The organism is Sulfidibacter corallicola (assembly GCF_017498545.1).
GTDB classification, from domain to species: Bacteria; Acidobacteriota; Holophagae; order Acanthopleuribacterales; family Acanthopleuribacteraceae; genus Sulfidibacter; species Sulfidibacter corallicola.
Map to the genome: position 1 here is coordinate 2,998,912 of NZ_CP071793.1, position 57,671 is coordinate 3,056,582.

The following is a 57,671-nucleotide window of genomic DNA, read 5'->3' on the forward strand; positions in this document are numbered from 1 at the left end:
ACATTTACCGCCCTATTCGCGCCTTCTTCTCGGCGTTGCTGGGCATGCCCTGACCCGTGTTCCGCATCCGTTCCCGAGATTTCCAACGACGACCGACACCTATGAGGTAAGCCCCCATGACGACATCGCAACAGATCGACCGGCAACTCTGGAATCGCCTGGATCAGGTTCCCGAAATCGGGGTCCATCCACAGGCCGAATGCCTCAAGCGCATTGTCGCGGGGCAGACCAGCATGACGTCCAAGGGCTTCCCCTACATTTCCGAAGAGAGTTTCCAGACCTTCGTTTGCCGGGTCCCGCACCTGTTTTCCAACGGCCTGGCCATCCTGAAATGGGTCGACGGCGTGCTCCACCACGTACGCGGCTGGGAGGATCTTGAGCCCTGCTCCCGCGATTCCGCGTTGCGGGCCCTCAAGGTCATCCAAAACATGGTGTATACCGCCTCGATCACGGCGCCGTCGGACCTGTGGCTGGTTCGCCAGGTACTGTCCACCCACAAGAGCCTGGCGATCGTCGGCTGGTTGAAATCCGGCAACGGCCTGAGCCCCGAAGCGTTCGCCAAGGAGCACCAGTTCAACGAACGCCAACTCAAGATCGACCTGCATTTCCTGTATTCGCGGGGGTACCTGCGCCTCGAGGATGGGACCTTCTTCCTCTCCGAAGACGAAGCGGTGCGCCAGTTGTTCGCGCACTTGACGATTCTTCCCAAACGCGATCGCGGCGACATGACCAAGCTGTGGATGCGGTGGTTCGCCGGGGAAGAGAAGGACCCGGAGGGCGGCAGCCTGCGCGACCGGCTGGAAGCTTGGCTGTCCTTCGAAGCCAAGAAAACCCGGCCTCAAACGTCGTGGATCGCAGGCCAATGGGAAGTGGAACTGGGTTATCGATTGCTGCCCGTGGTCCTGGCCATGCGGGCGCGTGGCCTGACCCTGAAGCTGGAACGCCAGGCTGTCTTTTCGGAGATCGTGCCCCGAAGCTTCCCCTCGCTCATGGACCTGTTGAGCCGCACTGGCCTGGTCCACGACGATCGGGTGACCCTCTTGGGTGCGCGGGTGTTCGAGCGGGGACCGGGCCCGTTCGGCATCGTAGGCGCCTACACCAGCTACCTCGAACACCTGGACGAGATCCTGCGCGGCAAGGTGGGCCATTCGTGGGTGAGCCGTGGCGAGAACGTGGCCGCCAGCCAGGACGCCAACCGCAAGTCCTTCGCATCGGCCAACAAGGCCTTGGACGATTTCTGCACGCGCTTCCAATTCGACTACGACGTGTTCATCGAGCACGCGGTGGGCAAGGGCGAAGCGACGCGCCAGCGGTTCGAGCGAGACCGTGACGAGCGCCTGCGCTACTTTGGCGCCGATCTCGAAGATGCCGCCATCGACGAGGCCATCAAGGAGCAGGAACGCGGCGTGCTGCCGAAGAACATGAAGTTCATTCGCAGCGCGGACATCGGGGAACCGAGCAAGATCACCGAAGCGCTGAAGGCCGAGGGTCTCGACGGCAAGAGCGCGGTCATGGTCGTGGGCAACGGTTTCCACGAAATTCGCGATCAGTCCGACACCAAGATGATTCAGGTATTGAACGGTTATCGCGAGGCGGGCATCCTGTTGATCTTCACGGAAGAGACCGGGCTCACCGACTCGGATTTGCTGAACACGGCGTGGAACACCTACCACGCCGGATTCCGCCACGTGCACGAGATGTCGGGACAGGGGCTGAGGCCCTCCTGGCGCAACGAGAAGGGCGAGGGCATGATGAGCTGGTCGGAATGCGCCGAGAAGGCGGACTACCGCGTCCTGCATCGGTACACGGCCACCACCCGCACGATCTATCCCTACAAGAAAGGACGCCGCAAGAACCCCTCGATCAGCGTCACCTATTTCTGTGTCCCGGAAGCCCTGTGCCGGTCGCTGAACATCAGCCTCGAAGATTGCGGCCGCGCCTGACCCGTCCACTCGCGGCGGCCCCTTGGATTTCGGGCCAACTTTTTTCGGACACGCAACGACTTAATGGAAACGAAGGCGTTCCGAAACTTCATACCGAACGATGCACCGGACCATGAGCCGGTTATCGTCGCGTTTACGCGTTCCTCTGAGAGGGTGATCGTACCTACCCCTACGCTGCCTTGTTGAAACCCGGAGTGTGTGTTTGGGGTGGATGCAATCGGGTGGCCCCCGCGCAAGATGGTGGTGCGAAATGCATTGGAAAAACGTGGTTCGGCATTCCCTGGCCCGACACTGCGAGGATCTACCGGGACAGTGTGTCGCGGATGTTCCCAATGTGTCGAAGCCCGGCAGATGGTGCGGGGTTCGGCCGCTCGCCCGCGCCCCCAAGAAACGCTCAACTCGAGTCCAAACCTCTCATCACGACTCGTCGTGCCTTTCGGCACCCGGCATCCATGCCCATTCGGTTCATTGTATGTGTATCCCAAAGGAGGAGACGTGCGTCCCAAAGCTTATCCAAGCGCTGTTCAGAAGCCCAACCGGATCATCCCCCAAATGCTGTTTTGTCTCATCAGCCTATGCCTGGGGAACCTCATCGCCAGCGACGGCTACCAACCCCATGGCGGCATGATACGCTATCCCGATGTCAGCCAAACCCATATCGTCTTCAGTTATGCCAACGATCTCTGGCTGGTGCCCCGCGAGGGTGGAACCGCCACGCCGCTCGCTTCACCGGGCGGTACGGAACTCACGCCGCGTTTCTCGCCCGACGGCGAGACCGTGGCCTTTTCCGCCAATTTCGACGGCGACGAGGATCTGTACACAATCCCGACCTCGGGCGGCATTCCCGATCGAGTCACCCACCACCCGGGTTTCGAATTCCTCTCCGACTGGACCCCCGACGGACAGTCGCTGATCTTTTTCAGCCGCTCGATCGAGGGGTTTCCGCGCGCCACCCAACTGTTTACCGTTTCGGCCACCGGCGGACTGCCCACCAAAATGCCCGTCCCCTACGGGGCCAACGGCACCATTCACAGCGACGGTGAATGGCTGGCGTACACGCCGCGCTTCCGCGATTACCGCACCTGGAAGCGTTACCGCGGCGGCCAGGCGGCCGAGATCTGGCTCTTCAACCTCGAGAACAACAGTTCCAAGAAAGTCACGGACTGGGAGGGAACCGACACCATGCCCATGTGGCACGGGAAGACCCTGTACTACCTGTCCGACAACGGCCCCAACCACCGGCTGAACATCTGGGCCTACGACACCGAATCGGGCCAGCGCCGCCAGGTCACGAAGCTCGCGGATTACGACGTCAAGTTCCCGAGCATCGGTCCGGGCCCCAACGGCCAGGGCGAAATCGTGTTTCAATACGGCTCCCAATTACACCTGCTCGACCTAGCCAAAGGCACCCACGCGGCCGTTTCCGTCCGGTTGCCGGGCAGCCGACCCGCCCTGCGCACGGCACCCGTCGACGCGGCCGAAAACCTGACCACGAACCGGTTCCTTTCCTCCTCGGCCAAACGGGTCGCCGTCGAAGCGCGCGGCGACATTTGGACCCTGCCCGTCAAACACGGCACCCCGCGCAACCTGACCCGCACCAGCGGCCGCGCGGAACGGGATCCCGCCTGGAGCCCCGACGGCAAGTGGATCGCCTTTTTCGCGGACGACGACTACGAGCAGGGGTACAACCTGTTCATCACCCAGAGCGACGGCCGCGGCGAAACGCGCAAACTGACGAACCTGGACAAACAGTATCTCTTCACGCCTTCCTGGTCGCCCAATTCGGAAAAAATCGCGTTTTGGAACCAATTGGGCCAACTGTTTCTGCACGACCTGGCATCGGGCCAGACCAAGGAAATCGCCAAGGACCGTTTCGGCGGCACCAGCAGCCTGGCCTGGACCCACGATTCGCGTTGGTTGGCGATGTCCCTCTCCTTGGAGGCCACCAACGCCCTCTTCGTCTACCACACCGAAACCGACAAGCTCCATCAATTGACCAGCGGCATGTTCAACGACTACAGGCCGACCTTCGACGAAAAGGGCAAATACCTGGCGTTCCTCAGCGATCGCCACGCGGCCGACCCGACCTACGAAGATTACGGCACCACCTGGGTTTACTCGGGCCAGGACCGCATCTTGGTGGTTCCCCTGAAGAAGGGCGAAAAGGTACCCTTCGCACCCAAGAGCGACGAGGAATCTTTCGAGGATGACGACGACGCCGGCGAAAACGGGAAAGACGAAGACGACGAGGATGACGAAAAGGATTCCAAGAAGAAAGGCAAAAAGAAAAAAGGCAAGAAAGACGCGAAGAAAGACAAGGACGACGTCAAACCAATCGAATTCGATTTGGACGGTTTCGAGAAACGCGCGGTTCCGGTGCCCGTGGACCACGGCAACCTGAGCAACCTGGTCTTCGGCCGCAAAGCCAAGTTGTTCTACATTCGCGGCGCCGCGAATCGCGACCGCAAATCGAATCAACTGACCATGGTCGACCTGAAGGACGCGGAACTCGAAGAGAAGACCGTCGTCAAGGGTTTGGTGAGCTTCATGCTCTCCGAAAAGCGCGAGAAGATGCTGGTGTTCAAGGCACCCAAGCGTATGGCGGTCATCGATGCCAAACCCAAACAGAAAATGAAGGACATGGTCTCGACCAAAGGCATGACCGTCCAGGTGAACCCGCGCGAAGAATGGACGCAGATCTTCCACGAGGCCTGGCGCCTGTATCGCGAGTTTTTCTATGCGCCGAACATGCACGGCCTGGATTGGAAGGCGGTGCGCGACAGCTACGCCGAAATGTTGGCGGATGCCACCACCCGCGGAGAGGTGGGCTACGTCCTCAGCGAGATGATTTCGGAATTGAACGTGGGCCACGCCTATCACGGCAACGCCAGGGACAAGGGTCGTCCCTCGAACGTCAACGTCGGCCTGCTGGGTGCCGATTTCAGCCTCGAAAACGATGCCTTCCGCATTCGAAAAATCTATCGCGGCGGCGATTGGGACGCGTCGGTTCGTTCACCGTTGGACCTGCCGGGCATCGATGTGGCCGAAGGCGACTACCTGTTGGCGGTCAATGGCGAACCGCTGGATACGACGAAGGACGTCTGGGCCTCCTTCCTCAATCTGGCCAACCGCGTGGTGACGCTGACCGTGAGTAAAAAACCCGCCATGGACGACGAGGCCCGCCAGGTCGTGGTGCGCACCCTGCGATCCGATTCCGAGCTTCGCCTGCGCGATTGGATCGAGCGCAACCGCGACTACGTCGCCAAGAAAACGGGTGGCAAAGTGGGCTATATCTACGTGCGCAACACGGGTATTCCCGGCCAGAACGACCTGATTCGCCAGCTCATCGGCCAACGTCGCAAACAGGCGTTGATCATCGACGAGCGCTGGAACGGCGGCGGCCAGATTCCCACGCGGTTCATCGAGCTGCTCAACCGCCCGTTGGTGAACCACTGGTCGCTTCGCGTCGAAGAGGACGTCCCTTGGCCTCCCGACGCCCACCACGGTCCCAAGTGCATGTTGATCAACGGCAGCGCCGGCTCCGGCGGCGATCACTTCCCGTTCCTCTTCCGGCGCATGGGCCTCGGTAAATTGATCGGCACCCGAACCTGGGGTGGTCTGGTAGGGCTCTCCGGCGGGCCGAGGTTCGTGGATGGCGGCGTCGTGACGGTGCCCTCCTTCGCGTTTTTCGAAACAGACGGGACCTGGGGCATCGAGGGCCACGGGGTCGACCCCGACATCGAGGTCGTCGCCGATCCGGCCAAGATGGTCGACGGTGCCGATCCCCAGCTCGATCGAGCCATCGAACAAATGCTCGAAGAGTTGAAGACCTATCCCAAAATTCCCAAACGTCCGGCCTATCCGGATCGCAGCGGCATGGGTCTTCCCGACAGCGAGAAGTGAACCTTCGGCGGTTTGCGCCGCAATGAACCGAACCAAATCCCGGTCGAGATACCTCGGCCGGGATTTTTTGTCGATCGCCGAAGCACACCCGAATCGGCGAGCTGCGATCATGGCGCTCAAAGCCCGTTCGAAGGTCGAAACCACCGAAAAAACCATTGTCGACGCACCGATTCCGCCCTGCCGGTTTCGCTGCTGGACAGGCGGAAGAAAATATTTGAAAATTTTTTAAACCATCTCGAAAAGGTCCCGTTGTACCCGGCAACCAACGATTGATACCCCACGGGAGGTTCCCCATGAAACACGCTGTTCTCACTTTGCTGCTCGCCGCGTTCACCTCTACCGCCTTCGCCGGCGACGTTCTTTTCTTCCGGTTCGAAATGGAAGACCACACCGATCCCATCAACCCCACCACCATCAAAATCAACCTTCCCGTCAACACGCTCGAGGCCTTTGAAAACCCGATCAACCAGGCACTCGCCGAGGCGGATATCGATGACGAACTGGATCAGTTCCGCATCATTTGGGAAGAAGTCAAGAACGTAGGTCCTCACAACTACATCGACATTCAGGACGAGGACAACGAAGTCTCGGTGGAAACCACCGACACCCATCTCAAGGTCACGATCAAAAACATCGAGAACGGTGATTTCGAAGTACTCGTCCCTCTCGATTTGGTGGACTTTCTGGTAAATGCCAAAAACTTCGACGACCTGATGGACATCATCACGGCCTTGGAAGGTCGCGAGCTGATGACCATCACCGGCGACCGCCTCAGCGGCAGCCTGCGCATCGGGTAGCCATCGAGCCGATCGACGGTGTCCCCATGAGGGCCCCCATCACATAAAAAAGCACGCCACTTTCGGCGTGCTTTTTTCGTTTTGCGGTCGAGGTCGATCTCAAGGCATCATGGCGCCGTTGTTGATATCCACCGTTTGACCGGTCATGGACGTCTGGCTCGGATCGAACAACCAAGCGATCAGGCTCGCGATTTCCCCGGTCTCACTCATCTTGCCCAAGGGTACGCTTTGCATTTGCTCGGCCAAGGTGTCTTCGAAGGTCTTGCCGGTCGATTCGGCAAAGGTCTGCAAACCCTGGCGAGCCATGGCGGTATCGACCCAACCCGGGCACACCGCGTTCACCAGGATCCGCTCCGGGGCAAGCGCCGAAGCCCAGGACCGCATCAATCCCAACATGCCGGCCTTGGAGGCGCAATAGGCGGTATAGCCGGGTACCCCGAGCCGAGCGAGGATCGAGGAGATCAAGACGATGCGGCGATAGTCGTCGCCGTCGCAGCGCCCGGCGCGCAACAACGGCAGGCACAAATTCACCAGGTGGTAGGTGCCCGTCAGGTTGATGCGCAAGATTTCGTCCCAGCGGTCGTTGCCGCCGTAGTGATTCTCTCCGCCCACACCGGCGTTGGACACCACGCCGTAGAGTTCGGTGACATCCGTGGAGGCCAGGGCACTCGCCAGGGCCTCCGGATCGCCGACATCCACCCCCAGGACGTGAATCGGGGTGCCCTCTTCCAACATGTCCGCCGTTTCGGCCAGGACCTCGGTCCGGCGGCCCAACAAAAACAAACCATAACCTTCCTGACTCAACCGAATCGCCGTGGCCCGCCCGATGCCCGTGCCGGCACCGGTCACCACTACCCAACGCGTTTCCATGATCGTTTCCCCCTTCACCTATGTGTCGTCCCGCCTTCACGCCATCGAGATCAGCCCAGGCAGGTCATTCAGGGTGGCTCTCGCGAAACCCCACCCACAAGGACAACTCATTCGAACTGAGCGCGAAACGCCGCCAACTCCGCTTTGAGTTCGGCGACGCTCTCGCGCAGTTCGCGAACTTCTTCCTCGAGACTTGCGACGCGCCGATTGACCTCGTCATCCAAGGAAGGCCCGCGGTGTACGATTTCTCGGGCGGGCGCGGCATCCACCTCGGGTTCCCCCATCAACAGATGGGCATAGCGCGGTTCCTTGCGGCCCGGTTGCACGGGAAGTTGCATCACGAGCGGATCCACTTCCCGTTCCATCAGCGTCTTCAGCGTGATTTCCACGGCATCCATATCCTCGAAGGGATACAGCCGACCGGTTCGGGCACGCAGCTCGCCCACCGTCTGCGGCCCGCGCAACAGGAGCACGTCGAGTACGGCCACCTCCTGAACCGTGAGCAGCAGGGCTTTGGCGACATTGTGTTCGTATTTGGGTACCCGGCTGTCGACCGATTTGACCTCGAATGCAAAATTGCGGTCACGGAGTCGATCGATGGCGCGCAGCACGGTCTGATCGTCGAAACTCACGACGGGCTCGCGATTCGATTTTTGATTACAGGCATTGATCAGTGCATTGAGGGTCAACGGATAGTAATCGGGAGTGGCCATCTCCTTTTCGATCAGTGATCCGAGAACGCGAACCTCTTCCATCGTCAACGTTTGTTCCATACCGGGCTCCTGAAGAAAGGCGATTCCCCGCTTCTCCCCCTGTTTCCCAATCTCCGGAGACGGCCGAAAGGAGACACGCTTCCGGAGCGGAACGCCAGGGCATCATCGTCACGGGAACCTTCGAAATGTGAACCCAGTCTTATCACATGGGGACCGCCAGGGTCCAGCCTGTATTTCACTATGGTTTTTTGTCGTGAAGTTCCTCGGAACTCACTGGATCAAGGATGGATGGAACTCTCGCTCAAAAGCCGTTCGACCAGGACGGGACGGCCGCACCCGCGTGCGGCCACCAAAGTGTCATTCGACGAAATGGGCGTCCTTGGCACAGCGGAACCCAATCACTTCGCTGCACATACGCGGGTCGCCGTGATTGCGCAGGTACATGGCGATTTCCTTACCCCGGCTACGGAAGGAACCACCGCGAAAGACCTTCTGGGGGCCCTCGGCGGTATTGACCGGATCCTGCCCGTTGCTGGTGCGGTAGAAGTTGGGGTCGTAGGTGTCCAGAACCCACTCGTTGACGTTGCCCAGGATTTCGTGGACACCGTATCCGTTGGGCGGGAACTTACCCACCGGCGCGGCTTTCTTTTCGGGGTAGAACTCGTAGACGGCCATCTTGGCGTCCGAATGCTTGCCCCACCAATACTTTTGCCGCTTGGTATTTCCGCTGGCGGCCTTTTCCCACTCGGCCTCGGTCGGCAGCCGTTTGCCAAGCCACTTGGCGTAGGCTTCGGCCGCGTACCAGCTCACGTAGCTCACCGGCCGGTCCAAATCACCCGAGGCCGGCGCCCCGCCGCCCCAGTGCTTCAGATAATTGCCGTCGTGGAATCGCGGAGAAATCCGTCCGGGCGCCCACTGCGGATTGGCATCCACGAATTGTTTGAACTGGCGGTTGGTGACCTCGAACTTGTCGATGAAGAAGCTTTCCACGTGGACATTGCGACGGGGCGCGGTATCGCGCTGCCCGTTGTCGCCCATCGAAAAAAGACCGAGCGGAATGTAGGACATGCCGTCCGGAGGGGACCACCGTGCATATTTCTGCCAGAGTTGCTGAGCCTCGGAGGTTCCGTTGATCTCGTAGATTTGCCGGTAGAGTTCGGCCACTTCCTTGAACTGTCCCAGTTCGCGCTTGTCCTGCGCGGTGACCTGCAACCGGGAGACTTCCTTGCCGACATTCTCCATGGCCTCGACCGCGGTGGAATTGCCCGGGTCCAGTTCGGAGAGGCGCGAGGCGAGACGGAACTGCTGCGTGTAGTCCTTGCGCGACATGGCGCGTTCCAGGCGATCGACACTTTCGGTGATGTCGGCCCGCAATTGCTCTTCCTCGACATCCTCGAGGTTGGCTGTCAATTTACTGTCACCGGGCGCCAACTGAAGTGCGGCGCGGTAGGCTTGAGCCGCCTGGGGAAATTTCTGGCGGCTGAGTGCATCCTGACCCACCGCCGTGAGGGATTCGAGGAGCAACGGGCGCATTTTCTTGATGTATTGAGATTTGGGATCGATCTGATCCAACTCGAGGAAAAGCGGTACCACTTTGGTGTATTCCCGGCGCCCATAGAGGGTCTCGATGCGTTCCTGCAGCTTGCCGGACTGCTCTTCCTTGAGTTTTGCCTTCAGTTCCTCGTATTGCTTGTTGACCTCGCCGTCGGTGCGGTCGGCCTTGTAGAGGCCGGCCAGAATGGCCAGGGCTTCCAGTTCCTTGCCTCGATTCAGGAGGGTCTGCACGGAAGACAACTGTTCCTGGCGAATCTCGGCGATCGCCTGTTTGGCCACCTCGTTGGTGCCGTCCAACTCGAGCACCGTTTTATAGGTGCCGTAGGCATCGTCCTTCCCATCGACCACGAGACGGCCCTCATCGCGGTAGGTTCCCGCGCGGGCCACCAACTCGTCGATCTGCTTCACGACCGCGGCCTTTTCCTTCTTGGCCCGGGAGGCGAGCTGACCCAGTCGGGACTTGACCCGATCGCTGGGTGAATCGGCCAGAATCGCCTCGATCCGGCGAATCGCCTCGTCGTAGGACTTGTTGTCCACGAGCGTCTGAACCGTGCCGATGGTTTTCAAATCGCGTTTCTTGCTGCTTTGCATCGTCACCCAGAACAGGATGCCGCCAACCGCCAGAACGGCCAGCAGAATGGTCAACCCCAGGACCTTGGGATCGAAACGGCCGACGCGTTTGGCCTTGACGACCGAGGCCCCCCGGTTCGGAATGGGCGGCGGCGAGGTCGCGCGGTCGGCCTTGGTAAGACTGTCGGCCAGACCGGCTCGGGCCGCACTCTGGTCGGGCTCCTCCACCGCTTCGAAGCTGAAGGCGCCGTCGTCGGTGGTCACTTGATCTTTGAGATCGGTATGGTCCCCGGTCGATTCCGCGAACGGGTCGTTGCCGAGGTCCAATTCGTGTTCGCCGAATCCCCCCACATCGGGCGGGCTTGGCGGTGCAGGGGCACCGGTCGCTTCCGGTTGGTCGCCTTCGAAGCTGAAGGGGTTCTCACTGTCGCCCTCGCCGAATTCGTCACCGAAGCCGAAACTGTCCTCGGGCTGGGCTCCCTCCGGGACGGGACCGTCGCCACCGAAATCGAAACTGACCGAACCTTCACTGGGATCGCCACCGAAATCGAACTCGCCACCGGGAGCGGCGGGCGTAGCCGGCGGCTGGGGTACGTCGAAACCGCCGTCACCTGGATCCAGTTCGAAATCGGAACCACCGTGGGTGATTGCCGGATCCTGCAGGTCATCGCCTCCGAGGTCGAAGGGCTGGTTCTGTTGGGGTGTCGATACATCGAACGCCGGATCGTTGGCAAAATCCATAGGCACCGAGGATCCGCCGCCCAATCCGAAATCGGCGTCGTCTTCTTCTTTGGTTTCGAAGTCGAAACCGCCACCGGTGCCAAATCCGAAGTCGCCGTCCTGATCGGCGGGCTGATCGCCACCACCGAAGTCGAAGCCGCCGTCGCCTTGGTCGGCGGGCTGATCGCCACCACCGAAATCGAAGCCGCCACCCTGATTGGATGCTACCTCGTCGCCGCCACCGAAATCGAAGCCGCCACCACCCGCATCGGGACCATCATCGATCTGGAAACCGGCACCCGCCGGTTCTTCGGGACCGTTGTCCAAATTGAAATCGAAGCCGCCGTTTTCCTGCGGCGCGGGCGCCGTGCCGAACTCCACCGGCGTCGGCTCACTCTGAAAGTCGCCGAAATCCACCGCGGGGCCGTTATCCATGGCGGGATCTTCGACGGCGGACGCGAATCCAAAATCGTCCTGACCACCGAGGCCACCGCCATTCTGGAAATCACCTTCGAGACCCATGTCGGTGCCACCCGGCTGCGCACCATTGCTGCCGAAATCGGGGCTTCCTGCAGGGGTTTCCCCGCCAAAATCGAAACCGCCGTTGGCGGCATCGCCACCGCCGATGTCGAAGCCTCCACCGGCCGGCGGTTCCGTGCCGCCCAGATCGAAGCCGCCGCTCGCGGGTTCCGGGCTACCGAGATCGAACCCACCGGTGGCGGTGTCCGCATCGCCCAGATCGAAGCCGCCGGCCGCCTCGCCCCCGGTTGGCGGTCCTCCCAAGTCGAAACCGCCATTGACGTCGAACCCACCATTGGCCTGGTCGCCACCGCCGGCGTCCACCGGGCCCAGATCGAATCCCTGGGTTTCGGTCACGCCGCCGAAATCGAGGCTCTCGGATCCCGACAGGGAAGCCTCCGGGCTGACGCCGAAATCCATGCTGCCGATCTGATCGGCCCCACCGCTGCCGAAATCGGCTTCGGCCAATTGGCTCATGGAATTCGAATCGTCGCCCATGCTGCCGCCCGCCGCCGAAAAGTCGAGGCGATCCAAATCGGTGCCGCCGCCGGCCCCTTCCAGGCCCATGTTGGCACTGGAAACCGGGCGCGTTTCACCGAACCAATCGCCACCGTTGACCGGCAAGCCGCCCTGACGGGCCTGATCGGCCAAATTGGACAGGGAGGCATCGCGAACCGTACGTTCCATATCGCCGCCGAAACCGGTATTGAATTCGGGACCGAAGGTGCCGTCGGCGTTGGCGTTGGCCTCGCTGGGCAGTTCGAAACTCAAATCGGACGCGGTATCGTCGGCATCGCCGTCATCCCCGACCAATCCGAGCGAGTCCAACCCCGCAGAAGGATGGAAGGGTTCGTCATCCGGCAGGTTGTTCTGGGTCTTGGCCAGATCCTTGTAAAATTCGATCGCGTTCTGATAGCGACCCTCGGGTTGTTTGGAAAGCGCGTGTTGGATGGAAACCGTCATCGCCGGCGGGATGTGATGGTTCAGTTGCGAAGGATCGGGCAGAGGCGATGTGCGAATGGCTTCCTTCAACTGGTTCCAATCGACGGCCTGGTAGGGCGGCTGGCCCGTCACCACCTCGTACAAAATGGCGCCGGCTGCATAAATGTTGGCGCGAATATCGGTAGTGTCCGGGTTTTTAATGCGCTCCGGAGAATAGTATCTTCCGTAATAGAGTTGTTCATGGGGCGTAAAAAAGTTCTCGCGCTCACTTTGCAGCACATGACCGAAACCCCAGATGCGCGGTTCACCCTCGGGTGTCACGATCACGTTCGAGGGATTCAGGAACCGGTGCACACCGCCTTCGGAATGTGCGTAACCCACTCCTTTCAAAATGCCTTTCAGCAGATCGGAGGCCTGGCGGAGCGGCAGCTTGCCGTGCGTGCGAATCATTTCGTCGAGCGTTTGGCCCTCGATGAATTCGCGCACCAGGAAAAGCCGGTTTTCCCCTTCCACCACATTGATCAACGCAACGATATTCGGGTGTTCGCATTTGATGTTCTCGACCGCATCGTCCAAGAGCCTTTTGCGGAAATCGCCCGCGCTCGTCAATCGCGGGTGAATCGCTTTGAGTACAAACTTAGATCCGTCAGTGACGTGGACCGCCAAAAAGGTCTCGCAAACCGCATTGCTGCTCAAAGCTTGCACTATCTTGAATTGATCAATCGTTGCACCGATCATAAAGGCTCCATTATGTAGGGGTTGGATGCAGAACTATTCTATCACCGCACCCTGTGCGACACAATTTTCAACCCAAAGTGGACGACAGGGGTGGATCAAGGCTCCGGAGGCGTCACACAAAGTGTTGCAGGACAGCGGGTTGGCTACCGATCGCGAAGCGTGGTGAAGCACTCCTCCGGCAGGAAGGGCCGCGAAACCAGCGACCGCCCCTTTTCCCACCTGCGATATCCCTTCACGGTGTGGATCGGCAAGGAAGCCAAAACCGAACAAAATCGTCTACAAACACGCGGTCTCCGAACCATTCGGCACAAACACATAAACCATCGTAAAGCGCTTATTTGAAAAAAATTGACCGATCAGGACCGCATATCACTTTTTTCCATCTTTCGCTGGCGATCCGCGGTCACATGTGACGCTGCCGTATGCAACATGTCCGCGACGATTCGGGCCGTATCGGCGGCGTGCTTCGCCGACAGCATGCCGAGATGGTCTCCCGCGACCTCTCGAACCAGCGGTGCCCTCCGGCAATAGAGCGTCCAGCCCAGGTCCGGCTCGGTCGTGCGTGGTGGCAGACCCCAGGCCTCGAGGTCCGCCTGCCGCACGCCGTCCAGGGCCTTGACCAGAAAGAGTGGCGCACGCAGTTCGGGATCTTTGTCGGGGCGTTTGGCGGCCTGCACGTTGGCCGCGTTGACGCGAAAAAGGGACCGTACCGCCACCACATCCAGGTCGGGAGGAATGAGATCCGCCTCCACCAGGGCTTCGCGAACGACCTCGAATCGCCGTGCCTCGGGGCAGCGACGCAAACGAGCCTCGTCCAGATCGATGCGGCACCCTGTGTCGCGCGCGGTTTGGGCGAGCAGCTTGGCGATCCAGTCACACTCGTCCTCGCTTTGAAGCGGGTTCACGGCGGGCGGGTCCGATAGGGCGGTATCCAGGATGACCAGACCGGCGACGCTTCGCCCCTGGGCCTCCAGCATGCGGGCCATGGCAAACGCCACCAATCCACCGAAGCTGTGCCCACCCAGGAAATAAGGGCCCTCGGGTTGAATCGAACGCATGGTCGCGATGTGATGGGCCGCCATCGCCTCGATGTCGGTCAGGGGTTCGCGCGTGCCGTCCAGTCCCGGGCTCTGAAGACCGAAGCACCGGTACTCGGTCAAGGCGCTCGCCAAAGGATGCAAATAGAGCGCACTGCCTCCGGAGCCCGGCACACAGAAAAATGCCGGGCGGGGTTCGCCATCATCTCGATCCGAACGATTCAAAAGCAGTACACTGTCCGAAGGGCCGGCCTCCGCGGTCGACCTCAGCCGCGAGGCCAGAGCGGCAATGGTCGGCTCGGTGAAGATTTCGGACAGGGGAACCGAGCGGCCGAAGGTGGTGCGAAGCCGGGCAACCATGCGCACGGCCAAAATGGAGTGTCCACCCAAATCGAAGAAATCAAGGAAGGGATCGGTCACCGGGCGTTGCAGCAGATCGCTCCAAATCTCACACAGGCGCAGTTCGACGCCGTCTCGGGGAAGCCGGACCTGGTGCGCCGCTCCTCGAGGCGCTTTGGGACCCGGAATCGTCGTCTCCCCCTGCACGGCGTCACCGCGACCCGGCCAAGTCGAGGGCAGTTCCGGCAAGGCCTCATCCAACGCCGTTTCGCCAGCGCCGCAAAGGGCTTCGACCGTACGTTGGAACAGGTCTTTGAAGGAGGACGCGGTCTCCGTTCGGAACAGGTCGTCCCGGTATTCCAACATGCCGCTGTAGGACTGCGCGCCGGTGGCCAGCACAAGCGCCATCATGAAGGGCGTCGATGTCCGAGATCGCACGATGTCTTCCACACGCACCCCGGGAATGGACCACTGACCAACGGTCGGCGATTGCGGCTCCATGGAAAACAGGATCTGAAAGATCGGTTCCCGGCCCGGGACACGCGGTGGCGACAGCGCCTCGACCACGCGGTCGAAGGGCACGTGACGGTAGGACAAGGCGTTCAGCAGGTTATCCTTGACCCGGCGGAGCAGGGTGCGGACGTCGGGTTTGCCGGAGAAATCCAGGCGCAAGGCGAGCGTGTTGGCGAAAAATCCGAACAAGGGCTGAATTTCTTCGCGATCGCGGTTGGCCTCGGGAAGGCCGATGACCAGTTCCTCCGTACCGGCCAGGCGACCTGCGGCCAAACCGAACGCGGTCAACAAAAGAACGTAGGGCGTGACCTCCAAGTCCAGGCACACCCGCTCCATCCGGTTCACCAGCAGGGGATCCCAATCCAACCAAACCTGGGCGGCGGAGGAAACCCCATTCTCGGGATAGGGAAAGTCGGTCGGCAGCGGAAGCATCGGCGGTGCGCCCTCCAACATCCGGCAACATTGTGCCAGACCCCGCTCGAAATGCGCGCTGTGGGCCCGCTGCCATAGGGCGTGATCGGCCGGTTGCAGGGAAAGGTCCGGCAGGGACGGGATTGCTCCGTCGCGAAGGGCCCGATAGATCTCCACCAGTTCGCCGGTGAAGAGGTTCAGGGACCAACCGTCGGCGATCAGGTGATGGAAACACAGTCCCAACAGGTGGGTATCGGAACCGAGGCGGACCAGAACCGCACGCCAGAGTCCGGGTTCCGTGAAATCGAAGGGTTCGGCCAGGAGTTCGAAGGCCCGGCACTCCGCACTTCCGGCGTCGGACACGTCCAGTTCATGCCAAGGCAAAGGGGGATCGGCGACGATGTGCTGCATCGGCATTCCGTCTTCGTCGGCCAGGAAGGCGGTGCGAAGCGCCTCGTGGCGCTGCTGCAGATGGATCAGGGCGCCCTTCAAGGCCGGTACATCCAGGGGGCCTTCGAGCCGCACGAGGCTCGGCAGATGGTATGAATCCCCCAAATCCCGCAGCAGGTGGAGAAACCAAAGCCGCTGTTGGGCAAAGGAAAGTGGTGCCAAGGCGGTGTTCTCGCGCGGTACCGGCGCGGCGATTCGCGTTTCTTCGGATTGCAGCGCGGCCGCACTCATGGCGGCGGCACTGGGATGGCGAAAGACCAGCGCGACTTCGACCTCCACGCCCCACGCCACGCGCATCCTGGCGATGAGTCGCATGGCCGCGATGGAGTTGCCACCCAATTCGAAAAAATTATCGTGGATGCCCACCTTCTCGAGGCCCAACACCTCGGCGATCATGTCGACGACCATGGCTTCCCGAACCGAACGCGGTCGCCCCGCGCCCTTCGCGCGATTCGCTCCGAGAGAGGACCGTTCGGCCTGACGCACCAGCAAGGTGCGATCCACCTTTCCGGCAGGTGAAAGCGGAAGCGCCTCGTGCGTCTCGAACCTGGCGGGGATCATGTACTCGGGCAGTCGTTGCGCCAGATAGGCGGCACAATCGGGAGTCCGTTTCCCGGCCTGTTTCAACACCAAATGGGCTTGCAGAAACGCTTCCCGCCGCGGGGGATTCACCAGCGAAACCACGGCCTGCGCGACTTCCGGCATATCCAGCAGGCAGGCTTCGATTTCGCCCAACTCGATCCGATACCCGCGCAGCTTCACCTGATGGTCCATCCGACCCAGAAACGCGAGGGTCCCGTCAGGCTTGCGCACGACCAGGTCACCGGTTCGATACAGACGCCGGCCCCGCTCGCCGGAAAAACAGTCCGGAACGAAGCGCTGCGCCGTCAAGCCGGGTCGGTTCACATAGCCCCGAGCCAGCGTCGGCCCCCCGATCAGCAACTCGCCCGGCGTGCCGTGCGGTTGTAGGCGCATGTCGGCATCGACCACGTAATGCGCGATGCCGGCCAGGGGAAGACCCAAGGGAATGGCCCCCTCATCCGTGTCGGCCGCAAGGTGATCGGCGACATCCAGTGCCGAAACCCAGATCGTGGCTTCGGTGGGACCGTAGGCGTTGAACACCTGCTCCGAACGGGCACATAGTTTTCGGGCCAGGTCCAGGTGCATGGCCTCGCCGCCGCAAATCAGGCGCGGTGTACCGGTCCAGCCGGCCGCAAGCCACATGGTCCAGGTCGCGGGTGTCCCCTGAACCACGGTGATGCCGATGTCCCGAGCCCATCTGACGACCGACTCGATTTCGGTCAAACGCTTGTGTTCCACCAGCGCCACCGAGGCGCCGTTCACCAGCGGCAGCAGCATTTCCAGAATGGAAATATCGAAGGACGGGGTGGTCACGGCCAAGAGGCAGTCTTCGGGTCCCAAGGGCAGCTTTCGCCCGGTCACCTCGAAAAAGTGGGCCAGGGAACCGTGCTCCACGGCGACGCCCTTGGGATTGCCGGTGGAGCCGGAGGTGTAGATGACGTAGGCCGCGTCGCGGGCGTCGAGCGGGCAGGGCGGGCAGGGCGGCAAATCCCCAGCCGGTGGACGATCGAGATCGATGACCTGACCCGAAAACTCGTGAACCAACGGGTGGTCGCTCCGGCACAACAGGGCACTCGCCCCACTGTCCTCGGCGACCCAGCGCAGTCTGCTCGTGGGAAGAGTGGGATCCAGAGGAACGAACGCCGCCCCCAATCTGAAGGCGGCCATGATCGACGCGACCAGGGAGACGCAGGGAGGCATCAGCAGCAGGACCCGATCGCCTCGGCCCATCCCGCCGGCGCTCAGGCGCCGAACGATGCCCTCGATTTCCCGATCGAGCTGCGCATAGGTGAGCACCTGACCGGTGTCGGTCAGCAACGCCGTTCGATTCGGCACGGCACCCACCTGGGAAGCGAAACGGCACGGAACCAGGGGCATGGCGCTCGTCGAGCCGATCTCGGAGTGCCACCGGACCAACGCTTCGCGTTCGGCGCCGATGGTCGCGGGCAGGCGGTTGGGAGGCGAGCCGGGTCGATCCAACAGCGCATCGACCAGATCCGCGAAGTGTCGCGCGAACCGTTCGGCGTAGGCCCGAGAAAAGAGATCCCGGCGATACTCGATGATGCCTTCGAGCGCAGACGCGGTTTCCGTGAAATACAGCGAAAAGTCGTATTTCGCGGCATCATCGGCCAGGTCGATGGGCCGCGGCACCACCTCACCCAAATCGAACTCGATCGAGGGCGTGTTCTGGAGTGCGAAAAATACCTGAAAAATTGGGCTGAACGCCAAATCCCGCTCGGGCTGCACCGCATCGACCAACAATTCGAAGGGCAGGTCCTGACGGTCGAAGACGTCCAGCGCCTCCCGGCGAACGCGCGCCAGGAACTCGCGCCAACTGGGATTGCCCCGCACATCGAGGCACAGGACCAGGGTGTTGATGAAGCAGCCGATCAGCGTTTCGGTCTCCGATCGGTTGCGCCCGGCGATGGGCGTCCCCACGGGGAAGGTGCGGCGGCCGCTGTAGTGACTCAGCGCCAGGCCGTAGAGGCTCAGCAGCGTCATGAACAAGGTCGTGCCATGTTCGCGACCCACGCGGTGAAGACCGCTCAGCCGTTCGGAGGAAATCGAAAAACGCAGCGAGTCCCCTTCGTAGGACTGTCGCTTCGGCCGCGGTTTGCCGCCGTGCAAATCCAACGACGGCGGCATGTGTGCCAGACGCTCGCGGGCCCAGAGCAAGGTGGTTTTCATGCGCGACGGCCGGCACAGCCTACGCTGCCAGACCGCGAAATCACCGTAGTTCAGGGAAAGCTCGGGGGGGTGCTCACCCCGGTAGAAGATGCCCAATTCGCGAGCCAGGATACCGAGCGACCAACCGTCGGCCGCGATGTGATGCAATACCAGACAACATCCGTAGCGAGTCGGGCCCAGGCGGAAGAGGCCGGCTCGGAAGGGCTGATCCCGATCCAGTTGAAAGCCACGCCGCAGAAGGGCTCGCGCTTCCGCCTGAAACCGGGTGTCGCCGTCTGGCTGGTCACCGAGGTCCAAGTAGGTCAGGACGCCGTTTCGCGGAGCATCGACCACGGCCTGGGGCACCCCGCCCCGTTTCACGACGCGGGTCCGCAAACTCTCGTGACGCCGGCACAGGGCGTCGACCGCCCGGCCAAAGGCCTCCCGGTCCAAAGGGCCATCCAGATAAAAAACCAGCGGCAACAGGTAGGCCGTCCCCATCTGTTCCAAGTCATCCAAAAACCACATGCGCTGTTGGGCATAGGAAAGCGGGCCCCGGTCACGCTCCGCGACGGGCCGGGGCTCGAGCGGGTCGGCGGCCTTGAAGAGACCATCGGTTCGGGCCGCCATCACGCGGGCCGCGAATTCCTTCAAACGAGGCGCTTCGAAAAGCAGGGCGATGGGAAGTTCCAGACCGAGCGCGTGGCGAATCGCCGAAAAAACCCGCGTGGCCAGCAGTGAATGGCCCCCCAATTCGAAGAAATGATCCGCCACATCCACGTGTGGCAAATCCAGCACCCGGCACCAGATCCCGGCGATGATTTGAATCGTCGGGTGGCGCACCGCCTGAGCGTCGTGGGCTGGGGCGGCCTTGACCTCGGTTTGGAGGCTGGGCAGGGCACGTCGATCCAGCTTCCCACTCGCGGTCAGCGGCAGTTCGGCCACACACCTCAAATGCCTCGGCACCATGTAATCAGGCAGGCGCTCGGCCAGCCAAAGGCGCAACGCCCCGAGATCCAACGCCTGCGGCGTCGAGGGAACCACATGGGCCTGAAGCGACATTCCGCGCCGCGTCTCCCGCGCGACCACGGCACAGGCGGCCACGTCCCGATGACTCGCCAACCACGCTTCGACCTCGCCTGGCTCTACTCGAAACCCTCGGATCTTCACCTGAAAGTCGGTGCGACCCAAGAACAGCAGGCGACCGGAGCCATCGAACCGGGCGCGATCACCGGTGCGGTACATGCGGCTGCCGGGGGTCTCGCCAAAGGGATCGGGTAGAAAGCGCGCGGCGGTGATGCGGGCACGCCCCACGTAACCCGTCGCCGGGATCGAGCCGCCGAGGTAGAGATCGCCGGACACGCCCGGCGGCACGGCCATCATCGACCGATCCAGAACGTAGGCGCGGGCGCCATCGATGGGATTGCCGATGGGCGGCAGGGCATCCCAATCGTCCGGGTTGGAAGGTAGCGCAAAGGCCGTCGCCACATGGGTCTCGGTGGGTCCGTACTGATTGACGAGCCGCATGTCCGGGTTGGCGTGGAAAAAGCGCCGCATGGCCGGGCCCACCTGAAGTTGCTCGCCGGCGGTGATGATCTGACGCAGATGCGGCAAGTGCGGATCGTCGGCTTCCAGGGCCGCATCGACCAGGCTCTGTAACGCCACGAACGGCAGGAACAATCGCGCGACGGCGTGCCGGTTCAGGAACCGAAGTAACCGGTGCGGGTCGCGGCGGTGGTCCTCATCGGGCAGGACCAGGGTGCCCCCCGCCGCCCAGGTTGCGAAAATTTCCTGAAAGGAGACGTCGAAAGCCAAGGAGGCGAACTGAAGCGTGCGCGGTTGCGGCACCGATTGACCGCATTGATAGGTCACCAGGTTGGCCAAGGTGCCGTGGTGCATCACCACCCCTTTGGGAGTCCCGGTGGAACCGGACGTGAAAAGCACATAGGCGGGATGTTGTGCGGTGAGCCCGACATCGGGCGAATGCCGTCCATCGGCGCCCTCGAGGCAGGTCTCGAAATCGAGCTGGAGCCGAATGCCCTGGCGGGGCATCAATCCCACCGGCGCACTGCCGTCGTGAAGCAACAGGTCGGGCTGGGCCTGGTCCAACATGCACCACAAGCGGGCCGGTGGTTGGTCGGCATCCAACGGCAAACAAACCGCACCCGTTTTGAGGATGGCGGCCACGGCAACCATCTGGAAGGCGCCGCGCTTCATGCAGAGCGCCACGGGTCGCCCGACCTCGGCGCCAAAATCCATCAAACGCGTGGCCAGCGCGTTGGCCGCCTGATCCAGTTGGGAATAGCTCAAGCCGCGATCGCCATCCAAAAGGGCGATCGAGTCGGGGTGGACCTGGGCCGCCCGTTCGGTCAGATCGGCCACATGAACGGGCGCGCTTCGACCGGCAAGAACCGGGGAGGCTGGCCCGATTCCATGACACCGCAAAAATTCGCGATCGGTCTCGCGCAGGACCTGCAATTTCGACAAGGGTCGCCGCATATCGCGCGTCACCTGGTCCAGAAGGCGTTCCAAACGTTCGGCCAGCGCAACGATGGTGGTCGCCTCGAAGATTTCGGCGTTGTACTCGAAGGCCGCGGCGTAACCTCCATCGGTCGCCTGCAGAAACAGCGTGAGGTCGAACTTGGCGGCGGCGCCGGCAATCGGGTCCGGCGTCCATGTGCCGCCCCACGCGTCGTGGGCGGGGGCCGCATCTTCCAGCACCACCAGCAACACCTGGAACAGCGGTGAGACCGCCAACTGGCGGGTGGGCTGAACGGCCCGCACCACTTCGGCAAAGGGCAGCAGCGCGTGGTCGAACGCATCCAGGACTTCGCCGCGGGCACGCGCCAACAGGGTGACGAAATCGGGGTCGCCGGAGAGATCGCAACGCAAGGCCAAACTGTTGGTAAAAAACCCGATGAGGTTCTGGGTTCCCGGTAATTCTCGTTGGGCCACGGGCGTACCGATCACGATATCGGATCCGGCTCCGTGGCGCTCCAGCAGGGCGGCGAACGCGGCCAGCCACACCATGAACGGGGTCCCCTGAACTTCGCGTGCGCAGCGTTCCACGCGGTGGCGCAGTTCGCGCGGCAACACGAAGGCGTGATCCGCTCCGGTCACATGAGGCGTTCGAGCTCTCGGCCGGTCCAGCGGCAGATCACACACGCTGGGAATGCCCGCCAAATGGTCGCGCCACCAGGTGGCCTGCGTTTCGGCTTCGGAGGTCTGCATCCAGCGGCGCTGCCAGGTCGCGTAATCGCCGTACTGCAACGCGAGTGGCGCCAGGTCGGCGCCAGGATCCTCATAGAGCCGAGCCCAATCCTGCATCAATATCTCGCTGGACCACTCGTCGACGGCGATGTGGTGGATGACCAATGCCACGCGATAGGCTTCGGCATCGGTCCGAACGATCAGGAGCCGAAGCGGACCATCGTGCGCCAAACGGAAGGGACGCCGCCCGGCCTCGACGCACATGGCCCGAGATTCGGCTTCGGCTTCGTCCGGCGCCAGGGCGGTCAAATCCATGTACACGTAGTCGAGGGTGACGCGGGCGCGGGTTACGGCTCGGGGCCGGTCCTCGATCTCGGGCCAGTGGGTTCTCAAAATGTCGTGGCGTTGGGCGACAGCCTCCAGGGACGCCAACAAACGGTTCGCGTCCAGGGCCGCCGACACCCGCCAGACCGATGTCACGTTGTAGGCTCCACCGGCGTGTTCCAATCGTTCGAGAAACCACAGCCGTTCCTGTTGGGATGAAAGCGGCGCGTCACCCCCGGACCGCGTCCCCGCTTTCAAGGGTAACCAGGCAGTGGTGGTTTGCAGGCGAAGCGCGTCCAGGTGGTCGGCCAGGGCGCCCAACCTGGGGTGATCGAACAGGGCGCGCACCGGAAGCCGGATCCCCAATTCTTCGCGAACCAGGGCGACCACGCGAACGGCGGCCAGGGAATGGCCACCGGCCTGAAAGAACCGGGTTTCGGCGCCACAGGTGCAGCCCAGGACACGATGCCAAATTTCCGCAAGGCGAATGCCTGTCGCGGAGAGTGGCGCCTGCGTGGCGACATCCTCCGCTTCGGGCTCGGGCAGGGCCGCTCGATCCAATTTCCCGTTGGCTGTCATCGGCAGTCGCGCCAATGCGACAAAGTGCGACGGCACCATGTAGGCCGGCAAACGCTGCTCGGCATGACGTCGCAGGGCTTCGACATCGATGGGTTCACGAGCCGTGAAGTAGGCCGCGAGGTACGCTTGCCGGCCCACGCCGCGACAGTCTACCGCGGTTTGGCCGATGCCCGGAAAGCCCGCCAGCACCGCGGCGATTTCCCCGGTCTCCACCCGAAACCCACGGATTTTCACCTGGCCGTCGCGGCGCCCCAGAAAGTACAGGTTGCCGTCACTCCGAAGCACCACCCGATCGCCGGTATGGTAGAGCCGCGCCCCCGACTTCCCCGAAAACGGGTCCGGGATGAACGCCGCCGCGGTCAACGCGGGCCGATTCAGGTAACCGTAGGCCAGACCGTCGCCGCCGGTCAGCAGATAGCCCGGTACGCCGGGCGGCACCGGTCGCAGGTCGTCGTCCACCACGTAGACCCGGGTATTGGGGATGGGAACGCCGATGGGCACCGCGGCGTGATCGGGTAAGGTTCCGCTCAGCCGCGCCGAAGTGGTGTTCACGCCGTTCTCGGACGGACCGTAGTGATTGAACAGGACCAGATCGGGATGCGTTCGCAGCAGTCGGGCGACGATATGCGACTCGGCTTGTTGGCCACCGAACGCCAAGGAATCCAGGCCGGCGAAAACATCGGGATCCAAACTCACGAGATGATCCATCAAGGCGGTTGGGAGGTCGGCACGGTTGATTCGCCGCTCTTGCAGACATGCTTTCATGGCGACCGGGTCGGTGATGATGTCCCGGGGTAGGAACACCAGCGTAGCCCCGTGCAAGAGCGAACCGAATATTTCCAGATTGGACACGTCGAAGGCAGGGTTGTAGAGGTGGGTGGCCCGATCACCCGGACCCATGAGATGGAAGGGCGAGTTGAACAGGAGCCGCAACATGGCCCGATGCGGCAACAGAACGCCTTTGGGTTTGCCGGTAGATCCGGAAGTGAACACCAGGCAAAATGGCCAGGACCCGTCCAAACGCGGCAGGCTCACCGGTTCACTCGGGGCGCACCGCGATGCTTCCAGCAGCTCTTCGGCCCCTAGGTAACCGCCTTCGAGAATGCCCCGATCTCCGCCGACGAAGAACCGGGCCGAGACGTCGCGCACCATATCCGCCAACCGGACCGCCGGCGTTCCCGGATCCAGGGCGGCGTACGTGCCGCCAGCGCGGATCACGGCGAGAAGCAGCGTCACCCACTGCGGCGAAGGCTCCTGAGCCACGGCGACCAGGTCCCCCGAGCACAATCCCTTCAAACGCAGCCATTTCGCCAAATTTTCACTGCACCGGGCGAGTTCGCCGTAGCTGGTGGTCGCACCGGTCCGGGCATCCTCCAGCGCGATTCGGTCGGGTTCGCGCGTGGCGACCTCGAGGAAGGCATCGTGGAGGGTGGTCTCGCGTGGATAGGCCACCTCGGTACGGTTCCAATCCGCGAGCTGGCGCTGCATGTCGGCGGATTCCCACAGCGGTTGATCGAGGATCGATCGCTCGGGTTCGCTCGCGACGGCTGTCAGCAGACAGGTGAAGTAGGTGGCGAAACGGCGAATGGTGGCAGCTTCGAACAGGTCGGTGCTGTACTGCAACAGCCCCTGGGTTTGTCCGGCGTCCTCGCGAATGAGCAGATCCAGATCGAACTTGGCGTGCCGGGCCTGGCCCGTCAGAGGGCGCAGTGTCAGATCGCCAAAGCTCGGCATGGCACTTTCGCGCTCGAACGCGAAGAAGACTTGAGCCAAGGGCATCCGATGGATCGAGCGCGGCACCTCCAGCTCCTCGACGAGCAGGTCGAACGGCATTTCTCCGTGGGCGAAGGCGTCGATACATTCAGTGCGGACCCGAGCCAGAAGATCGAGGAAGGAATGGGACGGAGAGACGTGGGTCCGCAGCACGAGCGTATTGACAAAAAACCCGAACAGGCCCTCCAAGTCCGCGTGGTGCCGACCCGCCACGGGGGTGCCCACCACCACAACCCGGCAATCCATCAGGCGCGCCAAAAAGAGCTGAAACAACGCGAGATATCCCATGAACGGGGTTGCCCCATGGTTGGAAAACAGGACGTTCAGCCGTGTGGCGACATCTTGCGGCAGGGCAAAGGCAAGGCAGGCACCGCCGCGATCGCGCCGGTCGGACCACAGCCGATCGGTAGGAAGCGGCGCGGCCTCGGGAAGATCGCCTAGCTTTCGCTTCCAGAACCGGGTGAGCCGCCGAAGATAATCGCCACTGAGGCGTTGGGCCTGCCAGGCGGCAAAATCAGCGTACTGCAAGGCGAGCGGCTGGAGCGGAGCGGGCCGACCTGGGTCGTCGCGAAACGCGTTGTAACAGGTCGCCGCTTCGTGCAGGAACACATCGATCGACCATCCGTCGGCGACGATGTGGTGCAGGTTCAGCAATAGGACGTGTCGGTCGTCCGAGCGACGAATCAGAAAGGCCCGAAAAAGCGGTCCCCGAGCGAGGTCGAAGCGATGGACCGCCTCATCCTCGAGAAGACGCTGCAGCGCCGCCTCGAACGCCGCCTCGGTGGGCGCGCTCAAATCGATGACGGTCGTGGTCGGGAGCTTGTCCAGGACCTCCGCGTAGGGAACGCCCTTCTCATCCGGAAATCGCGTGCGCAGAGCGGGGTGCCGCTCCGACAGAAACATCAGCGTCCGCTCCAGCGCATCTCGATCCAGGGTACCCTCCATATGGAAGCCACCCGAGATGTTGTAGGCCGGTCCCGCTTCTTCCACCTGCGCCAAAAACCACAGGCGGCGCTGGGAAAAAGAAAGGGGAAGCCGGTCGCGGTCGGAAAGGGGTTGGATGGGCCCCGCTGCCGGGGAAGGCGCCGAATCGGAAACGAGTGCGGCCAATCGAGCGATGGTGGGCGTCAGGAAAAAATCCCGCATCGCCACCTGCTTCCCAAACGTTTTTTCAATGCGGGCCATGAGCTTGGTGACCAGCAGCGAGTGCCCGCCCATTTGGAAGAAGTTGTCGGTGCGGCCCACGCGCTCGATGCCGAGCAAGGCACACCAGATCACGGCCAGCGATTCCTCCAGAGGGCCTTGGGGCGGGGCGCCCAGGGGTTCGGTCAAAGGCGTCGCGGGCGGCAGGGCGCGCTCGTCCAGTTTGCCATGGGATGTCAGCGGGAACGAGGCGACCCAGGCGAAGGCGGAGGGTGTCATGAAGGCGGGCAGGCTGGCTGCCAGCGCCTGGCGAATGCGGTGCAGAGCGCGGTCGTCGGCTGGGATCCGGGCGGTTGCCGGACGCACATAAGCGGCCAGGTAGGCGTCGTCGGCGTCGCCGTGTTTGAGCACCACGGCCTGACCCACCGCTTCCTGTTCACAAAGCCGGCGTTCGATCTCGGACGGCTCGATGCGGAACCCGCGCAATTTGATCTGACGGTCCATACGCCCCAGAAACAGAATCCGACCCCGTTCATCGAGCCGCACCAGGTCACCGCTGCGGTAGAGCCGCGAGCCCGGTCGATCGCCGAACGGGTTGGGCACGAACGCCTCGGCGGTCGATGCGGCGCGACCGTGATAGTCCCGTGCCAGACTGGGGCCGCCTAGGTAGAGCTGGCCCACGGCCCCGGGCGGAACCGGTTCGAGGGCGGCGTCCAGGATATAGGCGCGCACGTGGCTCGCGGGCCTGCCGATGGGCACCTCTCCGGCCACCGGCGTTTGGCCCGGCGCACGGAGATGGGCCGTGACGACCACGCACGTTTCGGTGGGTCCGTAGGTATTGGCGAGTGCGACCCGCTCGTGCCGACCGCACCAATCCCGCCAGGCCTCGGCACCGGCTCGTTCACCGCCGATGATCACCATTCGAACCGATTCGGGAAGCAGACATGACGGGTCGGCGGCGAGGCCGTGCCAGAAGGCGGTCGGCAGATCCAACACACTGATCCGGTGGGCACGGGTGGCTTCGCAAAAATGCGCCGCGGAACGGATCATGTCCTCGTCGCGCAGAACCAGCGTGGCACCCGAGGTCAGGGCGCCGAATATTTCTTCGACGGCCGCATCGAAACCGGCCGAAGCGAATTGCAGGATGCGATCGCTCGGCGTGAACCCGTACAGCGATCGTGCCGAGCGACAGAACGCGGCCAAGCCGCCGCGCGTGATGGACACGCCGCGCGGCGTGCCGGTCGTGCCCGAGGTGTAGATGACGTAGGCGACGTTCTCGGCCTGGGCCGGGCCAAGCCGATCCGATCCCGACCGCATGCTGGCCGGGCCCTGCCAAAGGTCCAGTCCCAGCGCTTCCAGCGGGTGACCCGCTTGCCTAGCGAAACCCATCGCTTGGAACAGAGAACCATGGGCCGCGGCGACGCCCGCCTGGGTCAACACCAGCCCGAGGTCCGCATCTTCGGCAATCAGCCGTGCCCGCGCATCGGGGTACCCGGGATCGATGGGCACGTAGGCGCCACCGGCCTCCAGCACGGCCATCATGGCGACGACCTGTTGCGGCACGCGACCCAAACCGAGGCCGACCCTGACTTCGGGTCCGACGCCCGCTTGCCGCAGATGAACGGCCGCTTCGGCGATCCGGCGCCGAAGATCGCCATAGTCGATGCGGGTATCCGTCGTCTCCAGTGCGGTGGCCTCGGGGAATCGCGCCGCCTGGTCGCGGAACGCGGCAAGCACGTCCTCGGCCGTCCCCTGCCCCGACCGACCGGCAAAGAGGCGGTTGGGGGCTTCGGCCAGAAGCCGCCGCTTCTCGGGGCTGTAGAGCACGAGTTTGGATAGCGGTTTTCGGGGAGCCTCGGTCAACGCGGCGATCAGGTGCCGGAAGTCGCCGCCCATGGCCTCGACCGTCGATTCGGCGAGAAGATCCGCGGCATATTCAAAACCGCAATGATAGACCCCTTCTCCTTCATAGACATTCAAGGTCAAATCGAAATGGGCATGCGCCGGGTGGCTGGGAAGCAGGGTTATTCGGGGCAGGGAATCCGAAGGCGGGTAATGCCCCATCAAATCGCTCTGCATGGCGAACATCACTTGGAAGATGGGGTTGTGGTCCGTCGATCGTGGAGCTCCGACCGCCGAAACCACCTGTTCGAACGGCAAGGCGGCATGGGCAAAGGCGCCGAGCGCGGTCTTCCGCAGGCGATCCACGATGGTGTGAAAGGCGGGATCGCCGCCAAGATCGACGCGCAGGGCCACCGTGTCGGCGAAAAACCCGATCAAGTCCCGATCGTCGCGATGATCCCGGCCCGCGACCGGCGTACCGATCACCATGTCGTCGCCGGCGCCGAACCGGCGCAACACGGCACAGAAGGCGCCCAGCAACACCATGAAGGGCGTGCCTTTGCAATCCTTGGCCAGATCTCGGACAGCCGAACACATCTCCGCGGGCAGCGCGAAGGAGAATAAACCGGCTCGGTGGTCGCGACTCTGCCCCCGCGGCTTGCACAGCGGGAGCGGAATCGTCTGGGGTGCGCCATCGAGCGCCTGACACCAATACCGTTGGAGGTTCCTCGCGGTCTCGCCGCGCAAGGCTTCGGCTCGATCGGCGACGTGATCGCGGTATTGGCGCACGAGCGCGGGCAACCGCGGTGCACCACCGCCCAGACGCGCTTCCAGCAGCGATCTCAGCTCGGCCAGGAACACGCCACCCGACCAACCATCGGCAACGATGTGGTGGAACGTCGTGGCCATCAGGAACCGATCGGGCCCCAGACGGCCGAGTCGCACCCAAAGCAGGGGCGCCCGATCCAACCGGAAATGATGAGTCGCGGCGGCATCGGCCACCTGGCGGATCAGGGTCGCTTCGTCCAGTCGTCCATCGTTCGGCCCCAAGGGTTCCGGCCGCCAGGTGACTTCGGGGATCACCTCGGCGAAGGGCTCGCCGTCGACCGCGCCGAACCTGGTGCGCAGGGCGGGATGGCGTTGCACGATGTGCCGGAGCGCGTGATGGATGTCTTCTTCCTGCAAAGGGCCCTCGATCACACAGGCGAAGGCGATGTTGTAGGTGAGCGCGCGGCCCTCCAGCGCGTCCAGAAACCAGAGACGACGCTGGGCGGCGCTGAGCGGAAAGCGTTGGAGGCCCTCTCGCGCTTGGGTCCCGGATGAGACGGAGCCCCCCGGAGACGACGGCGATGACGCGAGGGCTTCGATCAGTTGGGCCCTGCATTCGGCGATTCGCGCGCGCAGTTCGCCGTCCAGCGCGCCCCGGGGGGCTTTGAAGCGAAGTTTCCTGCCTTCCACCCACAATTGGATCCGTCGCTCGCGACAGTCCTGTAGCAGTGCCGTAACCTCCTGGCTCATATGACCTCCGCCGACACAGGATCGGGAAGTGCGGTGAACTCCGTGCCCACCTCGAAGTGGTTTCCAGCCGAGCCGAGCCCGCCGTCATCCAGACGACCCGCTCCGTCTCGCCACCATGCCCAGGTTCCACCCGAACGGTCGTGCGATCGAATTGCGGACGGTTTGATAGATGCCAAGGACGTGAACACCTCGCGTTCCGATCTGGGTTCGGAAGGCGGCTGAAACCCAGCCGAAAAGGCGGTCGAACGGAAAGAAACATACACCATGGGTCATGCCTCGATTCGGGTTTGGCGCATCGCTTGTAGAGAGGGGGGTAATCCGAGGCAAACGATAGCATTCGAACGGGCCGTGGAGAAAGCAGGAAAGTAGGATCGGCACTGGACGGCCACGATGGGTACATCCGAGCGTCATCGGGTCGACACGCTTCGATTCGGGATCGTTTGCGGTTGCGCGAGCGACATTCCGAAACGCGCCCCGATCCCTCGTCGGTGAGGATCAGGGCGATGCAGGGGGCGGCATGGTCGTGCGATCAGGCCCGCCATCGGCGACTTGTCGTCGCGTTCAACACCCGGGTGGCTCCAATCGGGGCACGCCAGCCTCTAGGTTTGGACCCGGGACATGGCGTAAAATGAAAGAGAACCACAGTTCCCGGAAGCCAGAGCATTCGCATCCATCGATTTCCGTTTTCCATGATTTGATCCATACCCGGTCCGGTTCCGTCGATCCCACCCGATTTCGAGGGGCGGAACCCGGCCGTTTCCAGATTCGGTCGCCGCCGTGTGCCACATCGGACCGTTGGCGACGCATGTCATCATTTTGTTTTCCTCAGGGGTTCCCACAATGACAGTGCAAAGCCAAACCCAAACGGTCGCCTACATAAGCCCGACCTTCTGCCTCAAACACGAAACCGGCTTGGGCCATCCCGAACGGGCGCAACGCCTCAGCGCGATGAACCGGCATTTGAAGGAAACCGGCCTGATCGGCGACGTCACCGAGTACGCGGCGCGCGAGGCGACGGAGGCCGAGATCGCGGCCGTACATCCCTTGGGCTACATCGAATACGTCAGCAACATCATCCGAACGGGCGGCAATTACCTGGACGGCGACACCACGGTCTGTCGCGACTCCCTGACTGCGGCCAACCTGGCGGCCGGTTCGGCGTTGACCGGCCTGGAGTTGATGAAGCGGGGCACCCACCGGCGCGTGTTCTGCGGCGTGCGCCCGCCGGGCCACCACGCCGAACTGTCGCACGCGATGGGCTTCTGTATCTTCAACAACGTGGCGGTCGCGGCCCGCTTCGCGCAGGCCCATCTCAAGGCCCGTCGCGTCCTGATCATCGACTGGGACGTGCACCACGGCAACGGGACCCAGCACATCTTCGAACGAGATCCCACCGTGTTCTACTACAGTTGCCACCAGTATCCCTTCTATCCCGGCACCGGTCGGGCCGACGAACGCGGTCGCGACGACGGTACCGGCTACACGCTGAACCGCCCCATGACCGCCGGCGCCGGCGACCTGGCCTACCTGAAGGCGTTCGAAAAGGACCTGACGGACATCAGCGACCGTTTCAAGCCCAACCTGATCATCGTCTCGGCCGGATTCGACGCCCATCGCGACGACCCGCTGGGCTCGATGCAGATGACCGAGTCGGGATTCGCGGAGATGACCGAGATGGTGGTCAGCCTCGCCGAAACCCATTGTGACGGCCGCATTCTTTCGGTTCTGGAGGGCGGGTACGACCTGGACGGCCTCTCCAAAAGCGTCGCGGCCCACCTGGTCGCCATGCGCTGAATCGGTACGGCGCGAAAGGGACCCGTCGACCGGGGGCCGACCCCCACCCGGTCGAGCGAATCGGACGCGACTTCCGGCTCGGATCCTCGGCTTCGGTTGTATAATGGGGAGCCGGATTCCGGCTCGAAGCCCGCCCGCTCCACCTCCTGTTTTCGGCTTCCCCGAGCGAACCACCGAACGGAGCGGCGGCCCATGCCGAGCGACTCGTTCCGGGGCACGTCGACCGCGGGCGACCGGTCCCGCCAGCTCGGCCCCACTTACCCGGCTAACTTGCTTTTTTCCATCAAGATACGCGGTCCAGTCGACCGGCTGCCAGCAGCAAACCTCAAGCAGAAAAGGAAACAGCCTTATGAGCGAAACCAGAATCGAGAGAGACTCCATGGGCGAGATCGAAGTTCCCAAGAACGCCCTCTACGGCGCCCAAACCCAGCGTGCCCACAACAACTTTCCCATCAGCGGGATTGGTTTCAATCGCGATTTCATCAAAGCCTTGGGTCTGATCAAGCAAACCGCCGCCAAGGTCAACACCGAATTGGAATGCCTGGATGCCGAGATCAGCACCTACATCGTCAAAGCGGCTCAGGAAGTCATCGACGGCGAGCTTGACGAACATTTCGTGATCGATATCTTCCAAACCGGTTCCGGCACGAGCAGTAACATGAATGCCAACGAAGTGATCGCCCATCGCGCCACGGAATTGGCCGCAGCCGAAGGCAACGACCACGTCAAGGTCCACCCCAACGACCACGTGAACTTCGGCCAGAGCTCCAACGACGTGATTCCGACCGCGATCCGCGTCGCCGCGCTGTTGAGCGTCCACGAGAAACTGTACCCGGCTCTGGAGCGCCTGGAGACGGCGTTTCTGAACAAGGGCGACGAATACGCCCACGTGGTCAAAACCGGACGCACCCACCTGATGGACGCCATGCCAGTCACGATCCAGCAGGAATTCGGCGGCTACGCCCGCCAAATCGCCCTGGGCCGCCAGCGCGTCAACGCGACCCTGGTCCGCCTGGGCGAACTTCCCCAGGGCGGCACGGCCGTGGGAACCGGCATCAACACGCACGGGGAATTCGGCTACAAATTCGCCTCCACCCTGTCCGAGCTGACCAGCCGTCCCTTCACGGAAGCGGTCAACCACTTCGAAGCCCAGGCCACGGTGGACGCACCCGCCGAAACCAGCGGCCAACTGAAGACGCTCGCCTGCAGCATGCTGAAAATGGCCAACGACCTGCGCTGGATGAACTCGGGTCCCTACGGCGGCCTGGGCGAGATCCAACTGAAGGCCATCCAGCCCGGCAGTTCGATCATGCCCGGCAAGGTCAACCCCGTGATCGAGGAATCGGTGGCCATGGTCTGTGCCCAGGTCATCGGCAACGACACGACCATCACGGTCGCGGCCCAGTCCGGTAACTTCGAGCTGAACGTCATGCTGCCGGTGGTGGCGCACAACTTGTTGCAATCCATCGAGATCCTCGCCAATGCGGCCAACAACCTGGCCGAGCGCTCGGTCGAGGTGCTGACCGTCAAGGAAGCGCACATCGCCGGCCTGGTCGCCAAGAACCCGATTCTGGTGACCGCGCTGAACCCCGTCATCGGTTACGACCTGGGTGCCAAGATCGCCAAGAAGGCCTTCGCCGAGAGCCGCGCGCTCAAGGACGTGGCCCTGGAAATGACCGATCTGAGTTCGGAGGAACTGGACAAGTACCTGGATCCGATGAAAATGACGAAGGGTGGCTTCACCGAGTGAGGCCCGGAGCGATCGCGCGTCTTTTCGCCGCGGCACGGTTCGAGGAACATCGAGCGTACTCCGAACGGTGAGATCTCGACCGAACCCCTGCCGGGGCGTCTTGGTCGCCGATCGCTCGATTCGTGTAAGTTGTTCCGTCGCAATCCTTCACGATACCATTCCAGGGGACGATCCCCGCGAGGCTCGTGCGTCGCCGGGGATCGCTTTTCGGGAACCACTTTATCGCACCGCGGGTGAGGCAGTTCCACCGACCCGCGGTTTTATATTTCGATACGAACACCTTTCGTTCGGGCTTTCCGCCGAAACCGGTGGGCCAGGCCTCACCAGCCATACTGGAACGGCCGGGCTTCGGTTCGGCTCCATTTCATTTTTTTCGAGGACCTTCCTTTCATGAACAAGATCTTGGCCATCGTGGTGATTTTGATTGCGGCAGTCGCCGCCTATGTGTACATCTTCGAGCCCGAAACGTTGGAGAATCTGACGGGCGGGAACACGCCCGACCCCGTCGAGCAAACGCGGCCGTCCCGGTCCGCGCCCACCACCAAAAGTCCCCAACCCGCCAACAAACCGAAGCGCGCCACCAAAGCCGACCTGGTCCTCCCCCCCAGCGACCTGCACCTGTTCGTCAACGGCGAGCCGGTACAGCCGGGCGAAACGCGGCATCTCAACGCGGGAACCTGGGTCATCAACGGCCTCGACCAGAAGGGCAATTACATCGACGAGACGATCACGGCCGAGCCGGGTGGTTCCTACACCGCCGCGCTGAAGACCCGCTCGGCGGCGACCACCGCATCCTGGGACAGTTTCCAGGGCAACGGCCATCGCACGGGATTCGTGCGTGCCGCCAACCGCGACACCTTGAAGGTGCGCTGGCAAACGGAAATCGAAGACAAGGTCAAATCTTCGCCGGTCATTTTCGGCGACACGGCCTACTTTTCGTCGGAGAACCGGCTGTTGAACGCGGTCGATCTGAACGAGGGCGAGCTGCGTTGGACCGCCAAGGGCCTGGGCTCGCACGTCTCGCCGGTCGCCAACGAAACCCATGTGTTCATGGGCAACGACGTGGGACTGTTCAACGGCTATCGCATCAAGGACGGCAAGAAGAAGGGATCGACCTCGCTCAACAGTTACGCCACGTCGCTGGCCCTGATCGGCGAGGAGGCGTTCCTGGCCACGACGCGCGAGAACGAAGTGGTCTCGATCAAAACCAAAAAAGGCCTGTTCGGAAAGCTCCCGCTGAAGATCAACTGGCAAGTGAGCCTGAGTTCGCTCGGCGGCGCCAACGCCACGCCGTTGTTGTTGGACGGCAAGGCGATTTTCGTGACCGAAACGGAGGGTTTGGTGGCGATCAGCCTGCGCGACGGCAGCCGAATCTGGCCCAAGGCATCGGGCAACGGGTCGAGCGGCCCCCTGGCCGGTGGCCAGCAAATGAGCCTGGCCCTGGTCGAGGGCGAGGGTTTCCTGACGCCGACCCCGGCCGCGGACCGCAAGACGGTCTACGCGGTGCTGGGTAAGGAATTGGTGGCCGTCTCCGCTGACAGTGGCGAGGTCGCCTGGCGTACCTCGCTCGGTTACACGCCCTCGACCTCCCTTTCGCTGGCCTACGGGCTGCTTTACCTGGGCGACGAACGCGGTCGCCTGCACGCCCACAGCACCGCGACCGGTGCGGAATCCTTCGCGGTAGGCGTGAGCGAGCGGTCGCTCATCGCCTCACCGGTGGTGTTCCGGGACAAGGTCCTGGTCGCCACGCAGGAAGGGCTGGTCAAGCTGGTCCATTGTTTCAGCGGCAAGCTGGTCGCCGAGAACGACGCCTTGCAGGGTGCACCGATCCTGGCCACGCCGGCGGTCGACGATCAGGCCATCCTGGTGGTCAACAAGAAAGGCCGCCTGGTCTGCTTCGAATAGACGCCAGTTGGCGGCCCATCCAGGTGGGATGGCCGCCAACAGTGCACACCCAAGCATCCGTCCGGCCACACGCAATGCCCATCCCACCCATCGCAACGCTGGGATGGGCCCGCCCCGGGTCGCGCTGGAGGTGCGACCGGACGTCACTTTGGACCACCATTTATTTAGAACGCGTGCCGCAGGCACGCCACCAGCAGGGACCCTGAAGGGGTCACACATTTCAGCGAAGGCGGTCCTGCGATCAGGATCATGCTTGGACTATCGTTGTTCGCGGCCAATCCTGAAGGGATGGCCGGCCCCATGTTTGGTCCACAACTTATTAAAAATGCGTGCCGCAGGCACGCCACCAGCAGGGACCCTGTAAGGGTCACACATTACAGCGAAGGGTTAAGGAGTCGGGACGACGACGCAACCCTGGTTGTTCGGGGTTCCCGGACACCAGCCCTGAAGGGGCGGCTCCGCGGAGGGCTTCGCGAAAGTGACGGGAACTCCAGGAGGGACTTCATAGTCCCGCCCCGTTGGGGCTGGAGTTCGGGCACTCCATAGAACCAGGGTTGCGTCGCCTCCGGCTCCTTAACCCTTCGCTGTATTGTGTCGTCCCTTCAGGACGCCTGCTGGTGGCGTGCCTGCGGCACGCGTTTTTATGTATCGCCATCCAAACATTCGGCTGGCCATCCCTCCAGGATTGGCCGCGGACGGTGCCCATCCAAGCATCCCGTTGCCCGCCAACGGTGCACAACCAGGCATCCCGTTCCCCGCCAACGGTACCCATCCAGGCATCCGGTTGCCCGCCAACGGTGCCCATCGAGGGATTCGGTTGGCCGCGAGCGGTGCCCATCGAGGCATCCGGTTGGCCGCGGACGGTGCCTATCCCGACATAACGCAAGGCCGGGATGGGCCCGCCCCGGGTCGCGCTGAAGGTGCGACCGGACGTCACGTTGGACCACCATTTATTTAAAACGCGTGCCGCAGGCACGCCACCAGCAGGGACCCTGTAAGGGTCACACATTTCAGCGAAGGCGGTCCTGCGATCAGGATCATGCTTGGACTATCGTTGTTCGCGGCCAATCCTGAAGGGATGGCCGGCCCCATGTTTGGTCCACAACTTATTAAAAATGCGTGCCGCAGGCACGCCACCAGCAGGGACCCTGAAGGGGTCACACATTACAGCGAAGGGTTAAGGAGTCGGGACGACGACGCAACCCTGGTTGTTCGGGGTTCCCGGACACCAGCCCTGAAGGGGCGGCTCCGCGGAGGGCTTCGCGAAGGTGACGGGAACTCCAAGAGAGCCCTTCATAGTCCCGCCCCGTTGGGGCTGGAGTTCGGGCACTCAATAGAACCAGGGTTGCGTCGCCTCCGGCTCCTTAACCCTTCGCTGTTTTGTGTCGTCCCTTCAGGACGCCTGCTGGTGGCGTGCCTGCGGCACGCGTTTTTATGTATCGCCATCCAAACATTCGGTTGGCCATCCCTCCAGGATTGGCCGCCAACGGTGCACATCCAGGCATCCCGTTGACCCCCAACGATACCCAACCTGGCATCCCGTTGACCCCCAACGGTGCCCATCCAAGCATCCCGTTGACCCCCAACGGTACCCATCCAGGCATCCCGTTGCCTGCGTACGGTGCACATCCAAACATCCCGTTGAACTCGGACGACGACCACCCAAGCATCCGTCCGGCCACACGCAATGCCCATCCCACCCATCGCAAGGCTGGGATGGGCCCGCCCCCGGTCGCCTTTGTGTTCGGTTGGTGGAAAGGCCATCACGACTCATTTTCATCCTCGATGGCGTGACATCGAGACGGATGATGGGTCGCCGACGGCCCCTGTCGGGTTCCAGTGAGCGGTCCAGGCCGGCAACTAGGTCCCGAAATCCATCACCGCGTTCGATTCGCCGTTAAAACCGTGACCACCCAGAGCGGTCCCGTGCAAGCGACCGCCACGCCCACCGAGACCACCTCGTCCACCCTGCACGACAAAGAGGCCGTCGCGAACCAGCTTGCTTTCGCTCAAGGCAACCCCGACCGAAATACCTCCGTTTCCTCCGGCTCCCGCACCGCCGTCACCGCCACGTCCGCCAGAACCACCCTTGCCACCCGCACCGGATGTTCGGGTCGTGCCCCAGCCGCTGGTGCTCGTGCCCGAGCCACCTGCTTGGCCCGGCTTGCCCGCACCTCCGGCCGAGGCGTCGCCACCCGCACCTCCGGGGCCGCCAGTTCCCTTCAAGATGGCCACGTTTCGCGTGGTGAGACCTGCGTTGACGCAAACGATTCCCAACGAGCCAGCGCCCGCCAGGCCGCCGGCGCCCGCCTGACCGCCATTCCCCGCATCGCCTCCGTTTCCGCCCGATCCGCCCATGCACAGAACCGAAGAGCCCATGAACCAGTTGACGAGGCGGGAACCACCGGAACCACCGCCGCCGCCACCCGAGCCGGAAGATCCGGACGTTCCGTCATTACCGGGATATCCGAGCCATTTTTCAGCGTTGAAACAGCCTCTCGCGTCGGGATGGGCCACGCCATGGGTACCGCCTATTCCGGTCACACCGTTGCCACCATTTTTTCCATCATCACCGTTCCCGGCGGTATTTCCCTTGTAGGTGTCCCCCCAACCGTGAGCACCCCCGCTTCCCCCGGCCAGGTGGTGTGCACCCTTGGCGTCGGTGATATTCAGGCTCTGCCCCTTGGTTCCGTCGTGATCGGTGACCTTGGGATTCGGGTCGGATCCGGAGTTCTTGGTAGCCTTCCCCCCTTTTCCGCCGAGCACGGTGGACTTTTGGGCCGGTGGCGCACCAGCCTTCCCTGCAGCACCCGTCGCACCGTCGCCCATGATGATTTTCACGTTCGCCAAGACGATCTGGGACCGCGTGTCTTTCAGGTCGTTTCGCACCATGATGCCGCACCGAGAGGCAACGGCTCCGGTGGGTTTGGGTTCGTTGACGCAGATGACGTCACACACCACGGTCGCTTTCCCGATGTTTTTCCCGGTGAGGGTGGCCGAACTGGCATTCGACGCGAAAAAGGTAAATTGATTGTGCTTGCCTTTCCATTCGTTCTCCGGTGACCTCAAGACGGCTGGGTCGATAGACGCATGCCGTTTGAAATCAGGGGAGAATCCTCCCCATAGGTGGATACCCGCTCTCAGGTTCACCGCCCCCGCAAATTCACCGCAGGAAACCAACACGTTTTCGATGCCCCGTGCATCCGCCTCCACCAAGCCGGCCACTACCGTCCGCTTCGGAGCCGATTGGGTTCCCGGATTGGTATCTTTACCAGATGTAGAAACATAGAGGCTTTGGGCGATGAACTTCACGTTCGCCAAACGAAGGAACCGATTTTCGTTGAACACGGGACTGCCTTTGGCCACGTAGGATATGCCGCGCCCCACCAAGGTGGTCTTCGCCGCCACGGCCGCCATCTTCACCTCGATACAGACCAGATTGGCCAAGAAGGTGGATCGCGTGATGTCGGGCGCTGCCAGAGCGCTTTCCCCGCCTTTCCCAAGAAGCACGGTGTACTTGCGGGAATAACTCGAGATGGCGCGTTTCTCCGACCGCAGCGTCTCTTCCTTCAGGACGTGGTATTCATCGAAATCCAACGTCATGCTGGCCCAAAGGTGAATGCCCGGCACCAGGGTCGTGGTTTCCTCGAACTCGCCTGCCGTGATCATCAGGTCGTGAAGGCCGCGTTCGCGAGCCAAGGCGAGTCCCTTGCCCGTCGTTCGAACCGGCTCGGTTCGGGTACCCTCGGCCTTGTCGTCACCCTCTCGCGACACGTAGACCGCCTCGCCGATCAACTTCACGTTGCGCAAGCGCAGGTTTTTGTTTTTGCGGAAGGCCCCTGAATCGGCCAAGACGCCATGAATGCCATAGGCAAAGGTGTCGAAACGGATCTCGAGTTGCCCGATGGAGACATTGGTGAAAATGAGATCGCTGTACTCGGTTGGTGTATCGAATTTCCCGGCGGCAAGGCCTGACCAGAATGCCGGGTGATCGATCACCGTGAATTTCTTGCCGTTACGGCTCTCACTGCGCCGAGGCGACATCAATTCCACATCACTCAAGGCATGGGCGTCAGAGAAATCAGGGCGGTAGCTACCGCGAATATGAATCCCCGGAATCGGTTCGAAGGAGCCGCGATAGACGCCATGGGCCACCAAAACCTGCTCGATCCCCAGAGTCCGCGCTTGGGTCAGGGCACGTGCGAGGCTTGCCACGGGCGCCTTGGCATCGGTCCCTTTGTGGGCATCGTCGCCGGTCGCCGCTACGAAAATGACGGTGTTTTCTTCAGTCATCACTACCCCACCTCCGGCACTTCGGGCAAATCGTCGATGGCGCGATCGAATTCTTCTCTCGTGTCATCTCGCCAATCCTCCCGTGCATCGTAGTCCTCGTTGTACCGCTCCACTTCATCGAGCCAGTCCTGATGGTGCTCGTGGTTCTCGTCCCGACGCGGATCTCTATCCAATTCCTGTCTTCTTTCCTCGAGTTCTTCCTCGTACCTTTCAAAAATCCGATCGATGATGCCATCCCGTTTCTCCCGGAGTTCTTCGACCAATCTTCGTTTCAAAGCCTGCGCATCGCCGATGGCCGCGCGGGTGCGTTTGAAGCGCTTTTTCAGCTCCTTGAGATCATCCATGACGCGACTCATTTCTCCTTGAGGCATTTCGCTCAGTTCCTCCCGCAGGTTTTCCTTGGCGGTTCGGTAAAAATCTTTGAAGTCCTCCCACTGCTGTTTGTCCGCTCGGTCGGCATCACGCCGCCGCTTATCCGTGAGAGCGATGACACTCGCGACGATGCTCGAAATGACGGAAATCGCCGTCGTGGTCACGAACAGGATGACCGTACCCGTGGGGACGGTGTGGGGATTGGTGAGAACATTCACCGCGAACGAGCGTTTCGCCTCTTCGCGATCGCTCGCCAAGCGAAGCGACAAACTCTGGGATCCGATTTGCAACGCCTGCCCCACATAGATTCCACTTGCACTGTCGATGTTCCCCGTGAAGTTGTCGGATTGGGTGAGGCTCCACAGGTAATGGCCCGAATCGCCGCCGATCCCCTGAAAATGGTGCTCGAACTGCACATCCAAAAACACGTTGCCGGGCCCCTGATCGAGAATGGAGAGGGGACCCAGGTTTTCCGTCACCGTCAATTCGAAATAGGCGCCGGCTTTGGCTTCCTCCGCATCGGTCACCACCAGTTCGAAGCGATATTTGCCGGCAGCTACATTTTCAGAAACCACGCCCTGAATGACGCCATCGGGAAACAAGACCAACCCGTCCGGCAGGGTTCCCGCTCCTTGCGACCACGCGTAGGGGGCGGTCCCCCCTTCGGCGCTCAACTCGATTTGATAGGTCGTGAGCTGCTTGGCCGGTGCCCCATCGAACGCATCCTGGGTGGTGCCGATGGCCAGTGGTTCCAAACTGTGGCCTCGGGCCCCCAATGGACGACGCGCTGCGATTCGCGGGGCCTCACCCATGCCTTGTCGTCGAAAGCAGACAAAATGAGAGACTTCGCCATTCCGAGTCAGTTGTCCGAGAAGTCTGTGGCGACCTTCGTGATCGCGCCTCAAGACCAATTCCCCCTCCGCGCCGTCATGAGTCCAGGCAAGGTAATTGTGTGAAAAGACGGTGCTTTCCGAGAGGTCCACCTCATCGAAAGAGAAAAAGACACGATCGCCACGGCCATTGAACACCATGGGTTTGGATGGATAAACCGGGTGTCCGTCTTCGAAAAACAGGATCTCGTAGATACCGCTCCAAAAGGCGGGATCGTCGCCCCGAGTCGCACCGGTGGCGCCCTCCCTGCTGAACACGTTTTTTCGACCCACGACCTGAACATCTCCCCCTTCGGGGAAACTCAGGGTTCCAGTACAGATCGACTCGAAAATCCCGCCATTGGCCAAGAAGTCGCGCCAGGCTTCGGGATCTTCTCGATCGAAATCGGAATCGGGTTCGAACGAAAACGCCAATTCGCCGGAGGACCTTTCGTTCTCCCAACCGAGCGTTCCGTCTTCGAAGGAAACATCGTCGAGGCGTTCGTTCAAAGTCACTTGGTCACGACGATTCCGCAAGACGTAGTGGTTCCCACGCTCGTCGTACAACCAATAATCTCCAAACCAAAACAACCGCTCCTCAGACATGGCACTTTCGTATTCGTCGACAATGGTCTTCCAATCCGTTTTACAGCCAAGCTCGACTCGGATGAAGTTCTCCAGCTCGTCGATGGCTCGATCCATTTGCTCCGGGGTATCGTAGAGGTCGAAGAAATGAGCGTGATGCCCCATGTAGTACAGTGAAAAAAAGGAATTGTTTTGGATTTGGGTCCAGAATCGACGCGCTTCTCTCCGGTCGATGGCTTGTTGGGTATTCACTCGAGCGTTCATGATCAAATCCTCCTGATCTCAAATCGTTAATTTGGGCACGGGCCTCTCTCGCTTTCCGATGCATTCGAGAGGTCTCCAAAACGCGGGTTGGTATCTATCCAGCCCGGAAACGGGGCGACGAGAGAAGCGGTCAGGCAGCCTGGCTCGAGCCGAACACCAAAGTCATTCAAACCATTTACTTTCAAATATTTACCAAACAGAAGCCCAAAGCCATACGGGATCCAGTGCCCGCTGTTTGGAGGGACATGATCGAAAGACCGCTGTTTCTGGATGGGCACGAGCTGGTACCCGTACCTCAGTCGCACCGGAAACGGATGAGCACCGTTTCCATCGTTGGCGAACCGACGCGTTCAGACGGGGTTCGCGCGGTGGGACATGTCACTTTCAGAGGAATGGATTCCCCCGTGAATTCATGAAAGGACCGTACTTGCCGGCAATCGCATCGATCGGAGATTCTTGACTTGGTTGAAGCCCTGAAAATGAATGACGATCGCAGAGATACGTGACAGGTCGAGTTGGTAGTTGGGGCTGTCGGGGTCGTCGCCTTCTTCGATTTTCAACATCCAATTCCCGTAGAGCCCCACATTGTCCAGATGTGCATCACTGATCTGGCCGATATTCCCAGAACCGATGTCCGCGTTGTCAGAGCCATCCACCTTGGTGCCCTGCTCGTGGGTGAGCACGCAATTCACCGGAACATGCGAAAAACGGTAGAGGGGGCCGTCCGTCCCACTGGGTGGATCTCCCTCGAAGATGCTCACGCCAAGATGTTTGATTTCCACCTCGATCAAACCCGAACGGGATTGGGTTTCGGCACCGACGATCCGGGGCATGATGTGAGAAATGCGCAGGTTGAATTTGTTTTTGGTCGCCCCCACGTGGAACTGGTTGATGACAGCCGGTGTTTCGCGATTGGGCAGGGTGGTGAAATAGAGTTTTCGATTGCGCACGAACTCCTCGAGGAGCTCGGGATGGTTCTCGCGATCGAGGGTGAGTCGAATATCGCTACGCTTGTGGGGATCGGCCGGAAAGGGCTGATACGCACTGGTTTGGCGTGCAAAAAAGTCCAATTCCTTTTCTTTCAGGGCATCGTACTTCTCCACGAGCGCCATGAGGTTGGGGGAAGGTCGCTCTCCATTGAGCCACAAACCTCCGGCCCGTTCCTCCAAATCGATTTCCTTGAAAAAATCCTCGAACGTAAGATAGTAACTTTTGCGGTTCATCAAATAAAGCTGCCTGATCGTCCTCTCGATCATACTTTGATAAATCTGGGTATAGTAGTTCATCCAAGTGATGCGGTAAGGCGTCAGGATTTGTTTAGAATTCTTGAGTTTCTCTAGATTCTCGAGAGTTTCGCGCCATACTTTATAATTACTGTAGTATTGGGATATATAAGTGTTATAGGTGAAGATTTCCTCTCCCTTTTTAAACAAGGCTGTCTTCACGCGTTCCAGTGCTTCGAGTTCGCCCTTCACCGCCTGTTTGTCGTTGATGTGGTCGCCGATTTTCTTTAGCTCCTTCAGCGCCTTGTTGACATCGGCAAACACGCCTTTAAGCCGCGTTTCATCGTAGGTTCCGTCGTAATCCATGACATCCTCGACGGCATTCTTGACGATATCCTCTTCATATTCCGTGAACTCGTCGATGAGATATTTTTTCGGGACACTATGTCCCTGACTGTCCTGAATGGTGGTGGCCCCCTGATAAATGAAGTTCACCATCTGCAGGGCACCCATCGCTTTGCCGCCCCAACTCTTGAGACCGGTGAAGGCCAGCATCTCCAATCCTCTGCACAGTTTGTCCAACTCGAAATCGAAGTTGTTTCGAATGGCGGTGCGAAACGCCTCGCCGGCCTCCAGCATGGTCGCCAAGGCCTCCTGCAATTCGAAGTTGGTGTGACGCACCACCGTTTCCTGATTCTCGATCTTCTCCACGAGGTTGTCGCATGCCTCTTCATAGGCGGCGGCGAACGCGGTCAAATGGGCGATTTTCTGTGCTTTGCTGAAGCTGATTTCCCGCGCTTTGGCGAAGTCCGCCGCCAGGTCGACATAGGCTTGCTCCAATTTTTCCCGGTGATCGATGGCCTTTTCGAAATTGGCGCGTACATCTCGAAGCATGATGCGCGGCACATGGTCGGCGGAGGTTCCGAAATACGTTTTGTCCGAACGGTGGTTCACCAACATATTCGTGGCTTCCATGAGGATCTGGTTCTTTCGCGCACCGGCGAGATCCAAGTTTTCGACTTCGTAGAAGTCCGCCAACACCTCGACCATCCAAGCCAAGGTTTCCCCGATCAGTTTCCAGTTGTCATCGTCGGTATAACTGATCGCCCCTTCCGAAAACTTTTGGGGAACGTTGAACAAATACCAATACTTCACTCTTTGCAACAATCTTCGAAAGAAGTGCTCGTCGAAAAAATGTCCCAGCCTGGCCAGGGGTGCATTCATTTCCATCGCGTGAAGCCCATCGATCCCGTGATGGTTGGGTAAGGCGTGCCCCCCACCCGGCCCCGAGGGACCCGATTCACGTCGCGTTGTCTTGTAGTGGACTTCTCCCGAGTTGATTGCCACATAGTCGTGAAATCTCCCGCCGGGCCCGCCGCCACCGCCCTTGCCGGGTTCTCCACACTTACCCTGAGGACCACCCGTGGCATCGGGGAAAAGGCGATCCAGGTGATCCACGACTCGGGTCTTGACGACGACCTTGCCACCGTCACCTCCTTCGCCGCCCTTGCCGCCTCGTCCACCACGGCCACCTCGGCCACCTATCGCGGGTGGCTCGCTCCCATCGAAATAATAATGGGTCACCGCAACGGGCGGTCTATCGTTGACATACCGCTCCGTCCTCACGTGGACCCTTTCATCGGCACCCGTTCTACCTTTCGCTCCGTTCTGACCGGCGAATCCCGGATACCCCTCGCTCCCGCACGCGACCAGGTAGCACTCGTCCTCCAAGGTCATCCGGTCGCAGACGAGCGTGATCGAACCTCCGGCCGTCCCCTTTTTCCCATACTTCTTCCCCTTTTCCTGAAGAATCGCCGCCAAGTCGTCGCCACTCTTGCCTTCGCTTCCGTCGGCCCGGGTGTTTTTCAGATGTCGCGCATCGGCCGGATCGTATATGGATTCCAGGGTAGGGCAAGCGTCGAGAGCCGGCGGTGTGTCTTTGTCCCGATCGCTGCGTTTCATCACGCCGAAGTTCTTGCACACGATGTTCATGTCGCCGCCAGGCATGGCGACTTTCCCGGCGAGGGTAAGGTTGAGCGCAAAAATGGTGAGCTTTTTCTTGGTATCGGGTATCCCGATAAAAAATTCCGGTAAATTGTCGCCATACTCGCGCGGACCGATGATGAGCGAATCCAGCAAACTGTAGATGGTTATTTCTTGTTCATTTTCTTCGATAAAAAATTCCGGGTTCGTATCGGCTGAGGAAAGCCCCCGGCTCATGATTCGGTGCGACATGGTCTCTCCCGTTCAATTCCATCACCGCTGCACGAATGATCGGCACGGTGCATGTTCGTTCTCGCTCACGGGGAACACCGTTCGAGGCTTTGGAAGTGGATCCGTCTCCCGGGGTTCCAGATCGTTTCGACGTTCGGGTTCGTTGGGAACGAGAATGGTGTCGTGGTTCGGTATCACGGAATTGCAACGGCAGTGCCGAATCTCACCTACACACCTAACCAACTCAAAAAAATAAGTTTATCCAAAGACAAACGCATCCACCCGATCCACCACCCCAGGAATTGAACACTCCTACGAAAATTAATGAACAAGCGTGTTCAAGACTGAACAGGGCCTTGCCACTCTAAGCAAAAATGAATAAGATGTGAGAAAAGCGAACAGCTATCCATATGTTTTCGACAAATTTCCCTTATTTGGGAAAACGCGCGAATTTTCGACAAGGGCGCCGATATCGTCGAGAAAACGGCCGGGAGACTTCGTTCCGGTGGCCGTAGGAAAGGCCTTCGTTCGCCCTGGTGACGGGAGAGACTAGTGGAAGCGCCCAACCGACGACAAGCCGTTTCACCCACGCAGGACGAAAGCCAAGATACCTATTCGCCGGTCACAGGAGGTCCCACCACGGCCGATGCCACGAACGAACCGTTGCACCATGCCGCGATCCCCCGCCACTGGGGCCGCTACCAATTCATGCGGCAATTGGGAGAAGGGGGCGGAGGCTATGTTTTTTTGGCCTATGATCCGCGCTTGAAGCGCAACGTCGCGGTCAAATTCCTCAAAAACGAATCCGCGCAGCAAAAATCGGCGCTCTTGCGTGAAGCGCGGGCCCAGGCTCGGGTGGATCACGAAAACCTGTGCAAGATCTACGAAGTCGGAGAAATCGAGGGCCGGCTGTTCATTACCATGCCCTTCCTGGACGGACTCACCTTGGGAACATGTGCCAGGCGTATGAACGTCGAGCAAAAACTGCAGGTTCTCAAGGGGGTGGCGGACGGCGTTCACGCGGCTCACCGCAGTGGTCTCGTTCACCGTGATATCAAACCGGGGAACATCATGGTCCTCGAGGACGAACAGGGCGGCTTCAAACCGGTGGTACTCGATTTCGGCATTGCGCACATGGGCAAACACGGCTCGGAAAAAGGTCCCGACCAAGCTGGAACTCCCGGATTCATGGCACCCGAACAAACAAAAGGAGACCCGGCACTTCTGGATCGGAGAACGGATGTCTACGGATTGGGCGCGACCCTCCACTATCTCTTGAAAGGCATGCCACCCGACGCGTCGATCTCCGCGGCGGAAACCGAGGAGAGGCTCGCGAATCTCGAGGGCATCCCCTGGGAACTCGGCAGCGTGATCCGCAAATGTCTCCAGCCGGATCCGGGTGATCGTTACGGATCGGCAGGGGCGTTGGCGGCGGACCTGAATCGATACCTGGATGGTGAACCGGTTTCCTCGGTCTCGGGAAACAGGGCCTACCGCTGGCGCAAAAAAATCCTCAAACACCGCGCCCTGTTTGGGTTGGGACTCCTTGCACTCCTGGCCATCGCCACGGTGATCGGGGTCGCGGCCAAGCGGATTTGGGACTTGAATCGCCAGGCTGAGCTGGCACGGGAAACCACCGTCCTGGTGAAAGAGATCGAATCGTTGGCACGATACGGGTATATGGCACCGCATCACGACATTCGACCGGATCGAGACCTTTTGCAATCGAAAATGGATCAAATCCGCGAGCTGGCCAACAGGGTCCCCTCGGATCTACGGGGACCCGCCGATTTCGCCCTGGGCCTGGGCTTTCTGGCCCAAGGTCACGATGAGGATGCACGACGTCATTTGGAAGAGGCGTGGCATTCGGGCCATCGCGATTCCCGAGTCGCCTATGCTTTGGGATTGGTGCATTTGGGTCTGTATCGCCGTCACCTGCCGGAGGTCCATCAATTCGAACGAACGTCGCAGCGAACGGCCTATCATCGGGATCTGACCACGCGTTATTTGGACCGTGCGCGAGATTTCATGAGCCTCGTGAAAGGTGACGAGGTGACTTCGCCGAAGTATCTTCAAGCCCTGCTCGCCTACGCGAACGGCGATTATGCAGAGGCCCTGGCGGCCTTGTCAGAGTGCCGGGAAAAGGGCCCTTGGTTATTCGAAATTCCCGAGCTCGAGGGCCAGATCTACAGCGAGTGGTCCGATGCCGCTTTTGCAGCGGGAGACGAGCAGGCCATCCACAAGCGCTTCGAAAGCGCGATCGCCGCATACGACCGAGCACTGGACATCGCGCCCAGTAATCCCAACCTCCATAAATCCAAGAGTTCGGCCTTCTTTCGTCACGGGGCCCTGTCGGTTTACGCCGGCGAGGATTTCGCCGAGGTGATGGCAAAAGGACTGGCACAACTCGACATCGCCCGTGCGCTCTTGCCCGGTGATGGGGAGGTAGACTTGATCGAGGCCCGCTTCTATCGTGTCGCCGCCATCGAACAGACCCTCCAGGGAATGGACCCGACCGATCATTTGCGAAAAGCGGTTGACTCGGTGGAGCGGGCCCTGGCCTCGCAATGGGAGGTTTCGCGAAGCAACCGTCTATTAGGTCTGCTTCACTGGCGGCTGGCGGAACACCAAATGGCGAGCAAGCAGAACCCATTGCCCGAATTGGACGCTGCCGTTGCGGGTATGGGGCGCGTCGCGCCATCGGATCGAGACGACCGCTTTTTCGGAACCTACGCACGAATCTATCGAACGCGAGCTTCTTGGCGGTCCCGCTCCGGTCTGGATCCCTGTGCCGATTTCGAAGCCTCGCTGGATTCCTATCGACAGGCCCTTCTGCGCAAACCCGGTGATTTGAAACACGGCAACGGCATCGCCAATTGCCTCATGGCCGTGGCCGAACAGCCGGAGTGTGACAGGGACCCGGTAGCCACCGTACGCGAAGCGATCGATGTCCTGGAAAGAGCGCTGGATCGCAATCCCAAACACGCGGTGCTTCTCTATCAACTGGGGCGAGCCCACTTGCGGGTCGCCAGAGGTGGGCTGAGGCTCGGCACGTCCTGGGACCCGGAATCGGCGACGCACGGCATCGAAGCACTGAGAGAAGCACTCAAACTGAACCCCAAGTTGTCGCCGGCCTACAACGTTCTGGGATGGGCCCAACTCCTACAAGCCAGGCACGACGCGGAAAGCGGCCGCACGCAGGACACCTCGTTCGATGCGGCGGAGGAAACCTATCTGGCGGGTCTCGATCGTTCTCCTAACAACCGCCTGCTTCACCAAAACCTGGCCTGGACGCTTTACTTTCGCGCCAAGTTCTCGATCCGAGAAGGCAACCCACCCAACGATTTATTGATTCGGGCCGAAACACACACGGACCGGGCGCTCGAATTGGGTACCGCCATGGATGCGCTCCTCTGTCGGGCCAGCATCGCGCGAATCCGTGCGGAGTGGATCTTTTTTCAGAAGGGCGATCCCGAACCGGACTTGAAGCGTGCACGCGATCAATTCCAGGAAATGCTCGAAAAAGACCCGGACCACGGGGAGGCACACCGTTCGTTGGGTCGCCTTTTCACCCTTTGGGCCGAGGTCAAGTTGACCGCGGGCGAGAATCCGGGTCCCTTGCTGGCCCGGGCCGAGCGCGAACTCGATCTCGCACTGGCCCTGGGGCCCGAAAATCCCTACACCTGGACGGCCGTTGCGAGGTGGGCTCTTTGCCGGGCCCGCTCTACGGGACACCTGGACGAGCGGGGGCCCGAGGCATTGGAGCGGGCGCTCCGCCTCAAACCGCACCTACGTTCGGCGCATCTCCTAAAAACTGAAATGGCCAATTTCCGGTCGATGGTCCAGGAACCTTGATTTGCCGGGGCAGGCAGGCACCTCAGGGACTGTCGTCAATTTCCAGGTCGGCTTCTTCGCCACCGACAACCTCGATGAGCCCTGAAGATTGGGCATGGATTCGGTAGAGACCGGGTTCCAGATCGGCCAAATCCCAATCCCGGGTGGTGACTTCCGGAGGCATCTCCAAGGTCTTTTCGATTGGCTTGCTATCGTCCTGAGACCAAAGGGTGAGGGCCACGAAGAACGGCTCATCGGGTAGCTTCAGGTTTTCCTTGGTCACGGTCAGGGTTGCATCGGTCGCCTTGTCGAGGCTCAAAACGACCCCCAGAAGCTTCCTTTTCTCTCGTTCTCGAACGCTGAATCGGACATCCGGTATCCCCTTCTTTTCGCAAATGACGAGACGATAGGGATACTCGTCTTTCGGCCCCAATCCAAATCGAAAGGTACCTTCCAAATTGGAGACCTGATACAGGCCGGGCTTTTTGGTATCCGCCAAGACGGGGACGGTATCTCCTTGGAACGTCAAACTCGCCTCGCCATCGAGACGCAGCGCCCCCTTGGTTTTGACGGGTGGGCAGCCCAATCTCAGGCCCGATTTTTCCAGAACGACATACAGCGTCTTGTGGCGATTATTCTTCCCCATGGTCAAACCTCCATCCTTCGGCATTCAATTGTCTCATTCGGCGCCGCAGCGCCTGGGCGGAGAGATTCAGGTGGTCTGCCGCCCGAGCCGTCACGCCCCGTACCTGTCTCAAAGTCGCTTCGATTTCCTCCGCGTCGATCTCTTCCGGAGCGCGTATTTGCGGATGCGCCTCCATCAATTTGTAAAGTGAGCCCCGCGCGATGTTCAGGTAGCGCGCGGTAGCCTTGACATTCCATTGGTTGGCACGCAAGGCCTCGAGAAGATGATCGGCGTCGATTTGGTTAGGCTTTTTCCGCTCGTAGCTCGGTGCTTTTCCCTCGGAAGACGCGTCGCGATCCCTGTCGTTTTTCAGCATGGTTCTGATCTTGTCGGAAAAGATCAGTTGGGGTGACTCCCTGCTATCGATAACCAAGCTCCGAACCACATTGCGAAGCTGGCGCAGGTTACCGGGCCAGGAACAGTCCAACAAGGCGACGGCCAATTCGACGGGAATCCAGGGCTCGTCATAGGGATCGCCGGGATGAAGCCTGTGAATCTGACCGATTTCGGCGAGCTCTTCCCGAACAAAATGGAGAAACAGGCGCCCCAGGTCATCCAGGCGTTGGCGAAGCGGAGGAAGCGTGATTTGATATCCCGCCAATCGATGGAAGAGCGGCGCCCTGAAGGAGGTACGCTCGATCATGGCCTCCAAGTCGGCGTCAGTGGCCGCGATCAAGCGAGCTCGAAAGCGAAAGGAACGTTGGGAGCCGAGCGGCATGACCTCGCCGGTTTCGAGTGCCCGCAAGAGGCTCACCTGGATTTCCGGAGGGGTCTCTCCGATCTCGTCCAGAAAAAGCGTGCCGCCTTCGGCAGCCCGAAAAAAACCCAATTGGTTCCGATCTGCACCGGTAAAGGAGCCTTTGATTGCGCCAAAAAGCTCGGAAGCCGCGAGGTTGGGGGGAATCGACGCCAAGTTCACGGCCAAGAAAGGTTTCTGCTTACGGCTGCAGTCGTGAATGGCGCGTGCCACCATCTCCTTCCCGGTACCCGATTCACCTCTCAATAACACAGGGGTACTCAAGTCGCCGATACGACCGATTTCTCGATAGAGATCCCACATCCGTGCATTTGCGCCAACCATGCCGTACGCATGGATGCCATCGGGGCAAGCCTGTCGATCTGCGTGGCAGTCGGGGATGGCTAGATGCAACCAAAGCACGATACGATCGGCAAGCGTGATGGGCACGCCATTTTCCAAGGAGGCACGGGAGACCAGGCGCTCGGCCTCGAGGGGTTCGGTGCCGATGATGACTTCGGTCTTGTTCCGCCCACGGCGGATCCAGAGGTTCCCTTTCGAGTCGCCCTGAACCGACAAGGGCGTCCGACTGAGATAGGGATCGTGAAGGGAATGGCCCAGAGCGCCGCCAGGAGGGAAAAAATCGGGAGCGACGCGAGAAAGCTCCTCTTCGCCGTTATCCCCCGCTTCGATTAGGAAAGCTCGGTCGCCGATTCTTTGCAAATTGGGATGGGCGATCAGGGTCAGAGCGGGAATAGGCCTCTGGCCATGCCCAGGCATGCCTTTTTTCGGCTGAGCGGTGGTGCCGAAATCGTCCTCGAAAACACCCATGGAATCGGTTGAGCCTCCAAATTTGCTTGATATCATCACAAACAAATTTAACCCAGGTGTCAAGTTTTGCGTTACCGCGCTCGATGACGCACGTCGGCCATCCATTCAATCCAGTTTTACCCGAAACAGGAGAAGACCTTCGGAATCGATTGGGCGCCGTTCCGCATGTGTCATGCTGTCCGTGGACAACTGAACGTCATTGAACCCGACACACCAACACACGGAAATCCAGCCCATTCGCGAGTCCCGTTTTTTCCCGAAGCGGACGCAACCAAACGGCCGAACGCCTCGCCCTCCCGACCCCCGCGAAACCCACCGAGGGAATCGGCAAAACCGTCAGGCCCACTCACGCCGTTGGCAATCACCCAGGTAACGCGTATCTGCCTGTGCTTTCTCGAGATCGGCCTGAATGGCCTCGTTGATCGCGGGGTACAACCGCACCGAACCCAACTCGGCCAGGTCCAGCCACAACACTTCCGCCGCCGAGGTCTCGTTCCGGTTCAGGACCGGCTCGCCCGCCACGATCTCGGCATCGAACACGACGTGCACGGTCTGGGGGATCTTGGGCTGGGCCATCATGTCGCCCACGTAGCGCAGATCGCCGATGCGGACGGTCAAACCCAGCTCCTCGGCAAACTCGCGGCACACCGATTCGGCCAGGGTCTCCCCTTCGTGCACGCCTCCGCCGGGAATCGCCAGCACCCGCCCCTTGGGGTAGTCGTAGGCCAACACCAACATTTTTCCATCGCGAATGATCATTCCCGCGCCTCTCACGCGCATCTGCCGCCTCCACACAGAGATACCGCTTCACATGGTGTGCGATGCCACGATGTCGCCTCGCGATCATGGCACACCGTCCCGTCAAGTGAGCCTTTGCCGGAAAAGGTTAAAACTACCAAAGATTGGGAGCGAAGTCTCAGATAAATCCGGTTTTCCTCGCCGGAAACCCGCAAATCACGGTGCGTTGGTCACGATCAATTGGGTCAGGTGATGGTCGTTGCGATCGGGGGACCACAGCACCTGGGCCACGACGCCGGAACCGATTTCGGCTTGCCAGACCTTGCCTCCCGGCCGATCCAGCTCCAACACCTTCGGCGCGAAATCGGTGGTGTCGACCCCGGAAAGATAGAGCCGATCCCAATTGGGTCCCTCGATGACCACCGCGAACACGTTGCCGCCCGGATCGGCCAGGTAATTGAAGTAGAAGGGACCATCGACAATGAAGCGAATTTCGCGGGCGATCCGGCCCGGGAACAGCGATTCGTGCCGAAAGGATGCGACGCGCTGATCGTCCATTTGACTGCCCTGATTGGCGGCGACGACCTGATTGACGTTGAAATTCAAGCCGTGGCTCAAGGCCCGAATCACCAAATCGTTGAACGGCGGAATCTCCCGTTGTCGCATCAGGGCCCGCAATGATTTGGGATTCTCGGGCGGCGGTGCCGGAGCGTGCGTCTCGAGGTACTGTTGTCGCCACCGGTACAGCCCCCACACGGCGCCGCCGATCAGCACCAGGCAAAAGAGGATCATCCCGAGGCGCGCGTAACTGAATCGGCTCGGTTTCACGGGCAGGATGCGGGGCTCGTGCTCTTCGGCATCCTGGGGCAGCGCATCCAGCAGGACATCGATCGTGATGACCCGGGCCGGGGATTTGGCGAACTCGACCATGGTACGCGGATGAATCGCCCTTGCCGCGTTCAGTCGGTGGAGGTCGCGACTGGTGAAAGGACCCTTGCGATCGGAACCCTGAAGCAGGAAAAACGCGTGGCTTTTGCTGACTTCCAGCGGTCCCTCGACAAAATTCTTCAATAACTCGCCGACCGTCTTGTACTTTCGGTCGCGAGCCGGATAGGAAAGTTTGGCATCGGGGTTGACGCTCTTTTGCGCGACCTGTCGTTTCAATTGGTCGAGGTCGTAGGGACCCTGACTGCGTCCCGATTCCTCTAAATAGAAGTGGGTGGGCAGCGGTTGGTCCGGGGGCACGGCGGATTCGGTGCGCCGTGACGGGGTTTTCGGCTTGGGCTGCGGCGGTTTGGGAACCTTGGGAACGTCGGAGGCACCCGCCGGCCCGGCATCGGGCAGGGTCGATGGACCCGAGTCGGCGCCGGCATTCTCGGTTGCCAACCCCTCGGTCAATCGGAACGGCTTCGCGTTTTCGCCCGTGGAAGTCAAGGCCACCATGGTTTCACCGGTGATCTTGCCCTTGTCGGCGTATTCCAGGATTTTTTCGCGACTGAAGGGGCCGTAGAACTTGCCCCGCTTCTCGATATACCAACCGGATTTAGACATGGTTTTCATCCCCGTCGACCGACGTCGAGAGTGAGAGAAACGAATCGAGGCGAACCGTCGGGGCGTGCCCGCATTTGCCAAAGGGGCGCCGTCGCCGGAGATTGGCCAACGGCCTTACCGGCCCTGCCCGACCCACTACGGCGCCGACCCTCGTCGTCATGCGGGAACTCCTCGCGAAAATCGCTTCGAAACATTCGACATTCGGGCTCTCCGAGCAAACTGGTTGCAAGGGTTGGGAGACGGGCATCGCTGCCCGCCTCCCCAAATGGATGGAGCCTCACGGGTCAGGGACGGGGCGATCCCGCCGTCGTCTCGGCCGCGAGTTTGCGCTGCTTCAGTTCGAGGAACGCCGGAGTTCCCGGCGAAACGGCGTGCTTGCCGCTCGACCGCATGACCGAAACGCCGCCCACCCGCTGCTTGGTGGCATCGGCCGTGGTTCGCATGTTGAAGACCCGCACGTTGTCCAGATGCAGGTCATTGCCGGAGACTTGCCCGAAGATCGCCAATCGCACGTCTTGGGTACCCGGCGTCAGGGTGAATTGGTCGCGATTCGGCGCCTTGGCTTGGTGCCAATCCCACCAGGGCGAGGCATTCAACGTCTGACCCTCGTAATCGATCGGCTGGGTCGCCACTTGGAAACGGATGCCCGAGCCGAGCTGGGTGAAGGCCCCGCCGCCATCGACGGTGCCGATCCCGACGATCGCTTCGGCCGCTCCGGTGGAACCCCACAACAACTCGAAGTTGATGAAGGTGATCCCGGTGGCGGGCACGTTGAACGCCGTGGTGGATACGCCGGTCTGCTCGGTATCGGTGGTGGTCAGGGAGCGGTTGATCAGGGTGTTCCCGAACAAGGTCCCGCTGAAGGCCGTGGATGCGCCCCAATTGCTCTGACCGTCGCTGTCGTCGACGAACGGGAAGGTGGACCAACCCGCCGGCAAGGCCGCATCGTCGAAGGTTTCCAACACCAACGGCGCCGAGGAGACCAACAGCCCGTAATCGGTGCCCGGCTGGTTGCTGCTCTCGAAATAGCTCACGAGAATGTAGTAGGTTCCGGGTTGGAGCACGGCCGCCACGTTCTCGTCCCCGTCGGCCGAGGCGCTGAGCAGCGTGTGGGAAAAGGCGTTGTTGAAACCGGGCAGGTAGAAATTGGTGCTCTCGTAGGCAGCGTTGGTCACGACGAGGTCCAGGTCGGCACCCGCCTGGTTGGGCGCGACGGCGATCACCATCGCCGTGGGTTCGTCCAAGGTGAAGGTGTACACATCCTCGTAGTCGTCGCCGGTCAACGTTTCGAGAACCACGCCCTGGTCGGATTCGGCGATTTCACCCAACACGTTGATGTTCCAGCTATCGCCGATCTTGACGAGTTGCTGGGCGGTTTCGTAGGAATTGTTGTTTTCCACTTCGAGCAGGACGCCGTCCTGGGCCGCACTCATGGAATTGGCCGACAGGCCGCTGAGGTGGCGCCGCGCGGGAACCAGGTGTTCACCCCAGAGGGTGAATCCGGCCCATTGGGATCCGTCGGCCACCGCGCGTACCCAGGCACCGTTGGCCAAGGTGTTGGCATCGGGAAAGAGCCCGTCCAGCACGGCCGCATATTTGGATTTGGCGGCGACCGAAACGGGGTCCGAGCGCTGCAGTACGGTTCCGTCGGAAGACATCGCCTCGAACACGATCGAAGCGGCGCTGTCGCCGAGATTGGTCGCCACCAGGCTGGTGAAGGTGGTGCCCTGCATCTGGAAATGCGGATAGATCAGGACCTGGCCGTCGGCGTAGTTGCCCTGCAGGCCGGTGAAGATGTCGTTGCCGGAACCCACCGGCGTGCCGAACAATTCGTACCCGATCAGGGGCTGGTCGGAATCCACCTGCATCCAGCTCGTTCCGGCAGGGACGCGATCCTGGGTGTTGGCGTCGAACAGCAGGGTTTCCTTGCCGCCGGGTGTCAGGGGCGGTCGTTGGCCGGACTGGATGACGCTGCCGTCGGCACCGTAGAAGGTCTCGGTCACGGTCGCATTCCCGCTACCCACGTTGATATAGACCATGCCGGTCCAGAATTGACCGGTATCCACGGCCACGTGCAGGAATTGGAGACTGTTGCCGGACTGGTCGTTGAGACCCAGCGAAGCCACCTGGTTCCGATCGGGGAGGCGCGTGAAAAATTCCATCGAGGCCATCGCCTCGCGATCGCTCTGCAGTTCGCCCCAGACGTTGGGAACCGCGTTGAGATCACTGAAATAGTCGGTCAACACCCGCGAGTCGCGCGCATAGGCCTGGCTGTGTCCCAGGACCGAGGCGCTGTCGCCGGTGGGCCGGCGAAATAGCTGTGACGAGACCGCCAGGTTGGTGGCGTTGACCGTCGACAGCACGGTTTCGAAATTGACGGTATCGGTGGCGATGTGCGGCAGGAAGGTCCGGTTCTCCAAAGCCGAAGCCCCCCAAAAGGCCGAGCGCACCTCTTCGGAGCGGTTCTCGGCGTAGACCGTCAGCGGGGCCGAGCTGGCCACCTGGATCCAGGTAACCTGCGCGGCCTGGGACCCGAAGATATCGCCCACATCGAGCCACCATTTGCTGAACCCTCCGATCATCGCGGAAACGGAGGCCTGACCGACGACCGCACCCGCATCGTCGAAACCGAAGACCTGTACGGGCACTTCCAGACTGCGGGGATTCAAGATGCCCAACCAGGTGGTTTCGGCACCCGTGCCGTCGACGCGGACCTCGGGAATCACGACGCGATGGGTCAGCTTCGATCCGCGCGTATCGTCGGTGTCGTCGCGATTGGCCAGGATATCGATGTTCTCCGTGGTCTGGTTGGCGGTGGTCACAACCGTGACGAACTCGGCGGGATCGTCGCCTTCGCCGCCTTCGTTGGCCCCGTTGTAGAATTCTTCGTCACCGGGAAAATCGCCGAGCACCACGTTGCCGCCCACGTTTCGGTTGGAGCGGACCGGTTGGCTGTAACGACCCGTGGAGCGCCGGCTCAGGTCGGCGATCTCGACGCTGTACTGGCCGGGCGGCAGCAGTGGGATGCGGTACTGGCCGGGCACGATGGGCCCGCTGATCTTGGAGGCGGCGTTCGAGAAGATCGTATCGCGGCCGCCGCTGCGGTCCCGTGCGATGACGTTGACGCCGCTGGCGGGAAGCACGCCGTCCTCGAGGCGGATCATCCCGGCCAGGGTCGACATGCCGTCGCGTCCGTGGGGATGGGTGCCGTAGAGTTCCAGGAAGGCCGACAGATCGTCGCGAGTCAGGTCGGTGAGCTGGGCGGTGGCGCTGCCTGCGCTGACCGACCAGTACATGATTTCGACCGAGCTGGCGGGCGGCACGCCGAAGGTTTCGTATTGCTGCCCGCGCGCGACCATGTCGCCGTTGACGATGGAGTGGCCCAACCCGACCAGGTGGCCGAACTCGTGAACCATGATGCGGCGTACACCCGCGTCGGAGAAGTTCGCCATCGCCGGCCCGCCGAAGATCACGTAACCGATGTTCAGGTATTCGTCGCGCGGCGCCAGATGGCTGGTGAAGGCCAAGACGTTGGCGCTGGCACCGGTTTCCTGGAAGATGGCGCCCGTCTCGTCGAAAACGAAGACGATCCGCCCCTGTTGGAGGTGGCTGTTCAATTGGGCGAAGGTGCTGATATCCTCGGCGATGCGCTCGCCTTCCTGGATGACGAGGGTACTGCCCTCGACCGCCCCCCACTTGTTCATTTCCGCCACCGCAAATTGGTTGGCGAGGTCGGCGTTGATGACGCTGGTCAATCGACCCGATTCCACGTGATAGACCATGGGTTTGGCGGTGTTCCACACGAGCGGCTGGCCGTTGGATTGAAAGTCCACCGGACCGCCGGCCAATGATGGCAGCAGGGCCAGGAGGCTACAGGCGGTGATCGCGAAAATGCGGTGCGGTAGTCGTTTTGGCGTCCAGGTGTTCATCGGTCACCTACCTTTTTGGAAACGGTGACCACGTGGCCGGCCAACATGTCGCGCAGCAGCGCCTTGAAGCGCTGGGCCGGTACCCCGTCGGTGCCGCGCTTGGCGCGTCCCGGGAGCTGTGAGTCGATGGCCTGGCGGATCATCGGGGCGTAGGCGGTGCGGCTCGTTCCGCGGTCCATCTTGTGAAAGATGTGGGCGTTGCTGATGCCGTTGTAGGCCAGCCCGTCGTGTACCCAGAACATGCCCTGGGCCAGGCCGACGGGGGCGGTGAGCCCGTTTTCGTGGCGTTCGGCCAGGAACAGCAGGTAGGTGCGACCCTTTTCGAAGGTGGGAATGCCCAGTCGGTCCGCGTAAATGGGAAAGTGACCGCTTTTGGCGGCATTGCCGAGCTGCATGAATTCGAAGGTGCTCGACTGCTTGCCCTTCAGGCTGTCGAGAATTTCGAAGGTATAGCGCACGGCCGGCAGCATCACTTCGCCACGGCTGTCTTTGACGCTGGTCAGTGTCACGTCGAGACAGCGTCCCTCGAACACATGAACCGCCTCCCGGGCGAGATCGGTGACATTCAGGGCGACCACCTGGGTCGCCGACAACTGACCGCTGCCGGTGAGAAGGAAGAAGAGGCAACCCAAGGTCGATAGGTGGAAACGTTTCATAGCTCCTCCGGAGGAAAATAGGGAGTCGTCGCTCCCGGTCTGTGGGTTTCCATCCCTGAACGACGACGTGGGCTCCTGCCCGCCCGCTGCCGGACCTTTGTCGTGGGCCCGGTCATCGCCATTGTCGCGTGAGGAATGAGAGCCAACACCGTCCGCACCAAGACGTCTTCGCGCAGAGGGTTCCGATGAGGACGGTCGGTTCGGATGTTTGGGGTTGGTGTTAAGTCTAAATGAAAACGGGGCTTCACCTCAAGCCGAGGATGAGGGGCGCGAAGGCCTTACGGAG

22 protein-coding genes (2 of these 22 only partly in view) are annotated in these 57,671 nt (G+C 61.4%); 8 read left to right on the forward strand and 14 right to left on the reverse strand.

Features of this window, described 5'->3' with window-relative positions:
* From J3U87_RS08580 to J3U87_RS08595, 4 genes are all read left to right on the forward strand, one after another.
* Positions 1-53 carry the 3' end of a site-2 protease family protein gene (locus J3U87_RS08580; protein ID WP_237382629.1) on the forward strand. Its footprint begins 661 nt before the window's first position, so the window shows 53 of its 714 coding nt (coding positions 662-714); its start codon lies off the left edge, out of view; its stop codon occupies positions 51-53.
* Positions 54-116: 63 nt separating this feature from the next.
* Positions 117-1,943 (forward strand): hypothetical protein, encoded by a 1,827-nt coding sequence (locus J3U87_RS08585; protein WP_237382630.1) that lies wholly within the window; start codon positions 117-119, stop codon positions 1,941-1,943.
* 495 nt (positions 1,944-2,438) lie between these two features.
* Positions 2,439-5,846, forward strand: a complete 3,408-nt coding sequence (locus J3U87_RS08590; RefSeq protein WP_237382631.1) for a S41 family peptidase — start codon at positions 2,439-2,441, stop codon at positions 5,844-5,846.
* A 293-nt stretch (positions 5,847-6,139) separates the two neighbouring features.
* Complete coding sequence (locus J3U87_RS08595) at positions 6,140-6,643, forward strand: hypothetical protein (protein WP_237382632.1); 504 nt, start codon at positions 6,140-6,142, stop codon at positions 6,641-6,643.
* Positions 6,644-6,742: 99 nt separating this feature from the next.
* Here J3U87_RS08595 and J3U87_RS08600 read toward each other — a convergent pair whose 3' ends face one another.
* The 4 genes from J3U87_RS08600 to J3U87_RS08620 all read right to left on the reverse strand — a co-directional run bounded on the left by J3U87_RS08600 (position 6,743) and on the right by J3U87_RS08620 (position 29,156).
* Positions 6,743-7,513 (reverse strand): SDR family NAD(P)-dependent oxidoreductase, encoded by a 771-nt coding sequence (locus J3U87_RS08600; protein ID WP_237382633.1) that lies wholly within the window; start codon positions 7,511-7,513, stop codon positions 6,743-6,745.
* 107 nt (positions 7,514-7,620) lie between these two features.
* Positions 7,621-8,286 (reverse strand): YceH family protein, encoded by a 666-nt coding sequence (locus tag J3U87_RS08605; RefSeq protein WP_237382634.1) that lies wholly within the window; start codon positions 8,284-8,286, stop codon positions 7,621-7,623.
* Positions 8,287-8,583: 297 nt separating this feature from the next.
* Complete coding sequence (locus J3U87_RS34985) at positions 8,584-13,269, reverse strand: SUMF1/EgtB/PvdO family nonheme iron enzyme (protein ID WP_272932474.1); 4,686 nt, start codon at positions 13,267-13,269, stop codon at positions 8,584-8,586.
* 356 nt (positions 13,270-13,625) lie between these two features.
* The gene (locus tag J3U87_RS08620; protein ID WP_237382635.1) at positions 13,626-29,156 is read right to left on the reverse strand and encodes a non-ribosomal peptide synthetase; all 15,531 of its coding nucleotides are present in this window, start codon (positions 29,154-29,156) and stop codon (positions 13,626-13,628) included.
* An 840-nt stretch (positions 29,157-29,996) separates the two neighbouring features.
* Between J3U87_RS08620 and J3U87_RS08625 the strand changes: the two genes are divergently transcribed.
* The 3 genes from J3U87_RS08625 (at position 29,997) to J3U87_RS08635 (ending at position 34,605) form a co-directional block, all read left to right on the forward strand.
* Entirely contained in the window at positions 29,997-30,950 is a 954-nt protein-coding gene (locus tag J3U87_RS08625; RefSeq protein WP_237382636.1) for a histone deacetylase family protein, read from the forward strand.
* 349 nt (positions 30,951-31,299) lie between these two features.
* Entirely contained in the window at positions 31,300-32,700 is a 1,401-nt protein-coding gene (locus J3U87_RS08630) for a class II fumarate hydratase (protein ID WP_237382637.1), read from the forward strand.
* 390 nt (positions 32,701-33,090) lie between these two features.
* Complete coding sequence (locus tag J3U87_RS08635; protein WP_237382638.1) at positions 33,091-34,605, forward strand: outer membrane protein assembly factor BamB family protein; 1,515 nt, start codon at positions 33,091-33,093, stop codon at positions 34,603-34,605.
* Positions 34,606-36,465: 1,860 nt separating this feature from the next.
* Here the strand turns inward: J3U87_RS08635 and J3U87_RS34990 are convergent.
* The 3 genes from J3U87_RS34990 to J3U87_RS08650 form a co-directional block, all read right to left on the reverse strand.
* Complete coding sequence (locus J3U87_RS34990; protein WP_272932475.1) at positions 36,466-38,898, reverse strand: hypothetical protein; 2,433 nt, start codon at positions 38,896-38,898, stop codon at positions 36,466-36,468.
* Between the two features lie 2 nt (positions 38,899-38,900).
* Positions 38,901-40,988 (reverse strand): Ig domain-containing protein, encoded by a 2,088-nt coding sequence (locus J3U87_RS08645; RefSeq protein ID WP_237382639.1) that lies wholly within the window; start codon positions 40,986-40,988, stop codon positions 38,901-38,903.
* A 410-nt stretch (positions 40,989-41,398) separates the two neighbouring features.
* Complete coding sequence (locus J3U87_RS08650; protein ID WP_237382640.1) at positions 41,399-44,446, reverse strand: hypothetical protein; 3,048 nt, start codon at positions 44,444-44,446, stop codon at positions 41,399-41,401.
* A 531-nt stretch (positions 44,447-44,977) separates the two neighbouring features.
* On the opposite strand from J3U87_RS08650, the gene J3U87_RS08655 reads away from it, so the two are divergent.
* On the forward strand, positions 44,978-48,280 hold the full coding sequence (locus tag J3U87_RS08655) for a serine/threonine-protein kinase (protein WP_237382641.1): 3,303 nt from the start codon (positions 44,978-44,980) through the stop codon (positions 48,278-48,280).
* 22 nt (positions 48,281-48,302) lie between these two features.
* Here the strand turns inward: J3U87_RS08655 and J3U87_RS08660 are convergent, their stop codons facing one another.
* The 7 genes from J3U87_RS08660 to J3U87_RS08690 all read right to left on the reverse strand — a co-directional run.
* On the reverse strand, positions 48,303-48,905 hold the full coding sequence (locus tag J3U87_RS08660) for a hypothetical protein (RefSeq protein ID WP_237382642.1): 603 nt from the start codon (positions 48,903-48,905) through the stop codon (positions 48,303-48,305).
* Entirely contained in the window at positions 48,892-50,511 is a 1,620-nt protein-coding gene (locus J3U87_RS08665; RefSeq protein WP_237382643.1) for a sigma 54-interacting transcriptional regulator, read from the reverse strand. Before J3U87_RS08665 ends, J3U87_RS08660 begins: the two co-directional genes overlap by 14 nt.
* Before the next feature lie 336 nt (positions 50,512-50,847).
* Positions 50,848-51,291 carry an NUDIX domain-containing protein gene (locus tag J3U87_RS08670; protein WP_237382644.1) on the reverse strand — a complete coding sequence of 148 codons (444 nt, stop codon included), beginning with the start codon at positions 51,289-51,291 and terminating at the stop codon, positions 50,848-50,850.
* A 174-nt stretch (positions 51,292-51,465) separates the two neighbouring features.
* Positions 51,466-52,800, reverse strand: a complete 1,335-nt coding sequence (locus tag J3U87_RS08675; RefSeq protein WP_237382645.1) for a DUF4339 domain-containing protein — start codon at positions 52,798-52,800, stop codon at positions 51,466-51,468.
* Between the two features lie 284 nt (positions 52,801-53,084).
* Positions 53,085-56,729, reverse strand: a complete 3,645-nt coding sequence (locus tag J3U87_RS08680) for a hypothetical protein (protein WP_237382646.1) — start codon at positions 56,727-56,729, stop codon at positions 53,085-53,087.
* Positions 56,726-57,385 (reverse strand): hypothetical protein, encoded by a 660-nt coding sequence (locus tag J3U87_RS08685; protein ID WP_237382647.1) that lies wholly within the window; start codon positions 57,383-57,385, stop codon positions 56,726-56,728. The genes J3U87_RS08680 and J3U87_RS08685 overlap by 4 nt, the downstream gene beginning before the upstream one ends.
* 278 nt (positions 57,386-57,663) lie before the next feature.
* Positions 57,664-57,671, reverse strand: the end of a protein-coding gene (locus tag J3U87_RS08690; RefSeq protein ID WP_237382648.1) for a cation:proton antiporter. 1,894 nt of this gene lie beyond the right edge of the window; 8 of the gene's 1,902 nt are visible here — the last part of the coding sequence; its start codon lies off the right edge, out of view; its stop codon occupies positions 57,664-57,666.

Coding starts and splice junctions, on each gene's coding strand:
- J3U87_RS08585 (WP_237382630.1), top strand. CDS start 117: ATGACGACATCGCAACAGATCGACCGGCAACTCTGGAATCGCCTGGAT.
- J3U87_RS08595 (WP_237382632.1), top strand. CDS start 6,140: ATGAAACACGCTGTTCTCACTTTGCTGCTCGCCGCGTTCACCTCTACC.
- J3U87_RS08600 (WP_237382633.1), bottom strand. CDS start 7,513: ATGGAAACGCGTTGGGTAGTGGTGACCGGTGCCGGCACGGGCATCGGG.
- J3U87_RS08605 (WP_237382634.1), bottom strand. CDS start 8,286: ATGGAACAAACGTTGACGATGGAAGAGGTTCGCGTTCTCGGATCACTG.
- J3U87_RS34985 (WP_272932474.1), bottom strand. CDS start 13,269: ATGATCGGTGCAACGATTGATCAATTCAAGATAGTGCAAGCTTTGAGC.
- J3U87_RS08620 (WP_237382635.1), bottom strand. CDS start 29,156: ATGAGCCAGGAGGTTACGGCACTGCTACAGGACTGTCGCGAGCGACGG.
- J3U87_RS08625 (WP_237382636.1), top strand. CDS start 29,997: ATGACAGTGCAAAGCCAAACCCAAACGGTCGCCTACATAAGCCCGACC.
- J3U87_RS08630 (WP_237382637.1), top strand. CDS start 31,300: ATGAGCGAAACCAGAATCGAGAGAGACTCCATGGGCGAGATCGAAGTT.
- J3U87_RS08635 (WP_237382638.1), top strand. CDS start 33,091: ATGAACAAGATCTTGGCCATCGTGGTGATTTTGATTGCGGCAGTCGCC.
- J3U87_RS34990 (WP_272932475.1), bottom strand. CDS start 38,898: ATGACTGAAGAAAACACCGTCATTTTCGTAGCGGCGACCGGCGACGAT.
- J3U87_RS08645 (WP_237382639.1), bottom strand. CDS start 40,988: ATGAACGCTCGAGTGAATACCCAACAAGCCATCGACCGGAGAGAAGCG.
- J3U87_RS08650 (WP_237382640.1), bottom strand. CDS start 44,446: ATGTCGCACCGAATCATGAGCCGGGGGCTTTCCTCAGCCGATACGAAC.
- J3U87_RS08660 (WP_237382642.1), bottom strand. CDS start 48,905: ATGGGGAAGAATAATCGCCACAAGACGCTGTATGTCGTTCTGGAAAAA.
- J3U87_RS08665 (WP_237382643.1), bottom strand. CDS start 50,511: ATGGGTGTTTTCGAGGACGATTTCGGCACCACCGCTCAGCCGAAAAAA.
- J3U87_RS08670 (WP_237382644.1), bottom strand. CDS start 51,291: ATGCGCGTGAGAGGCGCGGGAATGATCATTCGCGATGGAAAAATGTTG.
- J3U87_RS08675 (WP_237382645.1), bottom strand. CDS start 52,800: ATGTCTAAATCCGGTTGGTATATCGAGAAGCGGGGCAAGTTCTACGGC.
- J3U87_RS08680 (WP_237382646.1), bottom strand. CDS start 56,729: ATGAACACCTGGACGCCAAAACGACTACCGCACCGCATTTTCGCGATC.
- J3U87_RS08685 (WP_237382647.1), bottom strand. CDS start 57,385: ATGAAACGTTTCCACCTATCGACCTTGGGTTGCCTCTTCTTCCTTCTC.